44 protein-coding genes and 3 pseudogenes are annotated in these 57,671 nt (G+C 67.9%); 30 read left to right on the forward strand and 17 right to left on the reverse strand.

The genetic code is table 11. The features are described 5' to 3' along the window. Positions 1-316: 316 nt before the first annotated feature. Genes dnaE2 through imuA form a run of 3 tightly spaced genes read right to left on the reverse strand, consistent with a single transcriptional unit; the run spans position 317 to position 5,416 of the window. Positions 317-3,412: an error-prone DNA polymerase gene (dnaE2, locus tag HMPREF2581_RS00240; RefSeq protein ID WP_003141159.1), complete on the reverse strand. Its 3,096-nt coding sequence runs from the start codon at positions 3,410-3,412 to the stop codon at positions 317-319. Beyond that, on the reverse strand, positions 3,388-4,803 hold the full coding sequence (locus tag HMPREF2581_RS00245; RefSeq protein ID WP_003141157.1) for a Y-family DNA polymerase: 1,416 nt from the start codon (positions 4,801-4,803) through the stop codon (positions 3,388-3,390). Before HMPREF2581_RS00245 ends, dnaE2 begins: the two co-directional genes overlap by 25 nt. A gap of 7 nt (positions 4,804-4,810) precedes the next feature. After that, positions 4,811-5,416 (reverse strand): translesion DNA synthesis-associated protein ImuA, encoded by a 606-nt coding sequence (imuA, locus tag HMPREF2581_RS00250; RefSeq protein WP_031627677.1) that lies wholly within the window; start codon positions 5,414-5,416, stop codon positions 4,811-4,813. Positions 5,417-5,667: 251 nt separating this feature from the next. Between imuA and pigA the strand changes: the two genes are divergently transcribed. Continuing rightward, on the forward strand, positions 5,668-6,264 hold the full coding sequence (gene pigA / locus HMPREF2581_RS00255; RefSeq protein WP_003085321.1) for a biliverdin-producing heme oxygenase PigA: 597 nt from the start codon (positions 5,668-5,670) through the stop codon (positions 6,262-6,264). Between the two features lie 116 nt (positions 6,265-6,380). Here pigA and HMPREF2581_RS00260 read toward each other — a convergent pair whose 3' ends face one another. Beyond that, positions 6,381-6,701 carry a hypothetical protein gene (locus HMPREF2581_RS00260; RefSeq protein WP_003116538.1) on the reverse strand — a complete coding sequence of 107 codons (321 nt, stop codon included), beginning with the start codon at positions 6,699-6,701 and terminating at the stop codon, positions 6,381-6,383. A gap of 165 nt (positions 6,702-6,866) precedes the next feature. Between HMPREF2581_RS00260 and vreA the strand changes: the two genes are divergently transcribed. From vreA to vreR, 3 genes are all read left to right on the forward strand, one after another. Further along, positions 6,867-7,583, forward strand: a complete 717-nt coding sequence (gene vreA / locus HMPREF2581_RS00265; RefSeq protein WP_003120815.1) for a TonB-dependent outer membrane receptor VreA — start codon at positions 6,867-6,869, stop codon at positions 7,581-7,583. After that, positions 7,580-8,125 (forward strand): RNA polymerase sigma factor VreI, encoded by a 546-nt coding sequence (vreI, locus tag HMPREF2581_RS00270; RefSeq protein ID WP_003085329.1) that lies wholly within the window; start codon positions 7,580-7,582, stop codon positions 8,123-8,125. Before vreA ends, vreI begins: the two co-directional genes overlap by 4 nt. A gap of 69 nt (positions 8,126-8,194) precedes the next feature. Further along, on the forward strand, positions 8,195-9,154 hold the full coding sequence (gene vreR, locus HMPREF2581_RS00275) for an anti-sigma factor VreR (RefSeq protein ID WP_003141154.1): 960 nt from the start codon (positions 8,195-8,197) through the stop codon (positions 9,152-9,154). 9 nt (positions 9,155-9,163) lie between these two features. Here vreR and HMPREF2581_RS00280 read toward each other — a convergent pair whose 3' ends face one another. Together HMPREF2581_RS00280 and gspH are read right to left on the reverse strand one after the other, a co-directional pair. After that, positions 9,164-9,805: a PulJ/GspJ family protein gene (locus HMPREF2581_RS00280; protein WP_003141152.1), complete on the reverse strand. Its 642-nt coding sequence runs from the start codon at positions 9,803-9,805 to the stop codon at positions 9,164-9,166. Then, on the reverse strand, positions 9,789-10,238 hold the full coding sequence (gene gspH / locus HMPREF2581_RS00285) for a type II secretion system minor pseudopilin GspH (RefSeq protein ID WP_003111910.1): 450 nt from the start codon (positions 10,236-10,238) through the stop codon (positions 9,789-9,791). The genes HMPREF2581_RS00280 and gspH overlap by 17 nt, the downstream gene beginning before the upstream one ends. Before the next feature lie 147 nt (positions 10,239-10,385). Between gspH and HMPREF2581_RS00290 the strand changes: the two genes are divergently transcribed. Further along, complete coding sequence (locus tag HMPREF2581_RS00290) at positions 10,386-10,817, forward strand: type II secretion system protein N (RefSeq protein WP_003141149.1); 432 nt, start codon at positions 10,386-10,388, stop codon at positions 10,815-10,817. A 2-nt stretch (positions 10,818-10,819) separates the two neighbouring features. Here the strand turns inward: HMPREF2581_RS00290 and gspI are convergent, their stop codons facing one another. Next, a complete protein-coding gene (gene gspI, locus HMPREF2581_RS00295) occupies positions 10,820-11,194 on the reverse strand; it encodes a type II secretion system minor pseudopilin GspI (protein WP_003085347.1) in 375 nt (124 codons plus the stop codon). 233 nt (positions 11,195-11,427) lie between these two features. On the opposite strand from gspI, the gene gspG reads away from it, so the two are divergent. The 21 genes from gspG (at position 11,428) to HMPREF2581_RS00400 (ending at position 46,026) form a co-directional block, all read left to right on the forward strand. Further along, complete coding sequence (gspG, locus tag HMPREF2581_RS00300) at positions 11,428-11,877, forward strand: type II secretion system major pseudopilin GspG (RefSeq protein WP_003085349.1); 450 nt, start codon at positions 11,428-11,430, stop codon at positions 11,875-11,877. 7 nt (positions 11,878-11,884) lie between these two features. Beyond that, positions 11,885-12,850 carry a type II secretion system minor pseudopilin GspK gene (gene gspK, locus HMPREF2581_RS00305; protein WP_003106847.1) on the forward strand — a complete coding sequence of 322 codons (966 nt, stop codon included), beginning with the start codon at positions 11,885-11,887 and terminating at the stop codon, positions 12,848-12,850. Beyond that, complete coding sequence (gene gspL / locus HMPREF2581_RS00310) at positions 12,847-14,058, forward strand: type II secretion system protein GspL (RefSeq protein ID WP_016254095.1); 1,212 nt, start codon at positions 12,847-12,849, stop codon at positions 14,056-14,058. The genes gspK and gspL overlap by 4 nt, the downstream gene beginning before the upstream one ends. Then, the gene (locus HMPREF2581_RS00315; protein WP_003141147.1) at positions 14,045-14,638 is read left to right on the forward strand and encodes a type II secretion system protein M; all 594 of its coding nucleotides are present in this window, start codon (positions 14,045-14,047) and stop codon (positions 14,636-14,638) included. Before gspL ends, HMPREF2581_RS00315 begins: the two co-directional genes overlap by 14 nt. Then, entirely contained in the window at positions 14,635-17,046 is a 2,412-nt protein-coding gene (gene gspD, locus HMPREF2581_RS00320) for a type II secretion system secretin GspD (RefSeq protein WP_003141145.1), read from the forward strand. The genes HMPREF2581_RS00315 and gspD overlap by 4 nt, the downstream gene beginning before the upstream one ends. Then, positions 17,043-18,452 carry a type II secretion system ATPase GspE gene (gspE, locus tag HMPREF2581_RS00325; RefSeq protein ID WP_003141144.1) on the forward strand — a complete coding sequence of 470 codons (1,410 nt, stop codon included), beginning with the start codon at positions 17,043-17,045 and terminating at the stop codon, positions 18,450-18,452. Before gspD ends, gspE begins: the two co-directional genes overlap by 4 nt. Next, positions 18,452-19,666 (forward strand): type II secretion system inner membrane protein GspF, encoded by a 1,215-nt coding sequence (gspF, locus tag HMPREF2581_RS00330; RefSeq protein ID WP_003141142.1) that lies wholly within the window; start codon positions 18,452-18,454, stop codon positions 19,664-19,666. Before gspE ends, gspF begins: the two co-directional genes overlap by 1 nt. 513 nt (positions 19,667-20,179) lie before the next feature. Further along, positions 20,180-21,358 carry a substrate-binding domain-containing protein gene (locus HMPREF2581_RS00335; protein ID WP_003141140.1) on the forward strand — a complete coding sequence of 393 codons (1,179 nt, stop codon included), beginning with the start codon at positions 20,180-20,182 and terminating at the stop codon, positions 21,356-21,358. A 199-nt stretch (positions 21,359-21,557) separates the two neighbouring features. Next, a complete protein-coding gene (locus tag HMPREF2581_RS00340; RefSeq protein ID WP_003141138.1) occupies positions 21,558-34,091 on the forward strand; it encodes a filamentous hemagglutinin family protein in 12,534 nt (4,177 codons plus the stop codon). A gap of 391 nt (positions 34,092-34,482) precedes the next feature. Continuing rightward, positions 34,483-35,085, forward strand: coding sequence for a transposase (locus HMPREF2581_RS33775; RefSeq protein ID WP_003141137.1), 603 nt, complete (start codon positions 34,483-34,485; stop codon positions 35,083-35,085). 164 nt (positions 35,086-35,249) lie between these two features. After that, a complete protein-coding gene (locus tag HMPREF2581_RS00350; protein WP_003110842.1) occupies positions 35,250-36,884 on the forward strand; it encodes a ShlB/FhaC/HecB family hemolysin secretion/activation protein in 1,635 nt (544 codons plus the stop codon). A 23-nt stretch (positions 36,885-36,907) separates the two neighbouring features. Then, entirely contained in the window at positions 36,908-38,755 is a 1,848-nt protein-coding gene (locus HMPREF2581_RS00355) for a DUF2341 domain-containing protein (RefSeq protein WP_003085365.1), read from the forward strand. Between the two features lie 10 nt (positions 38,756-38,765). Continuing rightward, entirely contained in the window at positions 38,766-39,185 is a 420-nt protein-coding gene (locus tag HMPREF2581_RS00360) for an ExbD/TolR family protein (protein ID WP_003085366.1), read from the forward strand. 8 nt (positions 39,186-39,193) lie between these two features. Further along, positions 39,194-39,940, forward strand: a complete 747-nt coding sequence (locus HMPREF2581_RS00365) for an energy transducer TonB family protein (RefSeq protein ID WP_003141136.1) — start codon at positions 39,194-39,196, stop codon at positions 39,938-39,940. A gap of 67 nt (positions 39,941-40,007) precedes the next feature. Further along, on the forward strand, positions 40,008-41,714 hold the full coding sequence (locus HMPREF2581_RS00370; RefSeq protein ID WP_003085370.1) for a putative porin: 1,707 nt from the start codon (positions 40,008-40,010) through the stop codon (positions 41,712-41,714). Positions 41,715-41,748: 34 nt separating this feature from the next. Beyond that, positions 41,749-42,411: a hypothetical protein gene (locus HMPREF2581_RS00375; protein WP_003098447.1), complete on the forward strand. Its 663-nt coding sequence runs from the start codon at positions 41,749-41,751 to the stop codon at positions 42,409-42,411. Between the two features lie 28 nt (positions 42,412-42,439). Further along, positions 42,440-42,919 carry a YbjN domain-containing protein gene (locus tag HMPREF2581_RS00380; RefSeq protein WP_003141135.1) on the forward strand — a complete coding sequence of 160 codons (480 nt, stop codon included), beginning with the start codon at positions 42,440-42,442 and terminating at the stop codon, positions 42,917-42,919. 4 nt (positions 42,920-42,923) lie between these two features. Beyond that, entirely contained in the window at positions 42,924-43,868 is a 945-nt protein-coding gene (locus HMPREF2581_RS00385; protein WP_003116526.1) for a peptidylprolyl isomerase, read from the forward strand. Next, the gene (locus HMPREF2581_RS00390; RefSeq protein WP_003124254.1) at positions 43,868-44,293 is read left to right on the forward strand and encodes a hypothetical protein; all 426 of its coding nucleotides are present in this window, start codon (positions 43,868-43,870) and stop codon (positions 44,291-44,293) included. Before HMPREF2581_RS00385 ends, HMPREF2581_RS00390 begins: the two co-directional genes overlap by 1 nt. Before the next feature lie 9 nt (positions 44,294-44,302). Then, complete coding sequence (locus HMPREF2581_RS00395) at positions 44,303-45,289, forward strand: LysR family transcriptional regulator (RefSeq protein WP_003141134.1); 987 nt, start codon at positions 44,303-44,305, stop codon at positions 45,287-45,289. Positions 45,290-45,360: 71 nt separating this feature from the next. Then, positions 45,361-46,026 (forward strand): helix-turn-helix transcriptional regulator, encoded by a 666-nt coding sequence (locus HMPREF2581_RS00400; protein WP_003085387.1) that lies wholly within the window; start codon positions 45,361-45,363, stop codon positions 46,024-46,026. Here the strand turns inward: HMPREF2581_RS00400 and HMPREF2581_RS00405 are convergent. The 7 genes and pseudogenes from HMPREF2581_RS00405 to HMPREF2581_RS00435 all read right to left on the reverse strand — a co-directional run bounded on the left by HMPREF2581_RS00405 (position 46,009) and on the right by HMPREF2581_RS00435 (position 53,706). Further along, on the reverse strand, positions 46,009-46,914 hold the full coding sequence (locus HMPREF2581_RS00405) for a sterol desaturase family protein (protein WP_003110801.1): 906 nt from the start codon (positions 46,912-46,914) through the stop codon (positions 46,009-46,011). The genes HMPREF2581_RS00400 and HMPREF2581_RS00405 overlap by 18 nt on opposite strands. Positions 46,915-46,992: 78 nt before the next feature. Further along, positions 46,993-48,309, reverse strand: a complete 1,317-nt coding sequence (locus tag HMPREF2581_RS00410; RefSeq protein WP_003141133.1) for an MFS transporter — start codon at positions 48,307-48,309, stop codon at positions 46,993-46,995. Between the two features lie 70 nt (positions 48,310-48,379). Next, a complete protein-coding gene (locus HMPREF2581_RS00415; RefSeq protein WP_003134433.1) occupies positions 48,380-49,774 on the reverse strand; it encodes an amidase in 1,395 nt (464 codons plus the stop codon). 127 nt (positions 49,775-49,901) lie between these two features. Next, positions 49,902-50,801 carry an alpha-1,6-rhamnosyltransferase gene (gene migA, locus HMPREF2581_RS00420; RefSeq protein WP_003120802.1) on the reverse strand — a complete coding sequence of 300 codons (900 nt, stop codon included), beginning with the start codon at positions 50,799-50,801 and terminating at the stop codon, positions 49,902-49,904. A gap of 254 nt (positions 50,802-51,055) precedes the next feature. Beyond that, positions 51,056-51,694, reverse strand: a pseudogene (gene catB, locus HMPREF2581_RS00425) (type B chloramphenicol O-acetyltransferase). Between the two features lie 92 nt (positions 51,695-51,786). Then, complete coding sequence (gene toxR / locus HMPREF2581_RS00430) at positions 51,787-52,566, reverse strand: toxA transcriptional regulator ToxR (protein WP_003141130.1); 780 nt, start codon at positions 52,564-52,566, stop codon at positions 51,787-51,789. Between the two features lie 285 nt (positions 52,567-52,851). Beyond that, positions 52,852-53,706, reverse strand: a complete 855-nt coding sequence (locus HMPREF2581_RS00435; RefSeq protein ID WP_003141128.1) for a LysR family transcriptional regulator — start codon at positions 53,704-53,706, stop codon at positions 52,852-52,854. Positions 53,707-53,821: 115 nt separating this feature from the next. On the opposite strand from HMPREF2581_RS00435, the gene HMPREF2581_RS00440 reads away from it, so the two are divergent. Together HMPREF2581_RS00440 and gloA are read left to right on the forward strand one after the other, a co-directional pair. Beyond that, positions 53,822-54,118 (forward strand): heme-binding protein, encoded by a 297-nt coding sequence (locus HMPREF2581_RS00440; RefSeq protein WP_003085421.1) that lies wholly within the window; start codon positions 53,822-53,824, stop codon positions 54,116-54,118. Between the two features lie 44 nt (positions 54,119-54,162). Further along, positions 54,163-54,558, forward strand: coding sequence for a lactoylglutathione lyase (gene gloA / locus HMPREF2581_RS00445; RefSeq protein ID WP_003098430.1), 396 nt, complete (start codon positions 54,163-54,165; stop codon positions 54,556-54,558). 43 nt (positions 54,559-54,601) lie between these two features. Here gloA and HMPREF2581_RS00450 read toward each other — a convergent pair whose 3' ends face one another. Beyond that, on the reverse strand, positions 54,602-55,108 hold the full coding sequence (locus HMPREF2581_RS00450; protein ID WP_003141125.1) for a GNAT family N-acetyltransferase: 507 nt from the start codon (positions 55,106-55,108) through the stop codon (positions 54,602-54,604). Between the two features lie 62 nt (positions 55,109-55,170). Further along, positions 55,171-55,425, reverse strand: a pseudogene (locus tag HMPREF2581_RS00455) (YjhX family toxin); the annotation flags it as partial. Between the two features lie 339 nt (positions 55,426-55,764). On the opposite strand from HMPREF2581_RS00455, the gene HMPREF2581_RS00460 reads away from it, so the two are divergent. Together HMPREF2581_RS00460 and HMPREF2581_RS00465 are read left to right on the forward strand one after the other, a co-directional pair. Continuing rightward, positions 55,765-56,058 (forward strand): DUF2845 domain-containing protein, encoded by a 294-nt coding sequence (locus HMPREF2581_RS00460; RefSeq protein WP_003141121.1) that lies wholly within the window; start codon positions 55,765-55,767, stop codon positions 56,056-56,058. A 231-nt stretch (positions 56,059-56,289) separates the two neighbouring features. Continuing rightward, entirely contained in the window at positions 56,290-56,766 is a 477-nt protein-coding gene (locus tag HMPREF2581_RS00465; RefSeq protein WP_003141118.1) for a hypothetical protein, read from the forward strand. Between the two features lie 268 nt (positions 56,767-57,034). Here HMPREF2581_RS00465 and HMPREF2581_RS33460 read toward each other — a convergent pair. Then, positions 57,035-57,618, reverse strand: a pseudogene (locus HMPREF2581_RS33460) (DDE-type integrase/transposase/recombinase); the annotation flags it as partial. Between the last annotated feature and the right edge of the window lie 53 nt (positions 57,619-57,671).

A 57,671-nucleotide genomic window follows, 5' to 3' on the forward strand; every position in this document is an offset into this window, starting at 1 on the left:
TTTGCTTTTGCGCGCGGAAAAAGGCGTGCTTCCTGTTCACCTTGCCGAACCCCTCCTGGCATGTCCTCTTTCGCGTCTAGCGTAGCGAGAGTCCGGGCGGATCCGCATGACGCTGGCGCTCTTGCGTTCGCCGTACCGATCCCGATCCGCGAGTTAGAGCCTCGCTTCGAGGAGAAAGACAAAAGATGGCTTCCGGTGAAGGGAATCGCTTGATTTACTGTATGAATAAACAGTATCTTGAGCGCTCCCCCCTTCGTGGCCATCCCTGTTGGCCATCCCAAGGCAGCTCGTCTCTCGAGCTGCCTTTTTCTTTGTCTCAATGGAAATCCCGGCTGCGGACGTCCAGGCCGGTGAGTAGAGGGCTCAGGTCATGCAGGCGCCCGGCGATGACGTGGCGCACCTCGCCGGAGGACTCCAGGATGCCCTCCACCTGCAGCAGCCGGGACTCGAGGAATGGCCGCCTCTGCCGTTCGGCAAGGTCGTGCCGGACCACCACGTTGACCATGCCGAACTCGTCCTCCAGGGTGATGAAGGTGATGCCGCTGGCGGTCTGTGGGCGCTGCCGGCCGACCACCAGGCCGGCGACCCGTATCGGTCGTCCATGTCCCAGTTTCGCCAGTTCGCGGGAGTCGCGGCAGCGGCGGGCCTTGAGCTGTCCACGCAAGAGTTTCAGCGGATGCGGGCCGAGGGTGGTGCCGAGGAGAGCGTAATCGCTCAGCAGTTCCTCGCCGCGCGAAGGCAGTGGCAGGCTGACCGTGCTCTCTTCGATGACGGTCCCTTCGGCGAACAGCGGCAATTGCGGCTCGACGCTGGCGACGGCCCAGCGCGCCTTGTGCCGGTGTCCGGCGAGACCGCGCAGGGCGCCGGCATCGGCCAGCAACTCCAGGGCCCGGGCGTCGAGCCTGGCGCGTCGGCCAAGATCGTGCACGTCGAGGAACGGTTGGGCCTCCCGGACCTGCTCGATACGCCTGGCATCCTCCTCGCGAAAGCCTCGGATCATCCGCAGGCCAAGGCGTATGGCCGGTTGCGCCTGGCCGAACGGCTCCAGGCTGCAATCCCAACCGCTGTGGCGGACATCCACCGGGCGTGTCTGCAGGGCGTGGCGGCGGGCGTCCTGGAGCAACTGGTCGGGGCTGTAGAAGCCCATCGGCCAACTGTTTATCAAGGCGCAGGCGAAGGCCGCCGGCTCGTGACGTTTCAGCCAACTGCTGGCGTAGGTGAGCAGGGCGAAGCTGGCGGCGTGGGATTCAGGGAAACCGTAGCTGCCGAAGCCTTTGATCTGCTCGAAGATGCGCGCTGCGAAGTCGGCCTCGTAGCCGTTGGCGAGCATGCCCCGGGTCAGCCGCTCGCGGTGGTGTTCCAGGCCGCCATGACGCTTCCAGGCGGCCATCGAACGACGCAGTTCGTCCGCCTCGCCCGGCGTGTAGTCGGCGGCGACGATCGCCAGTTCCATGACCTGTTCCTGGAACAACGGGACGCCCAGGGTTCGTTCGAAGACTTCCTCCAGTTCGGCTGACGGATAGGCCACCGGCTCTTCTCCGTTTCGCCGGCGCAGGTAAGGATGCACCATGTCGCCCTGGATCGGCCCTGGGCGGACGATGGCGACCTGGATCACCAGGTCGTAGAACTTCTGCGGGCGCAGGCGTGGCAGCATGGCCATCTGTGCGCGCGATTCGATCTGGAACACACCGATGGTATCGGCGCGGCTGATCATTTCGTAGGTGGCCGGGTCTTCGCTCGGGATACTGGCGATGCTCAACCGCTTGCCGCCGCGCAGCGCGTGGATCAGGTCGAAGCTGCGGCGCAGGGCGCTGAGCATGCCCAGGGCGAGGACGTCGACCTTGAGCAGGCCGACCGCGTCGAGATCGTCCTTGTCCCACTGGATCACCGTGCGTTCGGCCATGCTGGCATTCTCCACCGGGACCAGGGTGTCCAATGGCTGCTCGGAGATGACGAAGCCGCCGGGGTGCTGCGAGAGGTGGCGCGGAAAACCGATCAACTCGCCGGTCAGGGCCAGCACCCGGCGCAGGATCGGACTCTGCGGATCGAAGCCGGCCTCTTCCAGGCGTTCGGCGCTGGGGGCCTGGTCGCTCCAGCGGCCGCAGCAGTTGGCCAGGACGTCGACCTGCTCGGGCGGCAGACCCAGGGCCTTGGCTACGTCGCGCACCGCGCCGGCGCCGTGGTAGGTGCTGACCACCGCGGTCAGCGCCGCGCGCTGGCGTCCGTAGCGTGTGAAAACGTACTGGATGACCTCCTCGCGGCGCTCGTGTTCGAAATCCACGTCGATGTCCGGTGGTTCGTTGCGCTCGCGGGAAAGGAAGCGCTCGAACAGCAGGTTGGTCCGGTCCGGGTCCAACTCAGTGATGCCGAGGGCGAAGCACACTGCTGAATTGGCCGCCGAGCCGCGGCCCTGGCAAAGGATTTCTCGGCCCCGGGCGAAGGCGACGATGTCCTGCACGGTGAGGAAATAGCTTTCATAGCCCAGTTCGGCGATCAGCTCGAGTTCTCTCTCGATCTGCTTGCGGACCTTGGCGCTCGCGCCGTTCGGCCAGCGCCTGGCGATGCCCTGTTCGGTGAGATGGCGGAGCCATGACGCCGGGTCGTGTCCGGCCGGTACCAATTCGCGTGGATACTGGTATTTCAGCTGTTCCAGATCGAACCGGCAGCGTTCGGCGATCTTCAGGGTTTCCGCCAGCAGGGCTTGCGGGTAGATACCCTGCAGGGCCTCCAGGGTACGCAGGTGGCGTTCCCCGTTGGGGAAGAGATAGGCGCCGGCCTCGCTGACCGGCAGATGGTTGCGGATCGCTGTCATGCAGTCCTGCAGGGCTCGCCTGCCGCGGGCGTGCATGTGGACGTCGCCGCAGGCCACGGGCGGTAGCCGGAGATGCGAGGCGAGCGCGAGCAGTTTGTCCAGGCGGGCATCGTCATCGGCGCCGCGATGCAACTCGACGCCCAGCCAAAGGCGCTGGGGGAAGCGTTCGCGGAGCCAGGCAGCCTGCTCGTCCTCATGGTCGTTCGGCAACCAGATCGCCAACAGGCCGGCGAGCGGCTGTTGCAGGTCTTCGCGCAGCAGCCGGTAGTGGCCCTTGTCGGCTTGTCGCCGGCCGCGGGTGATGAGGCGACAGAGGTTCTGGTAGCCCTCCAGGTCCTCCGCCAGGAGGACCAGCTTGGGCCCCTGTTCGAGGCGGATTTCGCTGCCGACGATCAGTTGTACCTGATGCTCCCGCGCCGCCTGCCAGGCCCGCACGATACCGGCCAGGCTGCATTCGTCGGTGATCGCCAGGGCCCGATAGCCCAGGCGCGCTGCACGGGCGAAGAGTTCCGCGGCGCTGGAGGCGCCGCGCTGGAAACTGAAGTTGGACAGGCAATGCAGTTCGGCGTAGGCGCTCATGCGAACCAGCCATGCAGCCACAGCGGCCCTTCGCTGCCCACCTCGCGATAGACCCAGGCACGTTGTCCGCTGCGGGTTTCCACCAGGTAATAGTCGCGGCGGATGTCTTCGCCATCCCACCAGCCCGACTCGATCCGCTCCGGGCCGGCCAGCACGGTGGGCAAGGCCTCGCCGAGGGGGCGTGGCTCCGCCAGCAGCCAGCCGGGTCGGAGGCCGCAGGCTGCCGGCGATTGCGCCCTGTCGCAGCTGTGCGGCCGCCAGCTTCGCTCCGGACGGTGTTCGGCGACGGCGCTCAGGCCCTGTACCGCCTCGTCGCCCAGCCGCGCGCGCAGGCGTTCCCGCAACTGTTCCCAGCCGAGATACTGCTGTGGGCGCTCGTCGAACAGTTCGCGGTGCTGCGGCGTGAAAGGAGGCAGCTCGCGGGCCTCCAGGCGCACGGCATGCACGGGGGCGGGCAGTTGCAGCTGTTCGAGACGGCCGCGGGTCAGTTCGAAGAGCATGGTCGCCTCGCGTTCGGCGCTGAGCAGGCCGACCGTGACCTGGCTGTCGGCGCGCCCGTGATGCTCCAGATGCAGGGTGAAGCGCTGCACGCCGCTGTCGCGTCCGGCGAGAAAGGCGGCGAGATCGGCGCTCAGCCGTCGCAGGGGGAAGAGCAGGGCCTGGTGCGATTCCACGTCGAAATTGAGTTCGATGCGCAGGTCGAAGGTGTCCGGCGGCCGGTAGTGCTCCAGCGCCAGCGGGCTGCGGCCGCAGAGGCGGTCGATGTGCAACAGCAGTTCGGCCGGGAAGCGACGGGCCAGGGCGGCGCGCGGCAACTCGAGGACCTGGCGCAGATGGCGCAGTCCCATGCGTCCGAGGGCGACGGCCAGCTCCCGCGAGAGTCCCAGGCGGTCCAGCGGAAGGGCGGACAACTGGCGTTGCAGCGCTGTCTCGTCCTCGATGGCCAGGCCGTCGTGGCTGTTCGCCAGGACCCTCGCCGCCACCGGGTTCGGCGCCAGGCACAGGCGATGGCGGAAGCCCAGCGCCGTGAGTTCCTTGCGCAAGCGGGCCTCGAAGCGTGGCCAGGGGCCGAACAGGGCAAGGCTGGACTGCACTTCCAGCAGCAGCGCGCGCGGATAGTGCAGGCTGACCTGCGAGCTGAAACCGTAGGCCCAGGCGGCGAGGAAGGCCTGCCAGCGCTCCACGGCGGCGAGGTCGTATTCCGCCGTGGCGAAGTCCCGGCTCAGGGCCTGGGCGGCGATCAGCGATTGACCGGGCCTCAGGCCGAGCGCGCGTGCCGCTGGGTTGACCGCCTGCAACTGCCGGCGCTGCGCTGGGCCGCCGAGCAGCGCCAGCGGTGCGTCGGGATTGTTCCGTTGACGCAGCGCGCTGTCCATGGCCAGTTGCGGCAGGAGAATGCAAGCCCAGAGCATGGCCGCCTCATTGCCAGGCGCTGGCTGGCAGGGCGGTCGCCGGCGCGAGGCCGCCCCGGCACTTGAGGATGCGCAGGCGTGGGGGGCGGGTTTCGATGCACAGGCGTAGCGCTGCCGGCGAAGGGTTGACCGCTTCGCGCAGGGGACGATAGGCGAAACCCAGGGCCTGGCCGCTTTCGGCGGCGACCTGGAGGCGGCGCAGGGCGCGGTCGTCGGCCTGCTGCGGCCAGCACAGCACAGCGGCGCAACTGCCCGAGCGCAGGCACTGTTCGGCAGCCCACAAGGCGTCGCGTCCGCTGGCCTGCAAGAGGACCAGGTGGCGCAGGTCGACCGCGGCGGCCAGCCAGGCCTGCGGATAGGGTACGTAGGGTGCGCCGACCAGTACGACGCGACGTTGCGCCTGGGTCAGGCGAGCGAGGGTCGGCATCAGTAGTTGCAGTTCGCCGACACCGTCGCGGGCATGGAGGATTTCGCTCAGGGCATGCTCCGGCCAACCGCCGCCGGGTAGCAGTGCGTCCAGGCGCGCATGCCCGGTGGGCAGGGAAGCGCCGGCCGGCACGGCGGACTGGCCTTTCCAGATCCTACGTGCGTCGAGCAGCGCACTCAGCGCTATGCCATTGCCTCGTCCGGCGACGGCTGCGGGTGGGGTGATGTCGGCTACGGATGAAAGGGAGGCCAAGGAAATAACTCGAATACTGTATGTAAATACAGTATTTGCTGTAGTCCTTTTCTGGTCAATGGCAGTCGGTCGGCATCCTTTCCTGTGACATTGAGATTCAATAACGAATATAATTGAGAATCGTTATTGATTCTGGGCACGCTATGTCGGCCCAGTGCGTTCCGTCCCTCGAAAGGAATTCCCCTATGGATACCCTGGCCCCTGAATCCACTCGGCAAAACCTGCGTTCGCAACGCCTCAACCTGCTGACCAACGAGCCGCACCAGCGCCTGGAGAGCCTGGTGAAGAGCAAGGAACCCTTCGCCAGCCGGGACAATTTCGCCCGCTTCGTCGCCGCCCAGTACCTCTTCCAGCATGACCTGGAGCCGCTTTATCGCAACGAAGCGCTGGCCCGCCTGTTCCCCGGCCTGGCTTCCCGCGCCCGCGACGACGCCGCTCGTGCAGACCTGGCGGACCTCGGCCATCCGGTGCCGGAGGGCGACCAGAGCGTGCGCGAGGCCGACCTGAGCCTGGCCGAGGCACTGGGCTGGCTGTTCGTTTCCGAAGGTTCGAAGCTGGGCGCTGCGTTCCTGTTCAAGAAAGCCGCCGCGCTCGAACTCGACGAGAACTTCGGCGCCCGCCATCTGGCCGAGCCGGAAGGCGGCCGCGCGCAAGGCTGGAAGAGCTTCGTGGCGATCCTCGACGGCATCGAGCTGAACGAGGAGGAAGAGCGCCTGGCCGCCAAGGGCGCCAGCGATGCCTTCAATCGTTTCGGCGACCTGCTGGAGCGTACCTTCGCCTGAGGGGCGTTCCTTGTCCTTTGATCGGCGGCCAACCTCGCCGACGACGATTGCCCCGGCCTGGTTGTCGGGGTTTTCTGTCTTGCGCCGCCGGCCAGGACGCGGACCTGCGGAGGCCCTTAGCGAGGCGGCCGCTGCGCTTCCACTGAGTTGCCGAACGAGGTGCCCAGGCGAATGCGCGTCGCCGATTGGTTGTACAGGCCGAGCTGGTTTGGCGGACGCCGGACGATGGCGGCGGAATCCAGCTCCTGTTCGCGGCGGGCCCTGGCCGCGCTGTCAGGATCGGCCATCTGCTGGCTCAGGCATTCATAGGACAAAGCCTGGTAGCCGTTGACCTCGGTGTTGATGCAGTTCGCCGGCGGCGTCGGCTCGTCGGCCAGGGTGGCGTTCATGGCCAGGCCCAGGATCAGGGCCGGCAGAACCTGCGATGAACGGTGCATGGCGATTCTCCCGCGCTGGGATGGTGGTTTCCCGCTTATACGGCAATCGGTGAAAACATGTCACCGCAGGTACCGTCACACCACAGTCACACAGTGCCATCAGGATGTCCCTCCTGGGTGATGGCCATCTGGCCTGAACCGGGTAGTTCGGACTGGAATCCGTTGATGTCGATCCTCGGGGTGGCAAGGTCGTGCGCAGTGTCGTTGCTCGGTCTCGGCATGCTGCTGCCGGCGTCCGGCGCCGTGCCGGGCGATGGCGGCAGGCCGCCGTTGCGCCTGGCGGTGCACGCGTTCGATATTCCTCCGCAGAGCCTGGCATCGGCGCTGGTGACCTACAGCGGGGTGACGGGAATGGCGGTTCTGGTGGATGGCGAGCTGGCCCGTGGACGGCGCTCGGCCCGCTTGCAGGGGCGCTTCACCGCCAGCGACGCCCTGACCCGACTGCTCGGCGGAACCGGCCTGATGGCGCGCTACACCAGCCAGGAAGCGTTCACCCTGCTGCCGGCGCAGGCCGTCAGGAACGCTGCGCCGCTGCCGGCAGAGATGCCGAAGGTCGAGCAGCCGCTGGATCGGCGCTACGCGGGAGCGGTCCAGGCGGCGCTGGAAGAACAGTTGTGCCGCTCGCCGCGCACTCGTCCGGGTACCTATCGCGCGGTGCTGCAACTCTGGATCGGTCGCTTCGGCGAGGTTCGCCACAGTCGCCTGCTCGGCTCGACCGGCGACCCGCAGCGGGACAGCGCCCTGGTGGAAAGCCTGCGCGGCGTGCGGGTGATGCAGGCGACGCCCGCTACGCTGGCCCAGCCGCTGACCATCCTGTTGCTGCCGAAGACGACGGGCAAGGCCATGGAATGCAAGCTGACGGAGGGAGTGGGAGGGTCATGAGCGATTCGCGGCAAAGCGCGATGGTGAAGCTGTTCCTCGCCTCCTACGACGACTTCAAGGCGCGCCTGAAACGGCGCCTGGGCTCCGAGGATCTGGCGTGCGACGTGCTGCACGAAACCTACCTGAGAGTCGACCGGCTGGATGATGCGTTGGAGGTCAAGAAGCCTCAGGCCTACCTGTTCCGTATTGCCCTGAACATTGCCGCCGACCGCCGCGAGGGCGACGCCCGCCTGCTCACCGGGGAGGAGGTGGCGGAGCTGTTGCAGGTGGCCGACGAAGGCCTCGACCCGGAGCGCATCGTCGGCGGTCATGCCGAGATCCGTCGCCTGTTGGAGGCGCTCTGCGAACTGCCGGCGCGGCGTCGGCAGATTCTCATCGCCTCGCGCCTGGAAGAGACGCCGCATGCGGAAATCTCCCGTCGCTTCGGCATTTCCACCCGCACCGTGGAGAAGGAACTCAAGGCCGCCCTGTGGTTCTGCGCGGAGCGCCTGGAAAGAAAAGTCATCCAGAGGTTCGGTCCCGGGGCCGGAAAACCGTCATAAGCATAAGCAGGTGGAAAACCGCCGCCATATCCATCCCATGAGCCATTCCGGTGTCCGTACAGCACAGTCATGACAGCCTCAGACTCCGCCGCCGATGAAACCGGCGACCTTCGCCACGAAGCGCACGCCTGGGTGATCAGCCTGACCTCCGGACGCGTCACCCAGGGCGACGCGCGGGCCTTCCGCCAGTGGTGTGCGCGCAGCCCGCAACACCTGCGAGCGTTCGTCGAGGCGCGCGATCTCTGGCAGGCACTCGGCAGTGCCGCCGCTCTGCCGCTGGAGTCGCCGGCTGTGGCGCAGATCGCGCCGAGGCGTTTCGGTCGTCGCTGGTTCGTCGGCGGTGCGCTGGCCGCCTCGGTGGCGTTGTTCGTCTTGCGCCCGTCGCTGCTCGACCATGGCCTGGGCGGCGCCGACTACGTCACGGCGGTCGGCGAGCAACGCCAGGTGCAGGTGAGCGGCGAGACGCGGATCGAGATGAACACCCGCACCCGCCTGAATGTGCGGCGCAATCAAGAGCAGCAGGAAACCATCGAACTGCTCGGCGGCGAGGCCGAGATCATCGCCAGCCACCCGCCGCAGAGCAGCCTGCGGGTGATGGCCGGGAGCGCCTGGCTGAGCGCCAGCCGGGCCCGCTTCAACGTGCGCAGCAGCGGTGACGTCTGCGTGGTGACCTGCCTGGAGGGCAGCGTGCGGCTCGAACACCTCGGCCAGCGCCTGGACCTCCAGGCCGGCCAGCAGCTGACCTTCGACGAGCGACGCAACGGTCCGCCGGTGCCTTTCGACGTTGCCGAGGTGATGGCCTGGCGCGAGCGCATGCTGGTGTTCAACGACGTACCGTTGGCCACGGTGATCGACGAAATCAACCGCTACCGTCCCGGCATGCTCCTGCTGCTGGACAAGGCCCTTGGCCGACGCCGGGTCCAGGCCCGTTTCAGCCTCGATCAACTGGCCGACGTGGCGACCCTGATCCGCGATGCCTATGGCATCGAGGTCACCCGCCTGCCGGGCGGGGTGGTGCTGCTCGGCTGAGCCACCGCTTCATTGCAGGGCCACCACCCGTCGATAGCGCTCCACGCCGTTGCGGGTGACCCGCGCCAGGCTGATCTCCAGTCCGCTGGCGCGGACTTTGCTGCGTGCCGGCAGGCGCGTCCAGCCCTTTCCCGGCACCCAGGCACGGATCTCGAACCGACTCACGTCGTCCAGCACAGCCACCCGCTCCGCCAGCGGCGGCAACGGCAGGCGGTCGCCGCTGGGCGAGGCGGCGCGGTAGAGGACCTTGCCCTGTCGCCACCAGCGCACGCGCTGCAGCGGCGCGCCTGGCTCGGTACTGGCGCGGACGATGTCCAGGCGCAATGGAATCTCGCTCAGGCGCTTCAGTGCGAGTCCGGGCGGCAGGCTGTCGCCGGCCCGGATCGGCTCGTCGCCGATGGGCAGGCCGGTCTCCTCCCGGATGGCGCTGTGCAGGGCGATGTCGCGCTCCAGCTGGTTCAGCGCGCGCAGTAGCGCGGCGCCCTGCTCGGTGCTGTCCTCCAGGTGCGCGCTGGCCCGGGCGATGCTGTCCAGGCCGCGCCAGGCCATCAGGCTGACGATGGCCATGAGCATGATCGCGACCATCACCTCGATCAGGGTGAAGCCGGCTTGCCGGCGCCGCGTCGTCGCGCGTTCAGTGTACCCGGACATGGCCGTTCGCCTCGCGCAGCACGGTGACGCTGTGTTGGCCGTCGGAGAGCGTTATCCGCAACGGCGCGCCGATCCATTCGGCGTCCAGCAACACCGGTCGCGGCGGGCGCACGCTGACCCGCAGCGGCGCGGCCTGCCAGTCGCGCGCGCGCAATTCGGTGTCGGCGGCGAAGGCGTCGGTCTTGCCGCGATAGGCCTGCGGGCTGAAGCGATAGCCCTTGGCGCTGGGCTGCCAGAGGATCGGCGTACCGCGTACCCGTGCTTCGCCCTGGGCTATTTCCAGCAACCGCGCCAGGCGCGCGGCATCCTGGCGCAGCAGGCCCGTCGGGTCGGGGCGGGCGCTCAGGCTGATGGCCGCCGTGGCGATGCCGACGATTACCAGCACCACCATCAGTTCGATCAGGGTGAAACCGCCTTGCCGGGGTCGCCTCACCGGATGCCGCTCCGCGAAGAGAGAGGTTTCCAGAGTGCCCGACGAAGATGATCGGCGTGTGAAACATAACGGAGAGAATTCCGCGCTAGGCTGGTGCCGGGGCGCCGTTCGTGGCGCCCGTCGCCCATACGCCAGGAGAGCCCCGCCATGCCGGCCATGCCCCGTATCGATCCGCCCCGCCTGGTCCAGTTCGCCGCCGTGCTGGCGATCCTCGCCGGCCTGCTGTTCTGGGGCTATCTGTTGCTGGCGCCGATTCCCGGCGTGGTCCAGGCCGAGGTCGCCGCCGTTCCGCCGCCCAGCGGCGAGGACGCCGCTCAACGCTGGTTCGCGGCGCCTTCCGGTGAGGTCGAGGTGCAACTGGCGGGATTGATCAGCGGTGGTCCCGCGGCGATCGCCATCCTCTCGGTGAACGGCGCACCGGCCCAGGCCTATCGCGAGGGCGAGGTCCTGGCACGTGCGGCGAAGGTGCGGCGGATCGAGGCCGACGCGGTGCTCATCGAGCAGAACGGCGAGGTTCGCCGGGTGCCCATGCAGCGGCTCGCCGAACCGCCGCCGCTGGCTACCCTCAAGCGCGGTTGAGATCACCGGGAGCGGCTCAGCAGGGTGTTCAGGCGCGCCAGCGGCACCGCCTGTTCGCGCTGCGTGCGCACACGGATTTCCACCCACAGTAGCGCGGGGTCGTCGGTGGCCTCGACGCGTTGTTCGCAGTACAACCGCAGGCGGCCCTGGGAGCATTCGAAATCGCTGTTTCCCGGAGCCGCGCCGACGCCCAGGCGTAGCTCGGCGAGCCGGCTCTCCGCTGCCAGCAGGGCCAGCGACTTGTCGCGCAACAGACCATTGCCGTCGGTCATCAGGCCCACCGCGCGGATCGCCGCGGCCAGGGCGATGGCGACGATGGCCAGCGCGACCAGCACTTCGATCAGGGTGAAACCGCGGGAAGACAGGCGCGTGGACATCGCGGAAAGGTCGGCGAAAGGGGACTTCCAGGCTAGCCGGGAAATCTGACCGATCCCTGACAAAAGCTCGGGAGGGCGCTCCCGCGAGCCATCCCCGGCGCCTGCCGGAAAGCCCGGCTCCAGGGCCTTGCGGGCGCCTCCGGAAGAGCGGCGCACCCGAGGATTTTCAATATCGTTGACATATCTTCCTGAAACAATCCGCGGCGAATCGAACCATGCCGAGGAGTGTCGAGATGGATGTCGTGCAGTTCAGCTCCAGCCCGAAAGGACATCGGGGACAGCGGGGCTTCACCCTGATCGAGATCATGGTGGTGGTGGTGATCCTCGGCATCCTCGCCGCGATGGTGGTGCCCAAGGTGCTCGACCGTCCCGACCAGGCCCGTGCCACCGCGGCGCGCCAGGACATCTCCGGGCTGATGCAGGCGCTCAAGCTCTACCGCCTCGACCAGGGCCGCTATCCGAGCCAGGCGCAGGGCTTGAAGGTGCTCGCGGAGCGTCCTGCCGATGCCTCGGCGAGCAACTGGCGCTCGTACCTGGAGCGCCTGCCCAACGACCCCTGGGGCAAGCCCTACCAGTACCTGAATCCCGGCGTGAACGGCGAGATCGACGTGTTCTCCCTCGGCGCCGACGGGCAGCCGGGCGGCGAGGGCATCAACGCCGACATCGGCTCCTGGCAGCTCTGAGCGCGCCATGAACGGTCATCGCCAGCGCGGCATGGCGATCATCAGCGCGCTGCTGATCGTCACCGTGGTTGCGGTCATAGCCGCCGGCCTGATCGCCCGCCAGAGCGCATTCATCCGCGCCCTGGAAAGCGAGCAGCTACGCATCCAGGCCGGCTGGATGCTGCGCGGCGGCCTGGAATGGAGCCGCCAGTTGCTGCTCGAGGACAGCCGCCGCGACCCGCTGACCCGCCTCGACCAGCGCTGGGCGCAACCGATGCGTGGCTTGCGTCTGAGCAGCGCCGAATTGCCGTTCAACGGCCAACTGGAAGACGAGCAGGGCAAGTTCAACCTGCGCAACCTGTTGGTCGACCAGCGCCCCGATCTCCAGGAGCGAGCGAACTTCGAACGCCTCGCCGGTCTGCTCGGCGTGCGCCCGAAGGAGACGCGGCTGATCGTCGAGCGGGTACTCGATTCCTATGCACGGCTGCCCGCCGAAGCGCCGCCGGCCGAGACGCAACCCGCAGGCTTCGACAGCGGCCGCGAGACTTCGCCGGGCGCCGTGTTGCGTGCGCTTCCGGCGCGCATGCCGGCGCTCAGGCGTCTCGACGACCTGGCGCGGCTGGGCATTCCGCCGGCGACCCTGGAGCGCCTGCGGCCCTACGTCACCATCCTGCCCGAAACCACCTGGATCAACGGCAACACCGCGCGCGCCGAAGTGCTCGCCGCCTGTGTCCCCGGCCTCGGGCTGGACCAGGCGCGGCGGGTGCTCGGCGAGCGCGACCGGGGCCGCTGGTTCCTCAATCGCGGCGACTTCGTCAACCGCCTGAACATGCCGCAATTGCAGGCGCAGTCGGTGAAGGTCGGGATCACCAGCGACTGGTTCCTGCTCACCGCCTATGCTCGGCGCGACCGGCAAGAGGTGCGCCTGCAAGCCCTGGTGCAGCGCAAGGCCGGTGAAAGCACGGCGGTCAACTGGATGAGGGTGGGCTCATGAAAGCCACCTGGCGTTGCCTGCTGCCGCCGCTGAGCGAGTTCGCCGAGGCGGCGCCGCTGCATTGCCTGCGCCTGGATGCGCGCGGCGCGGTGCAGGAACGAATCGAGGCCTCGCTCGCGGAACTGGCGCGGCGACGCCAGGGGTTGCCGGTGGCGCTGTTCCTGCATCCGCGCGATTGCCGCCTGGTCAGTCTCGAACTGCCGGCGCTGCCTGCGGCGAAGCTCGCCGCCGCGGTGAACTGCGCGGCCGAGGCGCTGGTCCTCGGCGATCCGGCGCAGCTACGCCTGGCCCACGGCCCGCGCGGCGCCGACGGGCGCCTGACCTTGGGGTGGCTGGAGGCGTCGGCGCTGGCCTCGCTGGAGCAGGCCGTGCAGCGGCTGCGGCTCGACGTGCGGGAGGTGCAGGCCGCGCCGTTCCTCCTGCCGTTGCGCGATGACGCTTGGGTGGCCGGCGAGTGGGACGGCCATCTGCTGTTGCGCCGCTCGCTGAGCGACGCTGCGGTCCATCCCTTGCCGGAGCAGGGCCTCGCTGAGGTCCCGCAGGAGTTGCGACTGTTCTGGCTGGGCGAGCGACCGGCGTGGGGCTCCGCAGCCCTGGAGCGGGCCGAGGCGCTGGACGAAGCGCTGCGCTGGAGCGGGCCCGCCAGTCCGTGGGGATTGGCGCTGAAAGCGCCGGCGACGAGCGCCGGCAACGGCACCTGGAAGATGCCCCTGGTCTGCGCAGCCCTGGCCTTGCTGGTGTGGGTCGCCGGCCTGAACCTGTACGCCGGGCAACTGGCCGGGCAGGGCCAGTCCTTGCAACGGCAGAGCAGTCAACGCGTGCAGCAGGCCTTCCCGGAACTGCCGGTGGTGCTCGATCCGTTGCGCCAGGCTCGCGAGCGACGCGACGCCTATCTGGCCGGCAAGGCCGATGGCGATGCCGTACCGGGGCTGGCCGCGCTGCTGCATGGCGCCGGCGAGGCGATGCCGTTCCTCGCCGGACGCCTGCAACGACTGGACTACCACGCCGGCGAACTGGACCTGGAGCTGCTGCCGGGACCGCCAGGCGGCGATGCCGCTGCCTGGCAGGGCGAGTTGGGCAAGCACGGGTTGCAGGCCGATGCCTCCGACAAGGGCTGGCAGGTGCGCGCCATGGAAGCGCCGCCAGCGCCGGCCGCTGGCGCGGCAGGCAGTGGCACTGCCGAGGCGGCTGCCGATGAAGATGAATAAGCGCCTGGCGGGCCTACTGAATACCCCGGCGCAGCGCTGGAGTCCCCTGCTGCTGCGGCTGCAGGCCTACTGGCGGCAACTGGCGCCGCGCGAGCGCAAGATTCTCGCCGGCGGTGGCCTGGCGCTATGCCTGGCGCTGACCTGGCAAGTGTTCATCGATCCGCCGCTGGCGCGGATCGAGCATTGGCAAGCCGAGCTGCCGCGCCTGCGTGCGCAGGCCGCGGCGGTGGACGGCGTGTTGCGCGAGGTCGAGGCGTTGCGCGGTCCGACCCTGAGCGGTACGGCGGACGCCGAGGCGATCCGTCGCAGCCTGCGCGATCAGGGACTCGACGGTTTCCAACTGGACGCCCCGCAACCGGGCCAATGGCAACTGGACTTCGCCAGCGTGTCCGGCGAGGCCTTGCTGCGCTGGCTGGCGCGCAGCCCGGCGGCGTTGCGCCTGAGCGTCAGCGAGGCGCAGGTGACGCGTCTCGACGCTCCTTCCGAGGAGCGCTCCGGCTCTTCGAACGAGCTGTCCGGCGGGCTGGTGTCCGCCTCGATCCATTTGCAGTCGACTTCCGCTCCCAAGGATTCCCCATGAGGCAATCAGCTTTCCACCATGCCCGGCGTCGTTGGCCTGTACTGGGCGTGGCGCTGGGCGCGCTACTGGTCGCGGCGTGTAGCGAGACGCCGAAGGTCCCCGGCGTGCCCCCGGCCGACGAGGAAGTCGGTCGGCCGCTGAGCAGTGTCCGCTCCGGTGCGCCGTTGCGCAGCGCCGACGTCCGCGAGCGGCCCCAGGCCGAGCAGGCCCGCCGCGCGCTGAGTGCCGGGCGCGGCGTAGCGCGCTCCGGTGCCGTGGCTCCGGTCTCAGCGGCAGCGGCCGAACTCGGCGAGCAGCCGGTCAGCCTGAATTTCGTCGATACCGAGGTGGAAGCGGTGGTGCGCGCGCTGTCGCGCGCCACCGGCCGGCAGTTCCTGGTCGACCCGCGGGTGAAGGGCAAGCTGACCCTGGTTTCCGAAGGCCAGGTGCCGGCGCGCACCGCCTACCGCATGCTCACCAGCGCCCTGCGCATGCAGGGCTTCAGCGTGGTCGACGTCGACGGGGTCAGCCAGGTGGTGCCGGAGGCCGACGCCAAGCTGCTCGGCGGGCCGGTCTACGGCGCCGACCGGCCGGCGGCCAACGGCATGGTCACGCGGACCTTCCGCCTGCGTTACGAGAACGCGGTGAACCTGATCCCGGTGCTGCGCCCGATCGTCGCGCAGAACAACCCGATCAATGCCTATCCGGGGAACAACACCGTGGTGGTCACCGACTACGCGGAAAACCTCGATCGGGTCGCCGGGATCATCGCCAGCATCGACATCCCCAGCGCCAGCGACACCGACGTGGTGCCGATCCAGAACGGTATCGCGGTGGACATCGCCAGCACCGTCTCCGAACTGCTCGACAGCCAGGGCAGCGGCGGCGCCGAGCAGGGCCAGAAGACCGTGGTGCTCGCCGACCCACGCTCCAACAGCATCGTGATCCGCTCGCCGAGCCCGGAGCGCACGCAATTGGCGCGCGACCTGATCGGCAAGCTGGACAGCGTGCAAAGCAATCCCGGCAACCTCCATGTGGTCTACTTGCGCAACGCCCAGGCGACCCGCCTGGCCCAGGCCCTGCGCGGGCTGATCACCGGCGACAGCGGCGGCGAGGGCAACGAGGGCGACCAGCAGCGCGCGCGCCTGAGCGGCGGCGGCATGCTCGGTGGCGGCAACAGCGGTACTGGTAGCCAGGCCCTGGGGAGCAGCGGCAATACCACGGGCAGCGGTTCCAGCGGGTTGGGCGGCAGCAACCGCAGCGGCGGCGCCTATGGTGCGATGGGCAGCGGCCAGGGCGGCGCCGGACCCGGTGCGATGGGCGAGGAGAACTCGGCGTTCTCCGCCGGCGGGGTCACCGTACAGGCCGACGCCACCACCAACACCCTGCTGATTTCCGCACCCGAGCCGTTGTACCGCAACCTCCGCGAAGTCATCGACCTGCTCGACCAGCGCCGCGCCCAGGTGGTGATCGAAAGCCTGATCGTCGAGGTCAGCGAAGACGACTCCAGCGAGTTCGGCATCCAGTGGCAGGCCGGCAACCTCGGCGGCAACGGCGTGTTCGGCGGGGTCAACTTCGGCCAGTCGGCGCTGAACACGGCCGGCAAGAACACCATCGACGTGTTGCCCAAGGGGCTCAACATCGGCCTGGTGGATGGCACCGTGGACATCCCCGGGATCGGCAAGATCCTCGACCTCAAGGTGCTCGCCCGGGCGCTGAAGAGCCGCGGCGGCACCAACGTCCTGTCGACCCCGAACCTGCTGACCCTGGACAACGAGTCGGCGAGCATCATGGTCGGCCAGACCATACCCTTCGTCAGCGGCCAGTACGTCACCGACGGCGGCGGTACCAGCAACAACCCGTTCCAGACCATCCAGCGCGAGGACGTCGGCCTGAAGCTGAACATCCGTCCGCAGATCTCCGAGGGCGGCACGGTCAAGCTCGACGTCTACCAGGAGGTCAGCAGCGTCGACGAGCGCGCCAGCACCGCCGCCGGGGTGGTCACCAACAAGCGCGCGATCGATACCAGCATCCTCCTCGACGACGGCCAGATCATGGTCCTCGGCGGCCTGTTGCAGGACAACGTGCAGGACAACACCGACGGCGTTCCCGGACTCTCCAGCCTCCCCGGCGTCGGCTCGCTGTTCCGCTACCAGAAGCGCTCGCGGACCAAGACCAACCTGATGGTCTTCCTGCGTCCCTACATCGTCCGCGACGCCGCCGCCGGGCGCAGCATCACCCTCAACCGCTACGACTTCATCCGCCGCGCCCAGCAGCGCGTGCAGCCGCGCCACGACTGGAGCGTCGGCGACATGCAGGCTCCGGTGCTGCCGCCGGCGCAGCAGGGCATCCCGCAGGCCGCCTACGACTTACGCCCGAGCCCGCGGCCGCTGCGCGCGGTACCGCTGGGCGAGGCGGCGCCGCTATGAGCCTGCTGCCCTACGCCTGGGCCAAGGCGCAGCGCGCCTTGCTGCGGCCGGGCGAGCATGGCGCGACCCTGCTGGTCAGCCCGCGCACGCCCGGCTGGGCGATCAGCGAGGTGCGCCAGCGGCATGAGTTGGCCAGCCTGGAGAGCGTCCGCGACGACGAACTCGACACCCTGCTGGCCAGCGCCTACTCCGATACCGGCAGCGCCGCGGCGGTGGTCGGCGCGGCGGAGAGCGAGGTCGACCTCGACCGCCTGATGGACGATATCCCCGAGGTCACTGACCTGCTCGACACCCAGGATGGCGCGCCAGTGATCCGCATGATCAACGCGCTGCTGACCCAGGCGGCGCGCGATGAGGCCAGCGACATCCACATCGAGCCCTTCGAGACCCATTCGGTGGTGCGCTACCGCGTCGACGGCGCCCTGCGCGACGTGGTCGCGCCGCGCAAGGCGCTGCACGCGGCGCTGGTGTCGCGGATCAAGATCATGGCGCAGCTGGATATCGCCGAGAAACGCCTGCCCCAGGATGGCCGCATCGCCTTGCGGGTAGCCGGGCGGCCGATCGACATTCGCGTCTCCACCGTGCCCACCGGCCACGGCGAACGGGTGGTGATGCGCCTGCTGGACAAGCAGGCCGGGCGCCTGAGGCTGGAGACCCTGGGCATGGCCCCGGGCGTGCTGGCGCCGCTGGACAACCTGATCCGCCAGCCGCACGGCATCGTGCTGGTCACCGGGCCCACCGGCAGCGGCAAGACCACCACCCTCTACGCCGCCCTGGCGCGGCTCGACGCCAGCACCAGCAACATCCTCACCGTCGAGGACCCGGTGGAGTACGATCTGCCGGGGATCAGCCAGATCCAGGTCAACGCGCGCATCGACATGACCTTCGCCGTAGCCCTGCGGGCGATCCTCCGGCAGGACCCGGACATCATCATGATCGGCGAGATCCGCGACCTGGAGACCGCGCAGATCGCCGTGCAGGCCTCGCTCACCGGACACCTGGTGCTGGCCACGCTGCACACCAACGACGCGGTGTCGGCAGTGACGCGGCTGGTGGACATGGGCGTCGAGCCGTTCCTGCTCGCCTCGTCGATGCTTGGCGTACTCGCCCAGCGCCTGGTGCGGCGCCTGTGCACGCATTGCCGGGTCGAAGAGGACGGCGGCTGGCGCGCGGTCGGCTGCCCGGCCTGCAACCAGACCGGCTACAGCGGGCGCACCGGCATCCACGAGCTGTTCGTGATCGACGACGAGATCCGCCGCCTGGTTCACCAGGGCCGCGCCGAGCAGGATCTCCGCGAAGCCGCCCGCGCCGCCGGCATGCGCAGCATGCGCGAGGACGGCGAGCGCTGGATCGCCAGCGGCTCCACCACCCTGGAGGAAATCCTCCGCGTGACCCGGGACGCCTGATGCAGACCTTCCGCTACGAAGCCGCCGACGCCCAGGGCCGGATCGAGACCGGCACCCTGGAGGCGGACAGCCAGCGTGGCGCCCTTGGCCAACTGCGCGCCCGCGGCCTGACCCCGCTGGAGGTCCGCGAACAGGCTGGCGGCGGGACCGGGCAAGGGGCGGGAGCGCTGTTCGCCCCGCGCCTGTCCGACGGCGACCTGGCCTGGGCCACCCGCCAACTGGCCAGCCTGCTGGCCGCCAGCCTGCCGCTGGAGGCGGCGCTGAGCGCCACCCTCGACCAGGCCGAGCGCAAGCACATCGCCCAGACCCTGAGCGCCGTGCGCAGCGACGTGCGCGGCGGCATGCGCCTGGCCGACGCCCTTGCCGCACGGCCGCGGGACTTCCCGGAAATCTACCGGGCGCTGGTGGCTGCGGGCGAGGAGTCCGGCGACCTGGCCCAGGTGATGGAGCGCCTGGCCGACTACATCGAGGAACGCAACGCCCTGCGCGGCAAGATCCTCACCGCGTTCATCTACCCGGCGGTGGTCGGCGTGGTCTCCATCGGCATCGTCATCTTCCTCCTCGGCTACGTGGTGCCGCAGGTGGTCAGCGCCTTCTCCCAGGCGCGCCAGGACCTGCCAGCGCTGACCCGGGCGATGCTCCAGGCCAGCGACTTCGTGCGCGCCTGGGGCTGGCTCTGCGCCGGCGCCATCGGTGGCGCTTACTGGGGCTGGCGCTTGTACCTGCGCGACCCGCAGGCGCGGCTCGGCTGGCACCGGCGAGTGCTGCGCCTGCCTCTGCTCGGACGCTTCGTGCTCGGGGTGAATACCGCGCGCTTCGCCTCCACCCTGGCGATCCTCGGCAGCGCCGGCGTACCGCTGCTGCGCGCGCTCGATGCGGCGCGCCAGACGCTGGCCAACGACTGCCTCGCGCAGGCGGTGGAGGAGGCCACCGCGCAGGTTCGCGAAGGTGTCTCGCTGGCCTCGGCGCTGCGCACGCGGCAGGTATTCCCGCCGATCCTCACCCACCTGATCGCCAGCGGCGAGAAGACCGGCGCGCTGCCGCCGATGCTCGACCGCGCGGCGCAGACCCTGTCGCGCGACATCGAGCGCCGCGCCATGGGCATGACCGCGCTGCTCGAGCCGCTGATGATCGTGGTCATGGGCGGGGTGGTGCTGACCATCGTGATGGCGGTGCTGATGCCGATCATCGAGATGAACCAGCTGGTCCAGTAGTCCGTGCCTGAACAAGCCCTTCCCGTGCGGGGCGGTTAACCGCTCGCGGCTATCCGCCGTGGGGATGGGGCGTCTCAGCAGTCTTCCGAAGAGAGGTATCGGCGGATAACGCCGCTGGCGTAATCCGCCCTACGGGAGGGGCTTGTGCAAGCCGGCCTTCCTCTCGCTGTCATCAACCCGTGTGGCCCCTCGCCAGGGCTCGGGTGCATGTTTCAGCGAGGTTGCCCCGAGGGCGCGCCATGGCCGTCGCGGGCTGGCCGCCGGGAGGCGCTCGCGGAACCTCGCAGGTCCCGCGAAAAGGCCCGGCGCAGAGCCTGCGAACACCCGAGGAAAGGCTGCGAAAACAATTCGATGCTCCCGAGATTTTTTCCCCGATCTGTCACCGGAACTTGCGAGTTTTATCCCCAGCGGCCCCTTCGACCGGCTAGGGATGCAAAGCCCGGCAAGCACGGCGCCGCCTCATGCAAGACGACTTCCTCAACGTACCAACACCACGATGAAAGGAGATTCTTCATGTACAAGCGCTCTCTGATCGCTGCCTCGCTGAGCGTGGCCGCCCTCGTATCCGCCCAAGCCATGGCCGACATCAACGGCGGTGGCGCCACCCTGCCGCAACAGCTGTACCAGGAGCCCGGCGTCCTGACCGCCGGCTTTGCCGCCTACATCGGCGTAGGCAGTGGCAACGGCAAGGCGGCCTTCCTGAACAACGACTACACCAAGTTCGTCGCCGGCACCACCAACAAGAACGTGCATTGGGCTGGTAGCGACTCCAAACTGAGCAAGACCAACGAAACCAACCCCTATCTGAGCGCCCATGGCTCCGCCTGGGGTCCGCTGATCCAGGTGCCGTCGGTAGCCACTTCTGTCGCTCTGCCGTTCAACAAGTCAGGTAGCAACGCCGTCAACTTCGCAGACGTGAACACCCTTTGCGGTGTCTTCTCCGGCCGTCTGACCGATTGGAGTCAGATTCCTGGCTCGGGCCGTAGCGGCGCCATCACAGTGGTCTACCGTTCCGAGAGCAGCGGCACCACCGAACTGTTCACCCGCTTCCTCAACGCCTCCTGCTCCAGCACCCTCGAAGGTGGCACCTTCGCCATCACCACCAGCTTCGGTAGCAGCTTCTCCGGCGGCCTGCCGGCTGGCGCCGTATCGGCCCAGGGCAGCCAGGCCGTGATGAATGCGCTCAACGCCGCCCAAGGCCGCATCACCTACATGAGCCCGGACTTCGCCGCGCCGACCCTGGCCGGTCTCGACGACGCCACCAAGGTCGCCCAGGTTCGCGGCGTATCCCCGGCGCCGGCCAACGTTTCGGCGGCCATCGGCGCCGTTACTCCGCCGACTACTGCCCAGCGTTCCGATCCGAACAACTGGGTACCGGTCTTCGCTGCCACCGCCAACCCCAACGACCCGAGCGTGCGTCCGTATCCGACCAGCGGCTACCCGATCCTCGGCTTCACCAACCTGATCTTCAGCCAGTGCTACGCCAACGCCACCCAGACCCAGCAGGTGCGCGACTTCTTCACCCGTCACTACGGCGCCACCGCCAACAACGACACCGCGATCACCAACCATCGCTTCGTGCCGCTGCCGGCTTCCTGGAAGCTTGCCGTACGCCAGTCGTTCCTGACCTCCACCAACAACTTGTACATCGGCCATTCCAACGTCTGCAACGGCATCGGCCGTCCGCTCTAAGACGCTCCAGCCCACGGGCGATAGCGGAGACCGGCGGTGCGCAAGCACTGCCGGTTTCTTTTTTTCCGGCGCTTAGCCGCTTTCCATGAACTTTCCGTGACAAGACTTCGGCCCGCCCTGTTGCGGGCTGTCTTTCTATCAGGAATGCGCGTTGGCAAGCCGACGCGTCGAGTTGAACACGCCCAAGGAATCTCGCGTCATGCCGTCTCGTCCGTTCGTGCCGTCGTCCCCCGTCACCGTTTCGCTCGATGGCGGCTTGCCGCGGCTGAAACCGCTGGCGCAGATCATCGCCTTGCTCATGGTTGCAGGTGGCGCCCAGGCTTCCCAGCCGTTCAGCGCCGCCTGGTTCGCCGCCAAGGGAGCCCAGCAGAGCGCCGGGGCGGCGCGTCCGGGCGCGCAGTTGCCGGGCATGACGCCACCGCCGCTGGCCCAGCAGCAGAAGGTCAACCAGCAGTTGCAGCGTTCGCTGCAAAACCTCAACAACACCGTGGCGGCCATCGCCGCGCAGCAGGCCGCCCAGGCGGCGGGACGCCAGGCTGCGCTGGCGGCGCCGACGGACATCCCGGACGGCCTGGGCGAGGGCGGCCTGAAAGTGGACGCTTCCCTGCCTTTCGAGCAGGCCTGGCAGAACGCCAAGGCGCCAGTGCAGTCGCAGGCCGACGGGCGTACCACGGTGACGGTAGAGCAGACCGCGGATCGGGCGATCCTCAACTGGGAAACCTTCAACATCGGCCGGCAGACCACCCTGCAGTTCGACCAGCAGAGCAACTGGGCGGTGCTCAACCGGGTCAACGACCCGAGCGCCCGGCCGAGCCAGATCCAGGGCCAGATCAAGGCCGACGGCACGGTGATGGTGGCCAACCGCAACGGTGTGGTGTTCAGCGGCAGCAGCCAGGTCAACGTACGCAACCTGGTGGCTGCCGCCGCCAGCATCAGCGACAGCCAGTTCCGCGAACGCGGCCTGTATTTCGACGCCAACGGCAGCCAGCCGAGCTTCACCGACGCCGCCGGCGCGGTGCGGGTGGAGCAGGGCTCCTTGCTGCAGACCGCCAATCCGGCCAGCTCCACCGCGGCGGGCGGCTACGTGCTGTTGCTCGGCAGCGAGGTGGAGAACGCCGGGCAGATCGTCACGCCCAAGGGCCAGGCCACCCTGGCGGCGGGCGACAGCTTCTACATTCGCCGTGGCGTCGGCACCGATGGCAACCTGCGCTCTACCACCCGCGGCAATGAAGTGGCCACCTCCCTGGCCGCTGACAGCGCCGCCGGCCGGGTGGTCAACCAGGGGCTGATCCAGGCCGCCACCGGCGACATCACCCTGACCGGGCGCCAGGTCCGCCAGGAGGGCGTCGCCCTGTCCAGTAGCTCAACCGACGTGCGCGGCACCATCCACCTGCTCAACTCGGCCAGCGACGCCAGGGGCAGCGTGGTCCTGGGCGAGGGCAGCACCACCGCGGTGCTGGTCGATGCCAGCGGCGCCGGCGCCCTCGACAGCCAGCGCGATGCCGCCCAGCAGGCGCTGGATGGCACCACGCCGACCAACAACGTGATCGGTCGTTTCGACAACCTCAGCCGGGTCGCCGATCGCAGCGAGCAGTCGCGGGTCGAGATCGTCAGCGGCGGTAGCGTGGATTTCCAGGGCGGCTCGCTGACCCTGGCCAGCGGCGGCCAGGTGGCGGTCAGCGCGGCGGGCCGGAGCCTGCTGCGCGACGGCGCGCAGGTGGACGTCGCCGGCGCCGTCGGGGTGAAGGTGGCGATGGAAAGCAACAACATCCAGATCAATGTCCAGGGCAACGAGCAGCGCGACGCGCCGGTCAACCGCGACGGCGGCGGACTGGCCAGCAATGATGTCTGGGTCGATGCCCGCGAACTGGTCCTGGTTCCGGCCGGCACCAACGGCTACGCCACCGATCGCTGGTATACCGGCGGCGGCCTGCTGGAACTGGGTGGCTACCTTGGCACGCGCAACCATTCGGCCGGCGAGTGGATGGCCCAGGGCGGCACCCTGACCTTCACCGGCGGCGAACTGGTGAGCCAGCCCGGCTCGACGGTCAACCTCTCCGGCGGGACCCTCGATGTGCAGGGCGGCCTGATCCGGCAGACCTGGCTCAAGGGCAGCGACGGACGTCTCTACGAAATCTCCCGCGCCCCCGGCGACCTGCTCTACGAGGGCATCTACCGCGGCTATGAGGACAGCAGCCCGCGCTGGGGGCAGACGCGCTATTTCTACAATCCGCTGATCGCCCCGCAAAGCCGTTACGAGAGCGGCTACATGGTCGGCCGCGATGCTGGCCGCCTGGTGGTCGGCACCGCTTCGGCGGTGCTCGAGGGCGACCTGCTCGGCAAGGTATTCCAGGGCGAGCGCCAGGTGCGCGCGCCGCAGCCGGGGGCGGATGGCTACCAGCAGGCGCAGAACGCAGTGGCGCGCGGCGCCGAGCTGATCGTGGGCAGCTATACCCCGCGCTACGAAAGTGCCAGCGGCAACGTGCTGTACAACCTTGCGCCGACCCTGCAGCAGGTGCGCCTGGCCGATGGCGGCGAGCCGCTGGCGGCGAACCTGGATCTGGATACCGCGCTGGCCGAGGAACAGCGGGGCGTCCTCCTGCTCGACAGCGAACGGCTGTCGGGTTTCGAGTTGGGGGCGCTGCGCGTGGCCGCCCGTGAGCGGATCGCGGTGGACAATGCCCTGCAGGTCGGCGATGGCGGCGAGATCGTCCTGTACGCGCCCGAGGTCGAGGTGAACGCCGACCTCACGGCGCGCGCCGGCAGTTTGCGCCTGGGCAACGTGCTGGAGCAGGTGGAGGTGGCCCGTGGCGAGCGGATCGATACCTATCTCACCCCCGCCGCCGGCCAACGTGCCGCCCTGACCCTGGGCGATGGCGTGACGCTGGATGCGCGTGGCCTCTGGAGCAACCAGATGCAGGGCGGCGTGGATGCCGACCGAGCTTATCTCGACGGCGGGCGGATTTCCCTGCGTAGCAGCGGCGACCTGTCGCTGGGCGATGGCAGCCGGATCGACGTGTCGTCCGGGGCCGCGCTGCTCGCCGATGGCAAACAGGTGGGCGGCAAGGGCGGCGACCTGACGCTGTCGGCCAACACCGGCTCGGCGGCAGGTGACGGCCGCCTGCAACTGGGCGGTGAACTGGCCGGCCATGGCGTCGCCGGCGCCGGCACCCTGAGCGTCCAGGCGCCGCGGGTGAGCATTGGCGCGGCGGCGCAGGACGGCACCCTGGCGTTGGCCGCCGGGTTCTTCGACAAGGGCTTCGCCAGTTATCAGGTGATCGGCGAGCAGGGACTGGAAGTGGCGGAAGGCGCACAGGTGAAGGTGCTGCGTCCGCTGTACCGTTTCCGCGACGACGCCATCAGCGTCGCCAGCGGCGCCGACCCGCTGCTCGCGCTGGAGCCTTGGCTGACGCCGCTATACGAGGAGCGGCCGGCCGACGGCGAACTGCGCCAGCGTCCCGGCGCCAGCCTGTTCCTGCAGGCCGGCAGCCGCCAGAGTGGTGCCGGGCAGGTGGCCGACAGCGTCCTCGACATCGGTCATGGCAGCCTGCTGGAGGTCGATCCCGGCCAGCGCATCGAGCTGCGCAGCGTCGGCCAGTTGAACGTCGATGGTCGCCTGAACGCCTGGGGCGGCTCGATCGAACTGGGCAGCGTGGCGTTGCCCGATCCGGTGCGCGACCAGGTCGAGAGCGTCGGCCACCAGCGCGCCATCCGCGTTGGCGAGGAGGGTGTGCTCGATGTCGCCGCACGCGCTGCGACCGCGCTGGACTTCCAGGGGCGGCGCTACGGCCAGGTGGTCGATGGTGGCAGCATCGTCATCGGCGGCACGGTCGAACATGCCAGCGGCAAGGCCGATGCCGCCGAACTGTTCATCGACCTGCTTCCGGGAAGCCTGCTGGATGCCTCCGGCACCCAGGCGCTTCTGGACGTGCCCGGAGTCGGCCAGACCCGGGTCAGCAGCGCCGGCGGCAGTATCTCCCTGGCGTCGGCCAATGGCTTGTACCTGGATGGCGACCTGCGCGCCTTCGCCGGCGGGGAAGGTGCCGCCGCCGGCAGCCTGACGCTGGCGCTGGCCACGCCGAACTACCTGACCAGCCTGGCGACCGACCAGGTGCTGCGCCCGCGCGAGCTGATCGTCGGCCAGCAGCGCGAAGCCGCCGGGGAAGGGCGAGACTATGCCTATGGCCATGGCCGCCTGGCGGCGAGCCAGGTACAGGATGGCGGGTTCGGTGACCTGACCCTGTTCAGCGACGGCCTGCTGAGTTTCGCCGGCGATCTGGAGCTGTCCCTGGCGCAACGTTTGCGCCTCTACAGCGGGGCATTGGGGCTTGGCGAAGGCGCCGCCGGCGATAGCCGGGTCAGGTTGTCGGCACCGTCCCTGCTGTTGGCGGGAGCATTCGTCAACGAAGCGGCGGAGAACAACGAAACCCAGCCGCTGTCGACCGGCCTGTTCGAGGTTTCCAGGCAACCTAGCGAGGCGCTCTTCGAAGCCAGCGCGCAGGTGCTGGATATCCGCGACAGCCTGGTCTTCGGCTCGCGTGGCAGTTTCCGCGACGCCAGTGGCGGGACGCAGACGATTGACCGGCGTGGCTTCGACCGGGTCGAGCTGTCCAGCACGGGCGACATGCGTTTGCTGGCGGGGAACGCGACGCCCGTAGAGCGCATCAACACCCAGGTGCTCAGTGGCGGCGATCTGCTCATCCGCGCTGCGCAGCTCTATCCGGGCACCGGGGCGGGCGCGCGGATTCTCGCCGGCTACGGCTACCAGGCCGATGGCGCCGCTGCGGCGTTCGACCCGGCGCGCAGCTTGCGTATCGAGCGCAGCGACGCGACGACGCCAGAGCAGCCCCTGGCGGTCTTCGGTCGCTTGTCGCTGGGGGCGGCGAGCGTCGTTCAGGGCGGCGTCGTGCGCGCTCCGTTGGGCTATCTGGAAATCGGCCAGAACGCCGACAAGGTCGAGTTGTTGTCTGGCAGCCTGACCTCGGTCAGCGGCGCCGGCCTGACCTTGCCCTACGGCGGCACGGTAGACGGCCAGGTCTGGCGCTATGCCGGGGAGGAAATCGCCCTGACCGGCGTCGGCGGTAGCTTCAACGAGAGGGGGATAATGGATACCGGGGTCGACCTGGGTGGCCGCTCCGTACGGGTGGCGTCCGGAGCGACGCTGGATCTTTCCGGCGGCGGCGAACTGCTCGGCGCCGGTTTCGTTTCCGGCCGCGGTGGCTCCACCGATGCGCGCTACAACCCGCTGGTGCGTTTCGACGAGGAGGGCCGCTTCGACCTGCCGGGACTGGCCGACAATCCGATCTACGCCATCGTGCCCGGCGTTCAGCGCATCGCGCCGGTGGCCGCCGAAGGCGGCGCCGTCGACCCGCTGGTCGGCCAGCAGATCAGCATCGGTAGCGGCGTGCCCGGCCTGTCGGCGGGAACCTATACCCTGTTGCCGTCGACCTACGCCCTGCTGCCCGGCGCGTACCGGGTCGAACTCAACGGCCAGGCCGGGCTGGGACGGGCAGCGCCCACCCAGCTCATGCGCAGCGGCTCCTGGTCGCTGGCCGGGCAGTTGTCCCTCGCCGGCACCGGGGTGCGCGACGAACTGTTCCGCCAGGTGCTGCTGACCCCGGCGGATGTGCTGCGGCGCCATTCGCAGTACAACGAAACGAGTTACAGCGACTTCGCCATGGCCGATGCTGCTCGCCGTGGCATCCCGCGGCCGATGCTGCCGGTGGATGCGCGCAGCCTGCGCCTTGACCTGCTCGCCGGTGGCGGTGCCGATGCGCTGGCGTTCGACGGCACCGGGCTGTTCCAGGCCGCCAAAGGCGGCTATGGCGGTAGTCTGGTGGTATTGGGCAACGACCAGCGGATCGAGATCGTCGGCGCCGGCGCGCAGGCCAGCGAGGGGTTCCAGGGCGTGACGCTGCGGGCCGACGATCTCAACGCCTTCGGTGCGGCGCGCATGGTGATCGGCTCGACGCCAGCGGTGCTCTACGGGCAAGGCGGCAATTACGTCACCTTCGACATCACCGATGGCGCGCAAAGCATCGTCCTGCGCAATGGCGCCGAACTGGCCGCACCCGAGGTGTTCCTCCTGGCGAATCGGCCGGGGGAGGCGATCAGCCTTGAACAAGGTGCCGCCATTGTCACCCTAGGGCGGGGGGCTGCTGCCTACGATGCACGGGATGGCTTCCTGTATGCGTCGGGAGGGCGTTCCATGCTCGCCCTGTCGAACGGCGTGCTGAACGTCTTGCCACCGGAAGCCGGAACGCCGGACAGTGGTCCCGGCGACATCCTGCTTGGCGTTCCCGCTGCCGATGGTGTGGCCGGCGAAACCCGGCTGTATTCCGAGGGCAGTCTGGTCGCGGCCACCGACAAGCGCTTCGTGCTCGACGGCAGCGTGCGTTACGGCACCCGCAACCTGACCCTGGCGGCGGGCGGCTTCAATGTCGGCGAGCAGGCGCTGCTGGCCGAACTGGCCGAGCGCGGTGTGCTGCCGACCGGGTTGGCGCTCGACCAGCAAGTGCTCGACCGCCTGCTGCAGGGTGATGCGTCGGAGGGCGCGCCGCCCCTGGAGACGCTGGTGCTGAACGCCCGCGACGCGTTCAACTTCTACGGCGACGTCAGCCTCGATTCCTACGATCCGAGCAGCGGTCGCTCCCGCTTGTCGCGCCTGGTGCTGGGCACCCCGGCGATCTATGGCTACGGCGACAGCGACAGCGTCGCCTCGATCCGCACCTCCAACCTGATCTGGAACGGCGCGCAGACGCCGGCCGCCGGGGTCATCACCGGCGGCGCCGGCAGTGGCCAGGGCACGCTGGACATCCGCAGCGAACGCCTGGAGTTCGGCTACGGTCCCTTCAGCCAGCCCAGCGCCATCGACAGTTACCAGCGCCTGGCGCTGGGCTTCGCCACGGTCAACCTGGCGGCCAGCGAGCGGATCACCGCCAACCACAAGGGTAGCCTCGCGGTCTACCAGAGCCAGGGCGAGTATCGGGCTGGTAGCGGCTACGCATACAGCGGCGGCGATCTCAACCTGATCACACCCTTGCTCACCGGCGAGGCCGGCTCGCGCAACAGCCTGCTGGCGGGCGGTGCGTTGCGGGTCAGCGCGGGGGGCGGCGGCGCGGCATCCACCCCGGTCGAACTGGCCAACGGCGCACTGGGCGCCGAACTGGCCCTGGAGGGCGCCAGCCTCCTGCTGGACACCCGCGTCGGCCTGCCCAGCGGCAAGTTGAGCCTGACCGCGCAGGAGGACCTGGAACTGGGCGCCGGCGCCCAGCTCGACCTGGCCGGGCGCGCGCTGCGTTTCGACGACGTGATCCGCTACAGCTGGGGTGGCGAAGTCAACCTGCTGAGCCACGGCGGCAATATCCGCCAGGCCGGCGCTTCGCGCATCGACCTGTCGGCGAGCAACAACCAGGCCGGTAGCCTGACGGCGGTGGCGCTGGACAGCGCGGCCGGCGTGGTCGACCTACAAGGGCAGATCCTGGCGGCGAGCAGCGGCGAATACGACGCTGGCGGCACCCTGGTGCCATACGCCGCGGGCAGCGTCGAGATCCGTGCCCAGCGGCTGGGCGAGGACGGTACGCCAGACAGCCGGTTCGCCGCTCTCAACCAGCGCCTGAATGCCGGTCAGGTGTTCGGTGCGCGCAGTTTCCAGATCAAGCAGGGCGACCTGAACATCGGCAACGACGTCAGGGCCTCGACGATCGAGGTGTCGCTGGATGGTGGCCATCTGAGCGTGAACGGCGTGCTTGACGCCAGCGGCGAGCAGGTCGGCAGTATCCGCCTGGCCGCCAAGCAGGGCCTGAGCATCGGTGGCGAGGCGCTGCTCGATGCCCATGGGCGGCGGCTGCGGGTGGACAGCTACGGCAAGATCATCGATTCGCCGAACCGCGCGCTGATCGAGCTGAACGCCGGAGACGGGCTGCTCAGCCTCGGCGCCGGTGCCCGTATCGACCTGCGCCACGGCACCGAGGCGGCAGCGGGAAGCGCGCCCGGGCAGAACGACGGCGTCGCCCGCGGCACCCTCGACCTGTACGCGCCGCGTCTGGGCGGGGCGACGGCGGGCGATATCGCCATCGACGCCGGTGCGCCGCTGCAGATCCTTGGTGCCCGCGCCATCACCCTCAGTGCCGTGCAGCGCTACGACGACGCGCCGGTCGCCGCTCTGCCGGCGAGCAACGGCCGGCCGTACCAGGAGATCACCCAGGCCTACCTGGATGGCAAGCACCAGCAGAGCGAACTGTTCATGCAGGCGGCGTTGGCCAATAGCGCCCTGCTCGACGGCAAGCTGGCTGGATTGAACAATGCCACCTACGCGGAAGCTTTCCACCTGCGCCCCGGGCTGGAGATCGTCAGCGCCACGGCCGATGGCGACCTGGTGGTGCAGGGCGACCTGGACCTGTCGGGCCATCGCTACGCCAGTCTCAACCCGCGGACGGCGAAAACCTCGGTATACGGCTCCGGCGAGGCCGGTTCGCTGGCGATCCGCGCCGGCGGCGACCTGAACATTTACGGCAGCGTCACCGACGGTTTCGCCCCGCCGCCGGAAACCGACGACGATCAGGGCTGGTTGCTGCTAGCCGGCCAGGATCACCTGGGCGGCGATCGGGTGGTGCCGACGGCTGGCGTGCGGCTGGACGACGACAGCTTCTTCCCGGCCGGCAAGACGCTCAACTTCGAACTGCCGATCAAGGCCATGACCCTGGCCGCCGGTACCCGGCTGCCGGTCGAGGCGGTGCTCAGCCAGCCACTGCAACTGCCGGCGGGAACGGTGCTCGAGGGAGCGTTGCTGGATGCCGCCGGCAACCTGCTCCGGCCGGCCGGCAGCCTGCTTGGCGAGGCTCTGGACCTGCCCGCCGGCACCCGCCTCGGCGCCGGCAGCCGTCTGCCGCTGGCGACGCCCGTGACGGGGATGACCTGGCCGGGCGGCGTGCCGCTGCCCGGCCGCGCCACGCTGGCCAACGACGAAGTCGACGGCGTGCGCCTGGCCGGTGGACTGGCCTTGCGCGCCGGGGCCTTTTTGCCGGCTGGCAGCGATATCCGCCTGCCCGATGGCGCCGCGTCGGTGGACGTACGCCCGGCCGGTGCGGTTTCGCACAATTGGGCCATCGCGCCGATGCTGGCGGCCGGTTCGCAGTCCTGGAGCGTGCGCCTGGTGGCTGGCGCCGATCTGCAGGCGGCCGATCCGCGGCTGACCGATCCGCGTTCCAGCGGGCAGATGCGCCTCGCCGATACGCACTACGGCATGCGGCGCATACCGGCGGCGGGTGGTGGGCTGGTATGGACCCAGGAAGGGGTGGATAACTGGGGCGATCCTAGCCTCAAGCCCGGTGATCCACTGGACCCGGAGGCTTTGGGCTACCCGACCATCTGCGACGATTTCCCGACCTGGTGCGCCGCGAGTTCGGGCGGCATGGTGTGGACCGAGGAAGGGGTGGCAGGATGGGGCGACCCCGGCATCAAGCCGGGCGACCCACTGGACCCGGAGGCCTTGGGCTACCCGACCATCTGTGACGATTTCCCGACCTGGTGCGCTGCGTCCAGCGACGACTATGCGCTGGAAGCCGAACCCTACGCTTCGCGCTTCAGCGTGCTGCGCACCGGCACTGGCGATCTCGACCTGTTCGCCGCCGGCAACCTGCGTATGGATTCGCCATTCGGAGTCTACACCGCCGGTACCGCGAGCGCGGTCGATTCCAGCTACAACCTGGCGCGTGCCAGGGACGGCGGCAGCGTTCTGCGCGATCCGGCGCTGGGCGGTTACGAGCAATGGGTGGACGGCGGCGAACAGAGCCTCTACAGCGCCTGGTACCCGACCCTGGGCGGCAACCTGACGCTGGCGGTCGGTGGCGATCTGCGCGGCGATGTGCTGGGTCGGTTGTCCGGCGCCGTACCCAACGCCGGCTACGACTCGGCGGCCGTCGGCAACTGGCTCTGGCGCCAGGGCAGCGGTTCGACCGCCGGTACGGCCGACCGCACCGCCTGGTGGATCAATTTCGGCACCTATGCGCGCCAGCCGGGCGGCGATGGAGCGGCTGCCGCCACGCAGCAGGTGGGCTTCACCGGCATCGGCACCCTGGGCGGTGGCGATCTGAGCCTGAAGGTCGCGGGCGATGCGGGCGTCATCGAGGCGCGCACGTCCAGCGTTCCGCAGGAAACGTCGCAGCGCAGCCAGGGGCTGGTGCTGGCGGTGGGCGGTAGCGGCCGGGTAGGCGCCGATGGCCAACTGACCCTGAGCGGCGGCGGAGACATGGACGTACGTATCGGCGGTGCGCTCAACCCGTTGACGCCCTTCGATCAGGGCAGTTCACTGTACGGCGCGATGGTCAACCTGCGCGGCAATGCTCAGGTCCGGGCGACGAGCCTGGGTGGTATCGATCTGATCTATGGTCGTCTGGATAGCGATCAGGTTCCGGGCGAACGGCGCGCCTACGATCCCTTCGTCTCGACCCTCGGCCTGGCCAACGGCGGGCCGACGCTGGTGCCGGGCGACGCCACCTTCAGCCTGAACAGCCTGGGTGACCTGGTGCTGCAAGGGGTGGTCGATCCCGGGCGGACGCCGTTGATGAACGGCACCCCCTATACCAGCGCCAGCGGTGTCGAGGGTTACGGCCTGAGCGGTTTCTCGTTGTGGACCGAACGCACGGCGATCGACCTGACATCGGCGGGAGGCAACCTGACCCCGGTTTCCCAAGGCAGGACGGAACAGGACACCGATTCCGCGCTGGTCTATCCGGCGAAGCTGTCGGCCGTGGCGCTGACCGGCAGCCTCTATTATGGCAACGCGACACTCCGCGAAAACGCTCGCAGCGACAGGACCGCGCTGGTCCTGGCGCCGTCGAGTCAGGGCCGTCTCGACCTGCTGGCCGGCGACTCCATCTACGCCGGCGGCTACAGCATCAGCCGTTCCGGCGCCAGCACCGGCAGCCTGGCCACGCCGCTGAATCCGAGCTACCAGGGCTATACCGGGATCACGCGGCAGGTCGACAACCTGTCCAGCGACGGCAGCCGCGCCGACACGAACCACTTCCCGTTGTTCGCCTTCGGCGCCAACAGCGTCTCCGGCGAATGGGGGGCGGCGCTGGAACCGTCGCGCTTCTACGCCCTTGCGGGTGATCTGGTCGGTGTCGACAGTGGCCGGCTGCTGCGCTACACCGGGACCAGCGATGTGCGTTTCGGCCAGTTGCGTTACGAGGGGCATGGTGCGGTGCGCATGATCGCCGGCCGTGACATCGTCAGCAGCGGCACCGGGTTGGGCTCCGAGCGGACCGCGAGCGACAACATGGGGGTCTACGCCAGCAGCGGCAATCTGTTCGTCAATACCTCGGCTACCGACGTGTCGCTGGTGCAGGCGGGGCGCGACATCCTCTACGGCAACTTCAACGTCGCGGGACCGGGCAGCCTGGAGATCAGCGCCGGACGCAACCTGCTGATGAACGACGAGGTGGCGGTCACCAGCCTGGGGGCGGTCGCCGCGGGCGACACGCGCTCCGGCGCCAGCATCGTCCTGCAGGCGGGCGCCAGCCAGGCGGACTACTCCGGCTTCCTCCGGCGTTACCTGGAGCTCGACAACCTGGCGCAGGCAGGAACGCCCCTGGCGGAACAGCCCGGCAAGGTGGTACGGACCTACGAAAACGAATTGATCGAATGGTTGAGCGGGCGTTATGGCTTCAGCGGCGACGCCCAGCAGGCGCGGGAGTTCCTCGCCGGCCTCTCGGCGGAGCAGCAGCGGATCTTCGCCCGCGAGGTGTACTTCGCCGAGCTCAAGGCCGGCGGCCGCGAGTACAACGAGGTCGGCGGAGTGCGCCAGGGCAGCTACCTGCGCGGGCGCAACGCGATCGCCGCGCTGTTCCCCGAGCGCGATCCGGCGGGCAATCCGATCAGCTACGAAGGCGATATCGTCATGTACGGCGGTGCCGGCGTGCACACCAACTTCGGTGGCGACATCCAGTTGCTCACCCCGGGTGGGCAGCAGGTATTCGGTATCGAAGGTGAGGCGCCGCCGTCCACCGCCGGTGTGGTGACCCAGGGCGTTGGCAATATCCGTTCCTACGCCCTGGGCAGCATCCTGCTCGGCCAGAGCCGGGTGATGACCACCTTCGGCGGAGATATCCAGATCTGGTCGGCCGAGGGTGACATCAATGCCGGTCGCGGCAGCAAGACCACCGTGGTGTACACCCCGCCGCGGCGCATCTACGACGCCTGGGGCAACGTCAGCCTGTCGCCGCAGGTGCCCAGCACCGGCGCCGGTATCGCCACCCTCAACCCGATTCCCGAAGTGGCGCCGGGCGACATCGACCTGATCGCCCCGCTCGGCACCATCGATGCCGGCGAGGCGGGCATCCGGGTCTCCGGCAACGTCAACGTGGCGGCGCTGCAGGTGGTCAACGCGGCGAACATCCAGACCCAGGGCCAGTCCAGCGGCATTCCGCTGGTGGCTTCGGTGAATACCGGTGCGTTGACCTCCGCCAGCGCCGCGGCGAGTTCCGCGACCCAGGCGGCGGAGGACGTCAGTCGCCAGCAGCAGGCCGCCGCGCGGCAGCGCATGCCGTCGGTGATCACGGTGCAGGTGCTCGGGTTCGGCAACGAGCGCCTGGAGCCTTCGCGCGACGGCGCCAGTCGTTCGCCGGGCTACAACCCGGACAGCGCCGTGCAGGTGCTCGGCGCCGGAGCCCTCGGCGAACAGGCGCGCAGCCAATTGACCGATGAAGAGCGCGGCAACCTGATCCTGTAAGGCACCGCCGCGGAGGCACGATACCCGCCAGGCCCTCCCCACGGAGGGCCTTTTTTTCGGCGAACTTCCGAGGCGCTGGTCGATTCTCGGGTGAATGCCCGTTCGTCCCCGCCGGCGGCGCGCGAACGGCCGGTCGCATGAAGTTTTCATGACAAAAGTTCGGTGGTGCGGCGGGGTTGCCGTCAAACAGGTGTGAATGAGGAAAACGGAATTCAGTGGTGAAAGGCAGGGACGGGAACGAAAGGAATCGGCCATTTCCCGGTTGCGCTGACCGGTTGCTGGAAATGAGCGTGTCGTTCGAGCAAGACGCGTTCCGCTCTGAAACAAGAGAACAGTATCCGCTAACGGCCGTGGTCACTCCGGTGAATACGGCGAAGGACGGTGAGTATTGATGGAAAGTTACTCGAAAGTCGGTATGCAGGAACTTGACCAGCGCCTATCGAAGATCGTCGAAGCCGCACGCAAGAAACCGGTATCGGTTTATCGATATGGGGCGCCATGGGTCTGGATAGTGTCCCAGGAAGATTGGCAGGGTGCGCTCAAGGAAGTGTCCAGCTATATACCGCCGGGACATTCCCTGGCATTGCTGAAACCGCAAATAGAAAGTCTCCTTGGCGAAGAGGCGAAAGTCCTCTTGGCGCTCGCCCGCGAACATGGCATGCAGTTGGCCCCGGAGCCGCTGATCCATGCGCTGCTGCTGCAACTGCTGTACGCGATTCCCAGCGAGCAGCAGTTGTACGAGCAATTGAACTACAACCTGCTGTATCGCTGGTTCGTTGGCCTGGAAATGAAGCAGAAGATCTGGAGTTTTCCGGTTTTCGTCGGCGATATAACCGTCCTGCTGAACAGCGCGGAGGCGGTAAGGATAATAGGCAGGATTATCGGGGAAGTGATTTCCGGGGATCTCATGCAGATGCCGGAATTCTCCCTGAACTTCGCCTTGTTGCATACATGGCAAGCGCGCCATGGCGGAGCGCGACGGCTGAATATCTAGCGCGAAAGTGAAAATAGAAAAGAACGAAATTTCATAAGGGCGGGGCGCTGTTTTTAACAGGTTGTTCATGCGTCATCGCTAGTTTGTTGTCTTTCATAGAACTGTTCGATGAACGGACTTGTTGCATTAGAACAATAAGTCCCGATGGAACTTCGGGGGACCGTGTGAAGCGTTCGCTGTTCAATTGTGCGCACCCGTTTCGCCAGCGCTGGTCGATCGGTTGCCTGGCTGTCGCATTGTCGTGCGCTTCGCTGGCCGACGAGGCCCCTCCCGCCGCGGCGGGAGCCGAGCCCCAGCGTCTGGTGGACATCAACGAGTACGTGGTACGCGGCAACACCGTGCTGGACAACCGCGCCATCGAGGCGGCGGTGTATCCCTTCCTCGGGCCGCAGCGCAGCCTGGGCGACATCGAGGGGGCGCGCGATGCGCTGCAGGCCGCCTACCAGGAGAAGGGCTACCAGTCGGTCTACGTCGAGCTGCCGGAGCAGCAGGTGAGCGGCGGGGTGGTCTACCTGCAGGTCACCGAGACCACTGTCGGTCGCGTTCGGGTGGTCGGTGCCAAGCACTATTCGCCGGTGGAGTTGCGCGAGGAAGTGCCGGCCCTGGAGGAGGGCAAGGTACCCGACTTCGCCCAGGTCCAGCGCGAGCTGGCGCAGGTCAACCGCACCCCCGGCCGCCAGGTGCTGCCGATGGTGCGCGAGGGCCAGCGGCCCGGCACCATGGACGTCGACCTGCAGGTGGAAGACAAGAATCCCTGGCACGCCAGCATCGGCCTGAACAACGACTACAGCGCCGACACCCGTCACTTGCGCTCGGTGGTTTCGCTGGGCTACGACAACCTCTGGCAACTCGGCCACGCCATCTCGCTGACCTATTTCACCGCGCCGCAGGACCAGGACAACGCCAAGGTCTGGTCCGGCTCCTATACCGCGCCGCTGAGCCAGCGCTGGAGCGTGCAGTTGTCCGGCTACCAGTCCGACAGCGACGTGGCCACGGTGGGCAGCATGAATGTGGTCGGCCAGGGCCACTCCTACGGCGTGGCGGCGATCTACAGCCTGCCGGTCACCGGCCTCTGGTCGCACTCGTTCTCCTTCGGCGTCGACTTCAAGGACTTCGAGGAACAGACCCGGATCGGCGGCAACAACGACAGGGTGCCGATCAAGTACGCCCCGCTGACTCTCGGCTACAACGGCTTCCGCTACACCGAACGTTCCCAGTTGGCCCTCGGCCTGAGCCTGGTGGCCGGTACCGGCAGTCTCCTCGGCTACGGCGACGACGACGAGGAATTCGACCGCAAGCGTTATCGTGCCAAGTCCGGCTTCGGTGTGCTCAAGGGCGATCTCAACCACACCCTGACCTTCGGCGGCGACTGGCAGGTGGCGACCAAGGCGGCCTTCCAGCTCGCCTCCGGGCCGCTGATTTCCAACGAACAGTTTGCCGCCGGCGGTGCCACCAGCGTGCGTGGCTACCTGGCGGCGGAGAACACCGCCGACGACGGCTACCTGCTCTCCCAGGAATGGCGTACGCCGTCCCTCGGACGCTTCCTCGGCAAGCGCGCCGGCGGCTACGTCAACGACTGGCGCTTCTACGTGTTCGCCGAGGGCGCGCAACTGCGCCTGCAGGATGCGCTGCCCGAACAGGACGACGACTTCAGCCTGGCCAGCGTCGGCATCGGCACCCGCGCGCAACTCGCCGACTGGCTGTCCGGCAGCCTCGACTGGGCCTTCCCGCTGCTGGAAGGGACGAACACCGACAAACACGACTCGCGCCTGCATTTCAGCGTGCAGGCGAGCTTCTGACGCTGACCCCGGAGTAACCCCACATGTATCGCTTATTGCTGACATCGCTGATCTGCCTGGGCCTGCTGGCCCCGGCCAGCGCCAGTGCCTGGTGGCAGGACGACTGGCAGTACCGCAAGCAGGTCTCGGTCGATACCACCCCGCAAGGCGCGGCGATCAACGAGAGTCTCGGTCGCCTGCCGTTGCTGGTGCGCCTGCATACCGGCAACTTCACCTTCGACGGGGTCAACGAGAACGGCTCGGACATCCGCTTCGTCGCCGCCGACGACAAGACCGTGTTGCGCCACCAGGTCGAGAGCTTCGACCCGCTGATGGGCATGGCCCTGATCTGGGTCGACGTGCCGCGGGTGGAGGGTGGCCAGCGCCAGGACATCTGGATGTACTACGGCAACGCCAAGGCGCCGGAGAGCGGCAACGGCCAGTCGGTGTTCGACCCGGACTACACCCTGGTCTATCACTTCGACGGTGCGCCGGGCACTCCGCCGCGGGACTCCACCGCCTACGCCAACAATGCGCAGACCGCCGCCGGCAGTCCGGTGGAGGGCGTCATCGGTCGCTCCGCGCAACTGCTGGGCCAGCCGCTGCTGCTGCCGGCCAGCCCATCGCTGGCGGTGAGCGCCGGTGGCACCTTCAGCTTCAGCGGCTGGGTGCGTCCCGACCAACTGGCCGGCGAACAGGTCCTGCTGTCGCGCCGCGAAGGCGGCAACGCCCTGTTGGTCGGCCTGGCCCAGGGCGCGCCCTTCGTCGAGCTGAACGGTCAGCGCGCTGCCGCCAGCCAGGCCCTGGCGCAGGGGCAATGGCAGCATCTGGCGCTGGTCGCCGACGGTACCCGGCTGGCGCTGTATCTCGGCGGTCGCGAAGTCGCCAGCCTGGCGGCGGCGCTGCCGGCGTTCAGCGGCGCGATCGCCATCGGCGCGGAAGGCCAGGCCGCGCCTGCGGTCGCCACCGAAGCGGCAAGCGGGGAAGGTGAGGCGAGCGCCGCGGCGCCGACCCTGCAACCCTTCCAGGGCGCCATCGACGAGTTGCGCCTGTCGAAGATCGCCCGCCCGGCGGCGCTGCTCCTCGCCGATGCCACCGCCCAGGGCGCCGAGTCGCGCCTGGTGGCCTACGGGGTCGACGAGAAGCAGTCCGGCTTCGGCTTCGGCAAGCTCGGCTTCCTGCTCAACGCAGTGCCGCTGGATGCCTGGGTGATCATCGCGATCCTGGCGCTGATGATGGTCCAGTCGTGGGTCATCATGTACCGCAAGAACCAGAACGTCGGCCGTGTCAGTCGCGCCAACGGGCTGTTCCGCGAGCGCTTCGCCGAGGTCGGCACGCGCCTGGAACTGCTCGCCGACGACCGCGAGCTGGCCGCCCGCCTGCAACACTCCTCGCTGTGGCGCCTGTACCAGGTGGCGGTGAAGGAGATCCGCACCCGCCGCGAGCAGGGCGCCGACACCTCTTCCGTCTCCGCGGCCACCATCGAGGCGATCCGCGCCTCCATGGACGGCGTGCGCACCAAGGAGAACCAGCAGCTCGGCTCGCGCTTGTCGAGCCTGTCCAACGCCATCGCCGGCGGCCCCTACATCGGCCTGCTCGGCACCGTGCTGGGGATCATGGTGGTGTTCCTCGGCACCGCCATGGCCGGCGACGTCAACATCAATGCCATCGCCCCGGGCATGGCCGCCGCCCTGCTGGCCACGGCCATGGGCCTGTTCGTCGCGATCCCCGCGTTGTTCGGCTACAACCGCCTGGTCACGCGGAACAAGGAAGTCAGCGCGGACATGCGGGTGTTCGTCGACGAGTTCGTCACCCGCCTCGCCGAGGTGCATGGCGAAAGCCAGCTCAGCGAAGTGGCCCATCGTCGCAACGGCCAGCCGTTGCCGGCCTGAGGAGAACGCCATGGCTTCCGTGAACAGCAGCCACGACGATGACGACGACGGCGCCGTCGACAGCATCAACATCACCCCGCTGGTGGACGTGCTGATGGTGGTGCTGGTGATGTTCATCCTCACCGCCACCGCCCAGGTCGCCGGGATCCAGATCAACCTGCCGAAGGCCAGTGCCACCGTGGCGCTGTCGCAGCCCAAGACCAAGGCGATCTCGGTGAACGACGCCGGCCAGGTGTTCCTCGACGCCTACCCGGTGACCCTGCCCGAGCTGGAGGACCGCCTGCGTACGGAGAAGGCCCTCAACCCCGACTTCCCGGTAGTGGTCCGCGGCGACGCCACGGTGCAGTACCAGAAGGTCATCGAGGTCCTCGACCTGCTGCGCCGCCTGGAGCTGTCCCAGGTCGGCCTGGTCACCGGCAAACCGACCTGAGGCCCGGGATGAACATGTCCGCCGATCCCAAGCACACCCCCGAGCCGAAAAATGCCGCGCCGCTGTCCATCGACGGCCACCCGGCGAACCCGACCCTGCGCTACCTCAAGTGGGGCCTCGGCGCGCTGCTGCTCGCCGGCCTCGCCTGGCTGGTCTGGGAGTGGGCCAACGACATGAGCGGCGTGCGCCGCGAGGCGCCCAAGGTGCCGGCGATCATCCCGCTGCCGCCGCCGCCTCCGCCGCCGCCGGAAAAACCGCCGGAACCGGAGCAGCCGGTGGAAGAGGAAAAGATCGTCGAGCCGGAACCGCAACCCGAACTGGAGGAGGTCAAGCCGCAGGAGGAAGCGCCGCCGTCGCCGGTCGACGACCTGGCCGACCCGATGCAGATGGATGGCGACGCCCAGTCCGGCTCCGACGCTTTCAACATCGGCGCCGGCAAGGGCGGCGGGATGGCCGGTTCCGGCGGCGGTCGCGCCGGCAACGCCAGCTATAGCCAGTACCTGGCCTACGCCTTCCAGCGCCTGCTGCGGGACAACCCGGAGCTGCGCAACCTGGCGTTCCGCCTGCAGGCGGAGATCTGGCTGAGTTCCTCGGGGGATATCACCCGGGCCGAACTGACCCGCTCCAGCGGCGACCCCGAGACCGACCAGAAGGTGCTGGCCGCGCTGCGCGCCGCCGGCCGCCTGGAAGAACGCCCGCCGGCTTCGCTGACCCTGCCGGTGCGCATCGCCCTGCAGGGCAAGCGGCCGGGATGAGAAGACGCCAACCCAGAACGATTTCCGGCAGGCGACTGCCTTGAAGGACCTTAGGAGCCGTACACAGATGAACGCGAAAGTGAACCGACTGGCGCTGGGGATGGGCGTCATGCTCGCCGCGCTGGCCGGCCAGGCGCAGGCCCAGCCGCCGGCGCCCTCGGAGAACGCCACGATCAACCTGATCCGCCTGCTGGTACAGCAGGGCGTGTTGAAGAAGGAACAGGCCGATGCGCTGGTCAGGCAGGCCGAGGCCGAGGCGCTGCAGGCCCAGCAGGCGCGCCAAGCCGTGGCGCCCGCGGCGGCTGTCGCCGCGGTCCCCGGGGAGGTCCGCGTACCCTATATCCCGCAGGTGGTGCGCGACCAGATCCGCGACGAAGTGAAGGCCGAGGTAATGACCCAGGCCAAGGCGGAGAACTGGGCGCAGCCCAACGCCTTCCCGGACTGGGCCTCGCGCATCAGCTTCGACGGCGACGTGCGCCTGCGCTACGAGTCGCGCTCCTTCGGCAACGGCAACAGCAACCAGATCACCGACTTCGCCGAACTCAACGACGACGGTCCCTATGACGTCAACCCGAATACCAGCTCGGGCCTGCCGCCGCTGCTCAACACCCGCGAGGACCGCGACAGCCTGCTGCGCCTGCGCGCGCGCTTCGGCCTCAAGGCGACGCTGTCGGAAAGCTGGAGCGCCGGCATCCGCATCGGCACCGGTTCGGACAACAACCCGGTGTCGACCACCCAGACCCTCGGCGGCGGCTTCGGCAAGAAGGACCTCTGGCTCGACCAGGGCTACCTGACCTGGAAGCCCAGCGAGCGCCTGAGCCTGACCGGCGGGCGGATCGCCAATCCGTTCCTGTCCACCGACCTGTTGTATTCCAACGACCTCAACTTCGACGGCGTGGCGGCGATCTTCAACCAGCCGCTGAGCCGCGATGTCTCGCTGTTCGGCACGGTCGGCGCGTTCCCCGTGGAGTACAGCTCGGACACCGCCTCGTCGAACGGTTTCGACAAGGAAGACAGCGACAACAAGTGGATGTACGGCGCGCAATTGGGCGCCACCTGGAAGATCAACCCGCAGCACAGCCTTACCGGCGCGCTGGCCTACTACCGCTTCGACGATATCGAAGGGCGGCGTTCCAGCCCCTGCCGGCCCTGGGCCGGAGATCCGGAGTGCGACACCGACGGCAGCCGACCGACCTTCATGCAGAAGGGCAACACGGTGTTCCTCCTGCGCGACATCGTGCCCAACCCGGCCGACCCGGCGAACACGCCGAACCCGCAGTACGTCGGCCTGGCCTCGGAGTTCAACCTGCTCGACCTGAACCTCGGCTGGGATGCCGAGCTGCCCAACGACTTCAAGCTGCGGGTGGCCGGCAACTACGTGCACAACCTGGGCTACGACGAGGGCGACATGCGCAAGCGCGCCGGCGGTGTGGCGCAGATCGCCAACAACCTCGGCTCCGATGGCGACATCAAGAGCGGGGCGAACGCCTGGATGCTCCAGTTCACCCTGGGCAACGCCCTGGACATGCGCGACGCCGGCGACTGGCAGGTCTTCGCCGCCTACAAGTACATCCAGCCGGATGCCCTGCCGGACGGTTTCAACGATTCCACCTTCCACCTTGGCGGGACCAACGCCAAGGGCTACATCCTCGGCGCCAGCTATGGCTTCGACAAGCGCGTCTACGGTACCGCGCGCTGGCTCAGCTCCGACGAGGTCTACGGCGCACCGTTCTCCATCGACGTCCTGCAACTCGAGGTCAACACGCGCTTCTGAGCGCTCCTCGAGGCAGACCATGAAGAGGCAGACCATGAACACGCGACCTTTCTCATTACCGATCTGGGCCCAGGCGCTGCTTGCCGGGGCCGCCTTCGCCGCCTACGCCAGCCAGGCGGCCTACGCCGACAGCCTGGAGGAACGCCTGCGCGCCCAGTTGCGCAGCACCACCCAGCAACTCCAGGCGCTGCAGACCGAACAGGCCCAGGCCACCGCGGCGAAAGCCGCGCTGGAAAGCCAGCGCGATGCGGCGCTGGCCCAGGTCAAGCAACTGACCGCCGAGCTGGCCCGGGCCAAGGGCCAGGCCGAGCAGCTCTCGGCCCAGCAACAGGGCTTGCACGACCGGGCGCGGCAGATGGTCGAGGCGAGCAACGAGCAACTGGGCAAGTACAAGCAGGCCTACGACGAGTTGCTGGTCATGGCGCGAGCCAAGGAGGCCGAGCGGCAGAAGCTCGACCTGGCGTTCCGCGAGCACGACCAGCAGTTGCAGCAGTGCACCGCGAAGAACCGGGAAATGTATGGCGTGGCCAAGGAGATCCTCGGCGCCTACGAGAACGTCAGCGTCGCCGAGGTGATGAAGATCCGCCAACCGTTCGCCAGCGGTGCGCGGGTGAAATTCGAAGAGATGGCGCAGAAGCTCGGCGACGATCTCTACAAGACTCAGGTCGAGAACCGCCAGGCGGCGCTCGCCCAGTGAAATCCGATAGCAAACCAGGAACCCGGACATGAACGACATCACCCTGATCGAACACCTTTCCGTCGACAGCCTGACCGAGGCCTTGCAGGAGGCCGGCTATCGGGTCAACCGCAGCGAGCAGAACGGCGTCGTGCAACTGCTCAGCGCCAGCCAGGGAATCGGCTACGCGGTGCGCTTCGGCAATCCGGCGGCGACGCCGGCGAGCTACCTCGACTTCACCTTCAGCTGCGCCCTGCGCGTGCAGGGCGAGTTGCCCGCCGGGCTGACCGAGCGCTGGAATCTCAGCCGGCGCTTCGGCCGCCTGTCGCAGCAGGGCGAGTTCCTGGTGATGGAAATGGACGTGATCGTCGCCGGCGGCGTCAGCCTGGCCAACCTGCGTAGCCATATCGAACTGTGGGATCGCCTGCTGCAGGAGTTCATCGCCTATCTGCGCGACTACAGCCGCCTGGCCGCGGAGCAGCAGGGCATGGCGCAGGATGCCGGTCAACCCGTCGATGGCGAGGCCTGAGCCGATGCGGCCGGCATTTCGTTGCGGCATCCTGGCGTTCGCGCTTGCCGTTCTCGCCGGCTGTGGCCAGCGCGAGGACGGCGGCGCGGGCCAGGCTCAGGCCGCGCTTGCCAAGCCATCTGCCAGCGCCGCCGCGGAACCCGCGGTGGCCCGCCTCGGTGCCTTGCAGGTGGCGCCGGACGAACTGAAGGCGCTGCTGGCCGAGGTGCCGGCGGAAACCCGCGCGCAGTTGAGCGAGAACCGCGACGCGCTGGAACGCTGGATGCGTGCGCGACTGGCCGAGAAGGCGCTCTACGAACAGGCCAGCGCCCAGGACTGGCAACAGCGTCCGCAGGTCAAGACGCTGATCGATGCGGCGGCGCGGCAGATCGTCCTGCGTACCTACCTGGAGTCGGTGAGCACGGTGCCCGAGGACTACCCCAGCGATGCCGAACTGCAGGCCGCCTACCAGGCGAACAAGGCGCAACTGGCTGTACCGGCGCTGTACCGGGTCAGCCAGATCTTCATCGCCGCCTCTGCGGCCGGCGGGCTTGCCGAAGCGCGCAAGCGCGCCCAGGAACTCTACCGGCAGGCCGCGGACGGCGACTTCGCCGAACTGGCGCGCAAGCATTCCGACGACCCGCAGACCGCCCGCAACGGCGGCGACATCGGTGGGTTGCTGGCGCAGGCGCAACTGCTGCCGGCGATCCGTCCGGCGCTGGAACGGCTGAAGGTCGGCGCGGTGTCCGAGCCGATCCAGGGCGCCAACGGCTTCCACCTGGTCAAGCTGACCGAGCGTCGCGACGCCCGCCTCGCCACCCTCGACGAGGTCCGTGGTCGCCTGCGCGAAAGCCTGCGCGCGCAACGCCAGGAGCAGATCGCCAAGGCCTACCTGGATGGCCTGGTGAACAACGCTACCCTGAGCATCGACGGCGCGTTGCTCGGCAAGACCCTGGCGGAACTGCACTGATGGACGGCATCCCGGAGGCCAGGCGTGGGCCGCGCGCGAGCCGCTGGCGGCACCTGCGCAGTTGGCTGTTCGGCGAGCCCGAACGGTTCCGCGACGAACGTCAGCGGCTCTGGGTCGCCTACGCCGCATGGCTCGGCGAACAGGTCCAGCAGCGCCTGGGCGAAGATGCCGAAACCGCGCCGCGGCTGCTGGCCTTCCTGGAGTCGCGGCGCGCGGCGGGGCAGTTGCCGAATACCGACATCGACCTGCGGGTCTGGCTCGACGAACGCGGCTGGATCGTCCGTCTCGCCTGCCTGCGCAGCGACGCCGAGCCGATCGAGAATGAACTGCGGCGCGCACTGATGGACCGTTCGTTGCGCCTGCCGCCGCCGGAACACATGCCGCAGCCGATCGAACTGCGGATTCGCCTCATGCCTGGACGCTAGCGAGGAAGCATGGCCCTATCGGAGTCCGCCGGGCAGCGCCCGGCACTGCTCAGGCCCGCGCAGGGACGCGACGACCGTGCCTATTGGCACGAGCTGTTCGGTTCTCTGGAGGTGGTGCATTTCTTCCTGGTCACCGCCCGTTGCGGCTGTTTCATGCAGGCTGCGCGCAGCCTGGACGTCAAGCCGACACTGCTGCGCAAGACCCTGGCCCGGCTCGAGGAGCGCCTCGGCCTGCATCTGTTCGTGCATGAGGGCAACGCCCTCTCGCTGACCCGCGAGGGCCGCATCGTCCAGGCCGCCGGGCAGCGCCTGGTCGAGGACAGCCAGAGCCACGCCGATCTTCACCGGCAACAGCCGCTGGTGCGCCTGGCGGTGGCCGAAAGCGTCCTGCACGATGTGCTCAGTCGCGAGCTGTGGGGCTACCTGCGCAAGAACGCCAACCTGCGCGTAGCCCTCGCCGAGTTGCGCGAGGGCTGGCCGGAAAGCGCAGGGCCGGCGGAGATCGCCATCTGGATCGCCGATCCGGGGCAGCCGCATCCGCCGATGGAAGGCCACTTCGCCGCACCGGCGCGCATCGCCGAGCTGGAGTACCAGCCGCACATCGGCAAGCGCTATTCGCGCGAGCGCACGCGGCCGGCCAGCGAGGACGAGCTGGACGACTACCTGCTGGCGCAGCTCCACGGCCAGGCCGCCAGCGCCGCCCTGGCGCCCTGGAACCGGCGGGTGGCGGCTCGCCAGTCGGGAGTGATCGAGGTACAGAGCCACGACCTGCTGCTACAGGCGATCCTCTGGGGCGCCTGCATCGGCCTGCTGCCGCATTACGCCGGACGCCTGGAGCGCAACCTGGCGGCGTTGCCGCAGGTCTTCGACGAGCCGATGCGGCGGGAAGTCTGGATGAGCGTGCAGCCGGAAGCGGAGAACCGCGTGGAGGTGCGTGCCTTGCTCGATCTGATCGAGCACGCCTTCGACGATCGGCGCGACTGGTTCGGACGCTGACCTTGCGGGCTTGACGGCGGTCGCCATAGCCGACACCGTTTCGCCACGGAACGGTTGACGGAAGGTACGCGATGACGGAGCGGCATTGGCAGGGCGAGGTCTGGCTGGCGCGGGACCACGCGCTGTTCGCCGGGGTCAACGGCGATACCCGCGAGCACGCGCACTATGCCCACCAGTTGCTGCTGGCGGAGACGCCGCTGCGGGTGCGCGTCGCTGGCCAGGTACTGGAGGCCCGGCGCTTGCTGGTGCCCTCGCTGCAAGCCCATCGCGTCGACGCGTCGCAGCCGTTGCTGGCGCTGTACGCCGAGCCGCTGGCGTTCGACAGCGACGACCTGCGTCAGCTTCTCGAGGACGCTCCCGGCGAGCCCGAGGCGTTGCTGGGGCGGCTTGCGCGGCTGCCTCGTCGACGGCTCGACCGCCGCGTCGAAAAGGCCCTGGCGGCGCTCGACGAGCAACTCGCGGCGCGGGTCGAGGCGGAAAGACTGGCGCGCAGCGCCAGTCTTTCGCTGAGCCAACTGGAGCGGCTGTTCGCCGTCCAGGTCGGCCTGTCGGTACGCCGCCTGGTGCTCTGGCGCCGCCTGTACCTGGCCTTCGCCCTGGCCTTGCAGGGGCGCAGCCTGACCGAGGCGGCCCATCACGCCGGCTTCGCCGACGCCGCGCACCTGTCGCGCAGCGTACGCAGCCTGCTCGGTATCCGCGCCGGCCTGTCGCTGCCGCACCTACGCCTGGCCGGCTGAACGCCCCAATCCTTCCGGCGGCTGTGGGACGTGCCTGCTGCGTGGCAGGTCGCGGAATGGCGCGAGCAACTGGCCGGCATAGTCGCGGGGATAGTCAGGCTGGTCGCCGATGCCCATGTCGGTGCTGTCCAGGCGGTAGTCGGGACGATGGAGGGCGGTGCCGAGCAGGCGGTCCCAGACGCTGAAGAACAGCGCGAAGTTGACGTCGCCGGCGCGCCCGTAGCGGATGTGGTGTAGGCGATGCAGCGGTGCCCAGGCGAACACATGGCGTAACCCGCCGATGCGCATGTCGACGTTGCTGTGTTGCAGCAGCAACTGGATGCCGATGGCGAAGGCGAGCAGCGCGGCGACCGTCTGCGGCACGCCGAGCAGCAACAGCGGCAGGGTGCCGCCGAGCGCTTCCAGGCCCAGGTGCAGGGGATGTTTCATCAGACCGTTGAAACCGTACAGGCGCTGCACGCTATGGTGCACCGCGTGCAGCCGCCAAAGCAGCGCCGAACGGTGGCTGGCGTAGTGCACCAGGGTGATGCCGAGATCGGCCAGGACGATCGCCAGCAGCAGTTGCAGCCACAGCGGCCAGGCCTGCGGCCACACCGGCCAGAAGCTCAGGACTCCGGCCAGCAGTGGCAGGGCGAGGATGCCAAGTGCGTTCAGGCTTTCGTTGACCGACGCGTGCAGGACATCGCGCAGGCGGTCGGCGTGCGGCCGGTTCCAGCGTGGCTGGTAGGGCAGTCGTCGTTCGGCGAGAAAGGACAGGCCGAGCGCCCCGAGGAACAGGGCGACCAGCCAGGCGTGGGAAGCCTGGCGATAGCCGACCTGCCAGGTCGCCAGGCCGATGAAGCCGGACCAGAAGAGGGGCGCGTAGGCGTAGCGCAGGAAGAACTGCATGGTGGGACCTCCGGATGAATGAGGTCCCCAGCGTCGCTCGCGACAGGCCGGCGGCGCTTGAACGAACCGCGCAAGTTCTCAGTCGCGCAGCACCAGCGGCGCGCCTCCCATGTCCCCGCGACCCGGCCAGGTCTCGCGGGCCAGCCAGGCCCCAACCAGGCAGACCAGGTTGGCCAGCAGCAGGTAGCCCAGCGGCGACAGCGGATTGCCGGTGACGCCGATCAGCCAGGTCACCACGATCTGCGCGGTGCCGCCGAACGCGGCGACGCCGGTCGCATAGACCAGGGAAAAACCGGTGGAGCGCAGCGCCCGCGGGAAGCTTTCTACCAGTAGCACGATCAGCGCCGCGCCGCTCATGCCATGCAGGGCCGAGAGCAGGGCGAGGACGGCGAGGAAGACTGCCGGCTCGGGGTGACGGGTCATTGCCTGCAGTGCCGGGAACAGCACCGCGAGCAGCGCCAGGCGCGGCAGGATCAGCACGGCGCGGCGCCCGTAGCGGTCGCAGAGCACGCCGCCGAGCAACGCCGAGAGCGCCAGTGCGGCGCCGGCGACCAGCGTCGAGAGCATCGCGATGCCCGCCGGCAGGTGTAGCTCGGTAAGGGCGAAGGTGGTCATGTAGTTGAGGAAGTACTGGGTGATGGTGCTTCCGGAGAGGATCAGCAGGCCGAGCAGCAGGGCCCGCCGATGATTGCCGAACAACTCGCCGAGCAGGTTCCGGGTGCTGGCCTGGCGGCCGCGTCCGGAAAAGGTCTCGGCCAGGTTGAGGCGGATGTACAGGCCGATCGGCAGGACCAGCAGGCCGGCCGCGAAGGGAATCCGCCAGCCCCATTCCTGCAGTTGGCGCTCGTCGAGCCAGAGGGTGAGCAGGTAGCCCATCAGCCCGGCGGCGACCGCCGCGATGCCTTGCGCCACGACCTGCCAGCAGGCGTAGGTGCCGCGCTTGTGCGGCGGTGCCGCCTCGAGGATGTAGGTGGTCGCCGGCCCGGCCTCGCCGCCCCAGGCCAGGCCTTGCAGCAGGCGGGTCAACACCAGCAGCAGCGGCGCGGCCGGGCCGATGCTGTCGTAGCCGGGGAGCACCGCGATGCCGCCGGTGCCCAGCGCCATCAGGAACAGGGTAAGGAGCATCGCCGGCTTGCGCCCGGCGCGGTCGGCGTAGGCGCCGATAAGGATCGCGCCGAGGGGGCGGATGACGAAGCCGACGCCGAACGCGGTGACCGACAGGAGCAGGCTGACGAAGGCGCTGTCGGAGGGGAAGAAAGTCCGTCCGATCATCACCGCGAAGGTGGCATAGACCCCGAAGTCGAAGAATTCCACGGCGTTGCCGAGGACCACGGCAAAGACGCTGCGGCGGCTGGCCGGATCGGCGGCCGCCGGGGGACGGGTGGGGGAGCGCATGGCGAAGGCCCTCTCGGAGTGACGACTGAAACACTCAGGCCTGGAGCCGAGCGACGAGCGGCTGCCGGCTTCAGTCAGCCGGCGGCCGTGGCCAGCCGTGGATCGGACCGCGCCAGCCTTCGTAGGTCTTGCCGATGCGCAACAGCCAGGTATCGGCGAAGCGCGGCGCGACCAGTTGCAGGCCGATCGGCATGCCGGCGGCCGTGAAGCCGCAGTTTATCGAGAGCGCGGGCTGTTCGCCCATATTCCACGGCACGGTGAAGACGATGTGCTCGAACGGCCGCTGCGGATCGTTCAGCGGCGAGGCCCAGTCGGCGGGGAAGGCCTCGACCTGGTTGGTCGGCGTCAGCAGCAGGTCGATCTCGCCGAACAGCCGGGCGGCGCGCCGGCGCATCTCGAAGGTCTGGTTGAAACCGCGCACCGCATCGACCCCGCTGACCCGTGCGCCGCCCTCGGCCCAGGCGTGGACATAGGGCAGCACCCTGGCCCGCCGCGTCTCGTCGAGGAGCAGCAGTTCGCTCCACAGGCGGGCGCGCCAGAAGTCGTTCAGGCCGTCGAGCAGGCTCCGGTCCATCAGCGGTTCGACGATCCTGAGCTGGGCGCCGTGCTCCTCGAACAGCCGCGCCGCGGCCTCGATCGCGGCGCGGATTTCCGCGTCGGGCTGCAGGCCGCAGCCGGGGTCGAGTTGCAGGCCGACCCTCAGGCCGCGCACCGACAGCGGCTCGGCGCTCCAGTCCAGCACTTCCGGCGGCAGGCTGGTGGCGTCGCGGGCGTCGGGCTGCGCGAGGTAGCGCATCAGCAGCAGGCAGTCGTCCATGCAGCGGGTCATCGGACCGGCGCAGCGACCGGTGTAGTAAGGGTCGATGGGGATCCGCCCGAGGCTTGGCTTGAAGCCCACCAGGCCGCACCAGCCCGCCGGCAGTCGCACCGAGCCGCCGATGTCGGTGCCCAGGTGCAGCGGTCCGTAGCCGGCGGCGGCCGCCGCTGCCGCGCCCGAACTGGAGCCGCCGGTATTGTTGGCCAGGTTCCAGGGATTGCGGGTGACTCCGTGGAAGCTGGAGAGGCCGGATGAAAGCATGCCGAAGTCTGGAACCGTAGTCTTGGCCAGGACGATCGCGCCGGCTTCGCGCAGCCGAGCGGCCGGCGGCGCGTCGCAGGGCGCGGGTTGCAGGGCGGTGGCGGCGCTGCCCAATGGGATAGGTTCGCCAGCGGTGGCGATCAGCTCCTTGATGGTTACCGGCAGCCCGTCCAGCGGGCCTTTGGGCTGTCCCTTGCGCCAACGCTCGGTGGCCGCCGCGGCCTGTTCGCGAATCCGTTGCGGGTCGAAGCGATACAGCGCGTTGAGATGCGGTTCCCAGCGCTGGATGTGGGCCAGCAGATGCTCGTAGTACTCGCTGGGCGAGAGTTCCCGGCGGGCGAACAGTGCCAGCAGGCGGGTTCCCGGAAGGTCGTGCAGCGCGGTCATTCAAGCTCCCTCGAAGAACGGCCGCGGGCGTCAAGCGGCCGGCCTACCCGTTGTCGGGCGGCAATTCGAAACCAAGGTGTATCGGGGAGGTATAGCCCATGCACGACGAATCTTCGCGGTGACGGACTCAGCTCTCGTGATGGAGAAGGAAGCGCTTCAACCGGCGGAAGGTGGTACGGTTCCACTGCCGCAGCGGCAGCGAGCGGAGCAGTTGCCAGGCATGCCGCTTGTCCGCGACCACGGCGTATTTCAGGGCCTTGTTGACCAACTCCGTGCGGCCGCGCTCGTAGGCGGGATGCGACTGGTAGGGCGCGATGGTGCGCAGGTCGGCATCGAGCAGCACCTTGTAGCGCCGCGACAGGTTGTCGGGGTGGCGCCGGTAGCGGGTGACCAGCACCGGCAGCTTGTGGATCTGGTAGCCCTGGCTGGCGATGCGCAGGGTCATCTGGAAGTCCTGCACCTTGATCTCGGGATCGTAGAAGCCGGCTGCGCGCAGGGCCTCCATGCGGTACAGGGACACCGGGGCGCCGCAGACGTAGGCGTTGCCGAGCAAGTAGTCGAAGTCCAGCTGGCGGATGCGATTGCCGTTCTGCCGCTTGGTTTCCTGGCCTTCGCTGTCGATGTAGATCACCAGGGCGCCGACGCAGCCGACCTCCGGGTGCTGGTCGAGGTACGCGGCGCGCACGCTCAACGAGTGCGGCAGCATGATGTCGTCCAGGTCCGGCGTGGCTACGTAGTCGCCGCGGGCGTGTTGCAGACCGAAGTTCAGCGCTGCGCTGACGCCCTGGTTCTGCTGGCGGTAGAGCTGGAAACCGTGGACTTTCTGCAACTGCTCCAGCATGGCGTAGCTGTTGTCGGTGGAACCGTCGTCGACGATGATCACTTCGAAATTCGGGTAGTCCTGCTCGTAGATGCTGCGCAGGGCTTCTTCCAGGTACTTTTCCGCGTTGAAGCAGGGCGCTACGACGGATACCAGCGGGGCGTCCGTCGTGCCTGAGTGCTTGCTGGAAGTGGCTTCTTCAATCATGTGTCGTTCTTGTCACTCGTCTTGCCTGGTAGCCGCTCCAGGGGGCCGTCGGTCATGAAGTCCTGCGATCGTTCCGGCGATCGGTGCTCGGCACGGGCTGTCGGAAACACAGCGTTTCGCTCCGCCGGTACGGTCGCTGGAGTGGCTCTGGCACGCATGCCTGGATGGCCAGGCATCGCGACAGTATACCGTCGGAAGCATAGAGGGTAGGCCATCGGGCCCGAGAAAAATCCTCGACCTCCTTCGTCCAACCGTCAGGCCGTGGCCTGGCGCTGTTTCCAGTGCCGGTACAAGGCGGGGATATCCCCGGCACACAGCAGTGGCATGGCTGCCTCGATATCGGCCAGTGGCCAGTCCCACTAGGCCATTTCCAGCAGGTTCTGGATATCGCCATCGGAAAAGCGCTTACGAATGGTCCGGGCCGGGTTACCGCCGACGATGGCATAGGGCTCGACATCGCCGGTCACCAGCGCGCGGCTGCCGATGATGGCTCCGTGGCCGACCCGTACGCCGGGCATGAACATCGCCTCGGTACCGATCCAGACGTCATGGCCGATCAGCGTGTCGCCCGCTGGCTGGTAGCCGTTCACGGCGCCGGCGAAGGCCGGCTCTTCGTGCATGAAGTGGAAGGGGAAGGTCGATGCCCACTCGGCGCGGTGTCCCTGGTTGCCGGCCATGATGAAGGCGGCGCCACTGCCGACCGAGCAGAAACTGCCGATGACCAGCTTGTCCACGTCGTCGCGGTCCGGCATCAGGTAGCGGGCGCAGTCGTCGAAGGAATGCCCGTGATAGTAGCCGGAGTAGTAGCTGTAGCGCCCCACCCGAATGTTCGGGTTGCTGACCTGTTCCGAGAGCAGCTTGCCCCTGAAGGGGCTCTCGAAATAGTTGCCCATGACCGTCGTCCCTGTCCGTCGAAACCGCCAAGGGTAGCGCCTGGCGGGATAGCGGGCCAGCCTGGCGTGACGGCTGGCAGCCGCATCGGCGTTCAGCAGGCCGGACTGCTGAACGGCCAGGCCTGGAAAGGCTCCGAATAGTGCCTGCCATGACGTAAGGCGAAGGGGAGTGCGTTGGCTTGTTGGTGCAGTTCCTCATTGTCGACGTTGAGGCAAAGCATCTGGATGTCCTGTGCTACCAGCAGCCGGTTCAGGTACTCGATGCTCTTGCGCTGGCGCAGGTTACGCGTCAGCGGGCCGGGGGCAAGCAGGCGCGCGTCCAGGCCCAGGTAATCGCAGAGGCCGGCGTCGACCTCGGCGAAGCACTGGCGAGCGTCGGTATCGATGCGTTGCGGGTGCAGCGCGATGCGCACGCCGCTGTCGCGTAGCCGGGCGAGGGACGCCAGGTACTCCGCCGAGGCGGGTTCCTGCTCGTCGATGGCCAGCAGCAGGCAGAGTTCGACCTGGTGCTGCTGCAATTGCCTGGCCGAGGCCAGGATCCGCTCGCAGACCCCGGCGTTGCCCAGGCTGCTGGCATGCAGGGGAATGAAGTTCTTGCCGAGCAGTTCGAGGTCGGTGTTGTGCCGGTGCACGCACAGGAGGCGCGCCAGCAGGTGCTTGACCGCCGCCTCGGCAAGCAGCGGCGGTGCGCCGGAAAGGAAGGCCGACAGGTCGACGCGCTGGCGCCGTTCGCGCAGGGAGAGCTTGCTGCCGACCAACGCGCCGTTCCTCGCATAGATGCCATGGGCGAAGAGCTCGAATCCGTCGTTCGCATCACGGTTGCCGAGGCAGAGCCATTTCAATGGCGGGGGCGTTCTGTCTGTCGCAGTCATAAGTGATGGCTCTATGGGCAAATCTCGCCAAGGCGCCCGGGCATGGAGCCCGCACGCAGGGTTGAGGGGTATCTAGCGGAGACGACCCTACCTCCCACGAATCAAGGTCTTTCGTCGGAAAACCCAGGGGGCAGGTAGGGGATCGGCTCGGCAATCGGCCGCCGAGGGTACTTCCGGTGTCGCCGCCAGGCCTGGTTGGTGGCGGCTTTTTCTCTGGTCTGTGCAGTGGTTCCGCTGTTACCGATTTTTCCGAGTGCGTTTGTGTTGCGGCATCGTTCGTTGGCGTCAGTCGGCGCCGATGCTGTCGATGAAGCCCTGGATCAGCGGTGAGGCTTGCTGTTTGCGCCAGACGAAATGGATATCGCTGGAGTCCAGGCCGGCTACCGGTTCGGCATGGAAACCCCGTCGCGTGGAGGGCCTGCGTGCAACGAAGCTCTCCGGCACGCAGGCGAAGCCGAGACCGGCCTCGATGCAGGCGAAGAGGCTCGGGTAGGACTCGATTTCCAGGGTTGCCCGCGGCTGGATACCGCTCTCCGCCAGCCAGCGGTCGACCTGGCGGCGGTAGTGGCAAGTGTGGCCGAACACATAGAGTTCGAGGCTGGCGAGGTCCTCGGGAGTGGGCGCCGGCAGGTCGGCGGGAGTGACCCGCAACAGGCGCTCGCGGAAGGCCAGGCGGCTGGCCAGCAACGGGTGTTCGATGGGGCCGTCGGTGACGATCAGGTCCAGCTCTCCCTCCATCAGCAGGCGCTCGAGCAGCAGCGAATGCTCCGGGCGGATGTGCAGTTCAACGCCCGGCGACTCACGGCGGTAGCGGGCCAGGCGGTGGGGCAGGTGATTGGCCAGGGCCACGTCCAGTGCGCCGACCCGTAGCGCGCCGTGCGCCTGGTCGCCGGCGAACAGCGCGGCGGTCTCGTCGGCCAGCGCCAGCAGGCGCCGGGCATGGCGGTACAACAGGCGGCCCTCGGGGGTGACCAGCAGGCGGTTCCTTTCGCGATTGAACAGGGCTACACCGAGTTGTCCTTCGAGTTCGCGCAAGCGGGTAGTGATGTTCGACGGCACGCAATGCAACTGTTCGGCCGCGGCTGCGATGGTGCCGCGTTCGACCACCGCGCAGAAGAATCCGAGTTGAGAGAGTTTCACATCATTCTCTTTAAGTGAGCGATTTGCTGATTATTGATTACTTTTAATGAGTGAAAGGCCACCCTAGCATGGACCTCGCGATCGCTTCCAACCCCATTTCACGAGGAAAGATTCCATGACCTACCACGTACTGGTTCAGTTCGACGTTCCCTCCGACAAGCGCGAAGCGTTCGCCGCGGCAGGCCTGTTCGATGCCAATGGCTCGTTGCAGAACGAACCGGGCACCCTGCGCTTCGAGGTGATCCGCGACGAGAACAACCGCAACCGCTTCTACCTCGACGAGGTGTACGAAGACGAGGCGGCGTTCCTCCAGCATTGCCGCAACGAAACCATCGCGCGCTTCTATGAACTGATCGACAGCTATGCCTTCGGTCCGCTTTTCCTGTTCAAGGGCTACCGCGTCGAGGGTTGATTCCCGCTCCGGCGGCTCGCCGCCGGACTCCACGGAGAATTTCTATGCGAATCCTGCACAGCATGCTCCGCGTGGCCGATCTCGAGGCCGCGCTGGAGTTCTACACCCGCGCCCTGGACATGCGTCTGCTACGGCGCCGGGACTATCCCGAAGGCCGCTTCACCCTGGCCTTCGTCGGCTACCAGGACGAGCGCGCGGCCGCTGCCCTGGAGTTGACCCACAACTGGGACCGGGACGGCTACACCCAGGGCGACGGCTACGGCCACCTGGCCATCGAGGTCGAGGATGCCGCCGTCACCTGCGCCCGGGCCAGGGCGCTGGGCTATCGGGTCACCCGCGAGGCCGGGCCGATGCAGCACGGACGCAGCGTGATCGCCTTCCTCGAAGACCCGGACGGCTACAAGGTGGAACTGATCCAGAAGGGTACCCAGTTCGATTGAGCCCGCGACCAGGGGGCGACATAGCGGCTGCTGTCGTTCCGGCTCAGTCGCTGGCGTCGAATGCGGCGTGGAAGGCCACTATTCCTCGCGCCATGCGCCCGCTGAAGGACTGTGCCTGGAAGTATTCGGCGGGAACGCCGGGCAACGCCAGGCCGCTTTCCACCCGAAAGCCGAAGCGCGAGTAGTAGGTCGGTTCGCCCAGTACCACGCAGCCACCCGCGGGCAGCAGTCGCAACTCGGTGAGCAGGCGCCGGACCAACTGCGAACCGAGACCCTGGCGCTGTCGCCCGGGCGCCACCGATAGCGGCGCGAGGCCGTACCAGCCGCCCGCTTCGCCATCGATGGTCACTGGTGAGGCTGCGATATGGCCGATCACCTGGCCATTCGCTTCGGCCACCAGCGAAAGCGTCAGCGCGCCAGCACGGCGGAGGGCATCGACGATGTACTGCTCGGTATGGCTGCTATGCGTTTCGTTGCGGAGCGCGGCTTCGGTCAGGCGAGCGATGGCGTCGATGTCGCCGGGCGTTTCCGCACGGATGGAAATATTCATGCAAGCACTCCTCGGAACCCTCGCCTTGTCCCGGCGGGGGCAATGGAAAAGGAAGGGGGGCAGCGATTGTCCGCCTGCGGGCGCACGGCTTTCAGCCCGGCCATGGATATCCGGTAGGGCCTGCCCTGGCGGGAGTGGACCAGGCCCTTGTTCTTCAGCCTGGAGAACACCGCCAGGGTGCAGTCGAGTAGCAGGTGGCCGTCGCGGTTGTAGCACTCGACGCGGGTGATCTTGCCCGAAGCGTCGCGAAGGAAGGCGATATGGCCGCCCTGGGCCAAGGCGTGAAGCGTCCGTTGTTCCGGCTTGGAAACGTTCATGTCGGTAGAACCTGTAATCATCGGTGTGACAACGCGGCAGCACTGCGCGAAAAGGCGTGTGCGAGCCATGGCGAAGGCAGATAACCGGCGACACCTCGTGCGGGATGACGAAGTGGCGGTTATCGGATGATTACTATCTCCAACATACAAGCCTCGGATCGGGGAGGGCGCAGCCACGAAAGCGTGCTGCGATGCGGCAGTCTAACGAAGCTGGCGAAGCGACGGCAAGAAACTGCCTGCGTCGCTATGCCGCCGTGCGACGCTTGCGCCTTTGTGAGGGAGTTCGCCTCGCCCCGCGGCGGTCCGCGCTTTCATTATCGGGGGAAGCGGGAGGTATCCATGTTTCGCACGGCGCTGACGCTGTTCATGTCTTCGTTGGCAATTCCTGCCGTCGCCTCGATGAGATGCGGCACGCATCTGGTGGACGAGGGCGACAGCGTCGAGCAAGTCCTGGAAAGGTGCGGGCAACCGCTGAGCAGGATCGTCAACGAGCCTGCCCTGCGCAACAACGGCGTGCCCAAGTTGAATGCTGCACGCACCGAATTCTGGGTGTATGGCCCCAGTGGAGGCGTCTACCGACACTTGCGCTTCATCGATGGCAAGCTGGTCGAGATTCGGCTCGAGCGGAAGTGATACGAAGCTGTTGAGGAGTTATTCCTACAGATAATTACTAATTTGCTGCGGAACACCGTGAAAGAGCGCTGAGAGAGAAGACGAGCCGGGTGCGGGCCCAGGTGGATGCGTCTTCCGTCGTGTAGGAATTGCCCGATATCGGGCGGCGGGGGGGAAGGTTGCGGGCCACCCTGATCGCATACCTGAAAAGTTGGCGGCGTAATCTCCGCGATTTTCAGGCGAGGACGCGTCGTGTTGAAGTTATTGGTCGTGGTTGCTTTCCTGTTCATTGGCGGAGGCATGGCCATGGGAGAGCCTGGGGGGGCGGATGGGTTTTCCGCTGTCGCAGCGGTCGATCCGGGAGCGAACCCCGAAGCGCAACTGGACGGGGAGCCTCAGGAGGTCAGCGAAGCGCCGGCCTATCGCGTGGATGACCTCACCTTCCTGTACCTCACCCATGAGGTCTATCTGGAACCCTACGTTTCCTGCCGTCCGAAAGTCCTGGGCGAACGTTCGTACGTTGCCTGCTGGAACGAAACCTATTCCGGCCGCTCCCCGCTGAACTTCTGGGAATACGACGAGGGTGACTTCCTCGCCCTCAACGACCCGGCACGTGTGTTGGCCGAGGGGAAGTTCGCCAGCGAGCAGCACATCGGCGAAGCGCCCCTGCCGCTGCCTCTGGATATCGATCTGGACCAGTTGGAGCGGGCCTACTCGCTGATGATGTAAGGAAGAGGAACCTTCCGGCTGCGCCTCCACCGAAATCCATGGGGCGCTTCCGATCTTTCCCGGGCTTTACGCGGTAAAGCCTGAAAACAGAAAGCCCCCGAAACACTAGGCATTTCAGGGGCTTGGCAGGGTGATTTGGAGCGGGCGAAGGGAACAGCACCAAGTTCTCAACTAGTTGATTAATATCTATTCTTTGACGATGTAAAAAATAGAATGAGTTCTACCCCCATTTCCACGGACGCTTTGAAAGGGCTGAAAACTTCAGATATTACCGGGCAACTCTATGACACATTCGTGGGTTGTGAAACCGCTCGATATCCTCAAATAGGTCTGCCCGAGTCTCATCGCGAGTTCGATTAATGGCAACGCGCTCCCGGTTGAGCAGACCGAAGAAGCCTTCACAAGCAGCGTTATCGCCAATGTCCGCCGGCACTCATGCTGCGAACCAGCGTGTTGCGAGTCAGAAAGCGTTGGTAATCAGCAGCACTGGTGATGGCTGCCACGATCCGAAGGCAGTATTACTGACCAATCGCCCTGGCGTTGCCAGATTGCCATTCCCACCGCTCGGGTCGTCATCTGCCGATCCTGACGATGATGCATCGACCAGCCAATCACCAGCTTGCTGTACAGGTCGAGCACCACGCGCAGGAATAGTCTGCCCTCAAAGGTGGCGGCTTCCGTGATGTCGGTGAGCCACTTGCGCTTCGGCTCCAGGGCGGTGAAGTCGCGCTCCAGTAGATTTTTCACGCCAGTTGGGCGACCAGAGGAAACTCTACCAAAGCCGGGCTTCTTCCGACGTGACCATCCTTGAATTCTCTTTGCGGACATCAAGCGAGCAATGCAGTTCAGGCTGACTGGGTAGAACCCTTGCGACAAGGGTACTGTTCTGGCTGATGTTTCCTGGC

Source organism: Pseudomonas sp. HMSC057H01 (assembly GCF_001836405.1).
Taxonomy (GTDB): domain Bacteria; phylum Pseudomonadota; class Gammaproteobacteria; order Pseudomonadales; family Pseudomonadaceae; genus Pseudomonas; species Pseudomonas aeruginosa.

Coding starts and splice junctions, on each gene's coding strand:
- HMPREF2581_RS00245 (WP_003141157.1), bottom strand. CDS start 4,803: ATGCTCTGGGCTTGCATTCTCCTGCCGCAACTGGCCATGGACAGCGCG.
- pigA (WP_003085321.1), top strand. CDS start 5,668: ATGGATACCCTGGCCCCTGAATCCACTCGGCAAAACCTGCGTTCGCAA.
- HMPREF2581_RS00260 (WP_003116538.1), bottom strand. CDS start 6,701: ATGCACCGTTCATCGCAGGTTCTGCCGGCCCTGATCCTGGGCCTGGCC.
- vreA (WP_003120815.1), top strand. CDS start 6,867: ATGTCGATCCTCGGGGTGGCAAGGTCGTGCGCAGTGTCGTTGCTCGGT.
- vreI (WP_003085329.1), top strand. CDS start 7,580: ATGAGCGATTCGCGGCAAAGCGCGATGGTGAAGCTGTTCCTCGCCTCC.
- vreR (WP_003141154.1), top strand. CDS start 8,195: ATGACAGCCTCAGACTCCGCCGCCGATGAAACCGGCGACCTTCGCCAC.
- HMPREF2581_RS00280 (WP_003141152.1), bottom strand. CDS start 9,805: ATGTCCGGGTACACTGAACGCGCGACGACGCGGCGCCGGCAAGCCGGC.
- HMPREF2581_RS00290 (WP_003141149.1), top strand. CDS start 10,386: ATGCCGGCCATGCCCCGTATCGATCCGCCCCGCCTGGTCCAGTTCGCC.
- gspI (WP_003085347.1), bottom strand. CDS start 11,194: ATGTCCACGCGCCTGTCTTCCCGCGGTTTCACCCTGATCGAAGTGCTG.
- gspG (WP_003085349.1), top strand. CDS start 11,428: ATGGATGTCGTGCAGTTCAGCTCCAGCCCGAAAGGACATCGGGGACAG.
- gspK (WP_003106847.1), top strand. CDS start 11,885: ATGAACGGTCATCGCCAGCGCGGCATGGCGATCATCAGCGCGCTGCTG.
- gspL (WP_016254095.1), top strand. CDS start 12,847: ATGAAAGCCACCTGGCGTTGCCTGCTGCCGCCGCTGAGCGAGTTCGCC.
- HMPREF2581_RS00315 (WP_003141147.1), top strand. CDS start 14,045: ATGAAGATGAATAAGCGCCTGGCGGGCCTACTGAATACCCCGGCGCAG.
- gspD (WP_003141145.1), top strand. CDS start 14,635: ATGAGGCAATCAGCTTTCCACCATGCCCGGCGTCGTTGGCCTGTACTG.
- gspE (WP_003141144.1), top strand. CDS start 17,043: ATGAGCCTGCTGCCCTACGCCTGGGCCAAGGCGCAGCGCGCCTTGCTG.
- gspF (WP_003141142.1), top strand. CDS start 18,452: ATGCAGACCTTCCGCTACGAAGCCGCCGACGCCCAGGGCCGGATCGAG.
- HMPREF2581_RS00335 (WP_003141140.1), top strand. CDS start 20,180: ATGTACAAGCGCTCTCTGATCGCTGCCTCGCTGAGCGTGGCCGCCCTC.
- HMPREF2581_RS00340 (WP_003141138.1), top strand. CDS start 21,558: ATGCCGTCTCGTCCGTTCGTGCCGTCGTCCCCCGTCACCGTTTCGCTC.
- HMPREF2581_RS33775 (WP_003141137.1), top strand. CDS start 34,483: ATGGAAAGTTACTCGAAAGTCGGTATGCAGGAACTTGACCAGCGCCTA.
- HMPREF2581_RS00355 (WP_003085365.1), top strand. CDS start 36,908: ATGTATCGCTTATTGCTGACATCGCTGATCTGCCTGGGCCTGCTGGCC.
- HMPREF2581_RS00360 (WP_003085366.1), top strand. CDS start 38,766: ATGGCTTCCGTGAACAGCAGCCACGACGATGACGACGACGGCGCCGTC.
- HMPREF2581_RS00365 (WP_003141136.1), top strand. CDS start 39,194: ATGAACATGTCCGCCGATCCCAAGCACACCCCCGAGCCGAAAAATGCC.
- HMPREF2581_RS00370 (WP_003085370.1), top strand. CDS start 40,008: ATGAACGCGAAAGTGAACCGACTGGCGCTGGGGATGGGCGTCATGCTC.
- HMPREF2581_RS00375 (WP_003098447.1), top strand. CDS start 41,749: ATGAACACGCGACCTTTCTCATTACCGATCTGGGCCCAGGCGCTGCTT.
- HMPREF2581_RS00380 (WP_003141135.1), top strand. CDS start 42,440: ATGAACGACATCACCCTGATCGAACACCTTTCCGTCGACAGCCTGACC.
- HMPREF2581_RS00385 (WP_003116526.1), top strand. CDS start 42,924: ATGCGGCCGGCATTTCGTTGCGGCATCCTGGCGTTCGCGCTTGCCGTT.
- HMPREF2581_RS00390 (WP_003124254.1), top strand. CDS start 43,868: ATGGACGGCATCCCGGAGGCCAGGCGTGGGCCGCGCGCGAGCCGCTGG.
- HMPREF2581_RS00395 (WP_003141134.1), top strand. CDS start 44,303: ATGGCCCTATCGGAGTCCGCCGGGCAGCGCCCGGCACTGCTCAGGCCC.
- HMPREF2581_RS00400 (WP_003085387.1), top strand. CDS start 45,361: ATGACGGAGCGGCATTGGCAGGGCGAGGTCTGGCTGGCGCGGGACCAC.
- HMPREF2581_RS00405 (WP_003110801.1), bottom strand. CDS start 46,914: ATGCAGTTCTTCCTGCGCTACGCCTACGCGCCCCTCTTCTGGTCCGGC.
- HMPREF2581_RS00410 (WP_003141133.1), bottom strand. CDS start 48,309: ATGCGCTCCCCCACCCGTCCCCCGGCGGCCGCCGATCCGGCCAGCCGC.
- HMPREF2581_RS00415 (WP_003134433.1), bottom strand. CDS start 49,774: ATGACCGCGCTGCACGACCTTCCGGGAACCCGCCTGCTGGCACTGTTC.
- migA (WP_003120802.1), bottom strand. CDS start 50,801: ATGATTGAAGAAGCCACTTCCAGCAAGCACTCAGGCACGACGGACGCC.
- toxR (WP_003141130.1), bottom strand. CDS start 52,566: ATGACTGCGACAGACAGAACGCCCCCGCCATTGAAATGGCTCTGCCTC.
- HMPREF2581_RS00440 (WP_003085421.1), top strand. CDS start 53,822: ATGACCTACCACGTACTGGTTCAGTTCGACGTTCCCTCCGACAAGCGC.
- gloA (WP_003098430.1), top strand. CDS start 54,163: ATGCGAATCCTGCACAGCATGCTCCGCGTGGCCGATCTCGAGGCCGCG.
- HMPREF2581_RS00450 (WP_003141125.1), bottom strand. CDS start 55,108: ATGAATATTTCCATCCGTGCGGAAACGCCCGGCGACATCGACGCCATC.
- HMPREF2581_RS00460 (WP_003141121.1), top strand. CDS start 55,765: ATGTTTCGCACGGCGCTGACGCTGTTCATGTCTTCGTTGGCAATTCCT.